The sequence below is a fragment of the Ensifer sp. Root142 genome (assembly GCF_001426785.1).
Classification (GTDB): Bacteria; Pseudomonadota; Alphaproteobacteria; order Rhizobiales; family Rhizobiaceae; genus Ensifer; species Ensifer canadensis.
Genome location: NZ_LMFK01000002.1, coordinates 1 through 43,910, shown reverse-complemented (window position 1 = coordinate 43,910; position 43,910 = coordinate 1). Strand labels below are relative to the sequence as shown.

Here is a 43,910-nt window from a genome sequence, read left to right as displayed (position 1 = left end):
CTGCAAACCCGTCGAAGCGCCCGACTTCTCCGATTTCGCGTTGGGTTGCGACGAAGCCGAGGTAGTAGCCTCAAGAAATGCGCTCAGGTCCAACCGGTCAGCGTCGATGTCAGCGAGAAACCGCGGGCGATTGCCGGGTATGAAGAGTGCGTCGAGGCCAAGAGCCTCGTCTCCAACAAGCAATTTGCCGCCGCGGATCTGGTAGCTGCCATTGGTGTTGAGGGCGACTTGTCCGGTGGCCTCGAATGCGGAGAGCCCGGGGACGGGGGCGGGATCCGCCTCGAAGGAAAGGCTCAGGTCAGCTGGCTGTCGTTCAAGCAACGGGCGCACGGAGGAGATCGCGAGCGTCATCTGGTAGCGCCGTTCCTCGATACGGGCGCTCGCCGAAAGGGAAAGTTGATCGTCGATGTCGGGTACTGCGAGTGAAAGGTCGATATCGGTTATGACCTGCTTCGCACCGGCAGTGCTTTGCTGTCTCAAAGTGCCACTGACAACCGNGATCGTCGATGTCGGGTACTGCGAGTGAAAGGTCGATATCGGTTATGACCTGCTTCGCACCGGCAGTGCTTTGCTGTCTCAAAGTGCCACTGACAACCGTGACCGAGTCGATTGCACTTCGCTCCAGGAAAGTGACAAGCGCGGCAAGCGGATCGCCTGGTTTGGCTCGGCCCAGCTTGCCGCCTTCTGTGGGCGATGCTTTGCCTGTCTTCTCGTGCAATGTGAGGATCGGCTGAACCAGCCTGATCTCCTTGATGTGCAAGCGATCCGACCAGAGGGAGGAGAGTGTCACTGAGCCCGCAACCTCTCCGATTTCGGCTGTGACGCCCGCTTCTTCGCTCGAGAGCACGACAGTTTCGGCAACCACCGCCATATGTGGGAATACGGACAGCCTGACGGGGCCGTTCAAGGCAATTGAGCTGCCTGTTGCAGTCGAGAGCTTTCGGCTGAGTTCGGCGCGCATCCATTCGCTCGAAACGAAGCTGGGCAAGACGAGGATGGAGGCGGCAATGAGCGCACCGAACGCGAGAAAGCCAAGGAAGAATCGCATTATATGTCCCCGTCGCAAATACAACTGATTCGCTATCGTTTTCCGGGGTGAAAAGATTTGCAACTGCCGGTGGACTTGTCCGGCATTCCTAAGAAACACTCAGGCGGGCGTTGACGCGGGCTGTAGTGTGTAGCCAAGCGACCTTGCCCTTCGTTCGAGATTGTTGAGGGCGCGTCGACGGTAACTCTCCTCGTAATAGGAGGCTCCCGGATCACTGTATTCCATCCCGTGCCGCAGCGTGTTGTAGAACAAGACGGCGATTTTGCGGGCGGTTGCGGTGACCGCCTTGGCCTTGCCAACACGTGCGGACCAACGCCGATAGAATGCGCCCAGCGCGGTCTCAGTGCGCCCGACCGCAACCGCGGCAAGCCGCAGTAGCGCCGCGGCCCGGCTGCCAGATCGTCGGGTTCGTGAGGACAACACCTTGCCGCCGGAGATTTTGTTGCTTGGCGAGAGGCATAGCCAGGAGGTGAAGTGCTTGGCATTCGGTCAGGCCGAGAGATCGGTCCCGCACTCTGCGACCAATTTGTCGAAGATCACTTTCTTGGCGTGAAGCTGGTGACCATCATGCCGGGTAACATGAAGCGTAGGCTGCCTGCTGTCGTATCGACATACATGCTCTACGACGCCGTTACGGGCGAGCAATTGGCGCTCATGGACGGAAACACGCTGACGAGCCGGCGCACTGTGGCAACATCGGCGCTTGCGGCCAAATATCTCTCGCGAGAGGACGCCTCATCGCTTGTCATTCTAGGCGCTGGGCGCGTGGGAAGCCTAATCGCGGACGCCTATGTAGCTGTACGACCGGTTCGGCGCATCGTCATCTGGGACATCCATCACGAACAAGCCGATCGTCTCGACTCCTCCCTGCGAGACCGTGGCCTTCCCGCTGAATCGACGGCGGACATTAAAACCGCAATCGAAGCAGCTGACATCGTCAGCGCCGCAACGCTTGCAACTGCGCCCGTCATTCGAGGCGAGTGGCTAAAACCTGGCGCTCACGTCGATCTCGTCGGGGCCTTTACCCCAGATATGCTAGAGGCAGATGATGAAGTGATGCGTCGCTCGTCTATCTACATCGATAGCACGGTCGCGGTTGAGGAAGCAGGAGAACTTATCAAGCCCCTTGCCGCCGGTGTGATTGGACATAACGCCCTCCTGGGGACATTGACAGATCTTTGTCGCAACAACGAGTTCGCACGCACGAACCCGGACCAGATCACCTGTTTCAAGAGTGTGGGCTCCGGGCTTGCCGATCTTGCTGCAGCCCAGCTGGTTTACCAGCTTGCCTAGGCGGCTTCGCTATAGGGCATGCACTTAGTCGCGCGGGCCTGCCCCGATGGAGGGGCATGCCCAAGGAAGCATACGGACATCCGTTAAAACCCGGCAAGCTGTCGACTACCATGCTGCCTCTCCTCAATTCGCGACKAGGTCGCGAACACTTAAAAGTGGCATGCCGGTTTCAGGGCTCGGCGCAAGGTCTCATCGATCACCTCTCTAGCGGCGGTGCTTCTCCAACGACAGCTTGGCCGATTGTCCATCGCTCGAAACTCGCGGCTATCTGGACCTAGCTGCTGAGCTATTGCGCATATATTTGTAATCGCTCTAACTCCCGCTGAATACTTTTAAATGCTCAATTCGGATATCATTGCTCATTTTTATATGCTATTTTCTTCGAAAATGGACATAAATATATGAACAAAAAACAAGCGNAGGTCGCGAACACTTAAAAGTGGCATGCCGGTTTCAGGGCTCGGCGCAAGGTCTCATCGATCACCTCTCTAGCGGCGGTGCTTCTCCAACGACAGCTTGTGCTCGAAACTCGCGGCTGTCTGGACCTAGCTGCTGAGCTATTGCGCATATATTTGTGATCGCTGTAACTCGCGCTGAATACTTTTAAATGCTCAATTCGGATATCATTGCTCATTTTTATATGCTATTTTCTTCGAAAATGGACATAAATATATGAACAAAAAACAAGCGGCCCTCGCTCGAAAACAGTTGGAACGACGTCTGGCGCCGGTGCGAGACCTAGAGCTCATTTCGCCGCCACGTGGTTGGATGAAGGCCATCCGCGAGGCCCTCGGCATGACTACGCGCCAGCTCGCCATGCGCATGGGTGCCGCTCCGTCCCGCATACCGGCAATCGAGAAGGCTGAAGTTTCGGGAGCGACAACGATCAGGACGCTACGGGAAGCGGCCGCGGCAATGAATTGCACCTTTGTCTACGCTTTCGTGCCGATCAAGCCGCTTGACGATATCCTTCGCGAGCGCGCGGCCGAAAAGGTCGGTGAGGAGATGACGCGACTCGATCATACGATGCGTCTGGAAAACCAGGCGTTGATCAAGTCGGACCTGGAGGACGAACGTCGCCGGCTTATCGACGCTTTGCTTGCAGACGCTGGGCGACGCCTGTGGGAAGAGGATTGACTCTATGGAGGAGGGCCCTCTTTTCCACGACGACGATGAAGCAAATACGCCGCTAACCGCTGAGGAACGGGAACAGCTCATTCCCTCCTACATCACCTTGCGGCACGAATTGAACGAGGCCGAGCAAGTTAACATCGGCGAAGGCTTGCGATGGGCGACGTCGCGAAAAAGGGACCCGCTCGACCAGGAATTCCTCAGTGAGTTGCACCGCCGCATGTTTGGGGACGTTTGGCATTGGGCTGGCCATTACCGGACAACACCTAGAAACATCGGCGTCGATCCCTATCGCATTGCAATGGATGTCAGGCAGGTGGCTGACGACGTGCGCTATTGGGTCGAACACGAGACCTTTCCACCCGACGAGATCGCTGTCCGGTTCAGCCACAGGCTAGTGGTAATCCATCCCTTCCCAAACGGAAACGGCCGATTTTCTCGCCTGGCGGGCGATCTGCTCGGGCGCCAGCTTGGACGACCGCCATTTAGCTGGGGCCGGGCAAATCTGGTCGATGCGGGCAAGACCCGAGCCCATTATGTTGCTGCACTTCGGGCGGCCGATAACCACGATATCGGACCCTTGCTGGAGTTCGCGCGCTCATGAGTTTTTCGAAAATGGTAGGTGAGCTTCTCAAGCTGGAAGCGAGAAAGGACTGACATGAAGACATTCACGCAGTCGCAGTTGCAGGCCATTGTGGATGCGGAGCGCTCCTCCCCCGAGTGAGGGATGGCGACGAAATCACGCATATCAAAAGCGGCCCGCAGCTGGGCTGCGGACCGATCTTCGGACAAGTCCTCAGAGCACGCGAACGTTGCGCGCGCTCCATTGCAATGAGGGCCGGACAAGCCCTTGTTCAAATCGTTGGCCACGCCCCAACGATCAAGCGGAATGACTTGCCGGGCCTAGGCTTGCCGGATCCCGGCCGTTGGCCGCCGCGATGCTGATCCTCCGAAACGAGGCTCTTAACCGGTCAAGCCNATCAAGCGGAATGACTTGCCGGGCCTAGGCTTGCCGGATCCCGGCCGTTGGCCGCCGCGATGCTGATCCTCCGAAACGAGGCTCTTAACCGGTCAAGCCACGCGCGAACTGGCTCTGGCCGCGAGGCTGCCGGCGCCTGGTGCGTTCTTTTTTGCTGGCCTCTCGAGGACAGCATTCCGGCGATGTCACGGCCGATGATATCTCGGACCTACAAGGAACAAAAGTTGGCGACGCCGGTCTGTCCCGTCATTCATGACGGATCATACGGGCCTGTGATTTCCGGGTCGTCGTAATATCGAAGCTTCTTGGCCCAGGCCGGCCGCTGCCCCTGTCTCAGCAGGATCATCCTGCCTTCCGGTACGCGCATGATCTCATCCGCGTTGATGAGGTCACTAGGCGAGATGTGTTCGGACGACGAGTTCTTGCCTTCGCTCCATGGCCGGGTGATGTAATTGACATCCGTCTTGCCGACCCTGCGCGCGATCAGCTCGGCCGTCTCGATATCGTTGACGCCGAAAACCTGTAGCACGCCAGGTGGCTGACCGTATTCATCTGGTCCAAAATCTCAGGGCGGCGATCAAGGAGAACTTCGGAAGCTCGCGTCAGGAGCTTTGCGACTGCGCATTTTTTCGATCACTTCGCTTCTCGAGAAAATCGAATTTCTAGGCTTCGAAGTAACTGCTAAAAAGCAGCCTCATAGATCGCCAGCGCGTTAGCTTCGGTAACATCTCGAGGGTTGTTCACGAGCAAACGGGTCTGCTTCATCGCCTCGCGCGCAAGCATAGGTAAGGCATGTCTTGGAATGCCCACCTCCCGCAGTGTCCGTGGAATGTTCAGCTCTCTGCCAAGCTGATCGAGCGCATCGATGAAGGCAGTCGCCCGCGTTTCGAAGGGCAGTTGCGCCAAATCAGGGAAAGCGTAAGCCGCAATTTCAGCGTACGCATTTGCCGCCCGCGGAAGATTGAAACGAAGCACATGCGTTAGTACCAATGCGTTGGAGAGCCCGTGAGGTACGTGAAAATGCCCGCCGATTGGATAGGCTAGCGCATGCACGGCAGCGACCGGCGAGTTAGCAAAGGCTTGTCCTGCAAGCAGCGAACCGAGAAGCATCGCGCCGCGTGCCACAGTATTATGACCATTGAATACAGCTTCGCGAATGTGGGCACCAAGCAATTGCAGTGCCTGTTTGGACAGGCCGCTGGAGATCGGATTGTTCGTGGGGGAAGCAGACGCATAGGATTCGATGGCATGCACCATAGCGTCGATGCCAGACGCCGCGGTCACCGTTGGCGGCAGGCCAAGTGTCAGTTCGGCGTCGAGAATCGCAATGTCCGGAAGCAAGAGTGGGGAGACAACTCCCTTCTTTTCAGCTCCGTTGGTCGTTATGATCGCGATCGGCGTAACTTCGGAACCGGTGCCGGCTGTGGTCGGCACAAGAACCAGCGGCATGCGCGGTCCCTTCGCAACGTTTACCCCGAATACCTCGTTGAGCGACTGGCCGGTCTTGGCGACCAGTGACGCCACCTTGGCCACGTCCATCGGCGAGCCCCCTCCGATAGCAATCACGCCGGTTGCCCCCCACGCCGTGATGAAGGCCGCGAGATCCTGGACGTTGCATTCTGGTGGGTCGACAGCGATGTCATCGAAAATAGCGACCTCAATTCCGGCTTTCGCGAACGATGCCAGCGCGGGATCGATGAGGCCAAGGCGGCGCAGCCCCCTGTCAGTCACGAGCACGACACGTGGACCAAGCGTCAGTCCAACAATCTCGGCGATGCGCGCATTGGCGCCCGCCTCAAAAACAATTGATTTGGCGGTATTGAAGACAAAGTTTTTCATGATGGTCATTCCATTCGTGTAGACTTGGTCACTGACCGTCAGCGCGAACACACAAATCCCTTGACGTTTCGTGTCTCGAGCATTGGCACGATCTTCTCCAATGCAATCGTTTGGAAATGCGCGCTGCAGCGGTGAGCGCCGAAGGCAGCTTCATCGACGTATTCTTCGAGAATCGCGAAATGATCGGTGTTCTCCGGCGACCGATAAAACGCGTAGGCGATGTTCCCACTCTCGGCTCGGCTGGCCATCGCCAATTCGTGAAGTCTGGCCTCCACAGCATCGCCACAACCGGGTTTGGAGTGATAGTACGCGATTACCTGATAAAAAGTTTTGGGCATGTCCTACCTTTGGCGACCATGAGGTGGCATCTTCGAACGCTTGAAATTCCAGATCGCCTTGTTACTTGAAGAGACGGCGACCGCACCGCGCGATAGAGCGGTCTCGACGTCGGCCTCGTTACAGACGAAGCCGGATGCTACGATCGGCGGCAGCTTCCGCTTCTCATCCATCCCTAAGTAGTCGAGCATCGGCGAGGGCATCAGCTGCACCAGGTTGGGGGCGCTTTGCGCAATCGCTTTAACACTACGAGGCCAGGTGGAGCGGTCTGTCACAAAGACCTTTTGCATGGTGAGAAGGCCGCATTGCGCAGCCTTCTGGATTGTTGGGACGCGGGTCGAAAGCAAAATCGAAATGCCTATGTCGGCAAGGAATTCGATGGCTCCTTTGTCCTGTGACAGGCCCTCGCAACTGTCGATGTTCAGAACGATCAGCTTGTTGCTTTTCTTAAGTGCACTCAGCACCTCCGCAACATGTCGCAAAGCGATGTTGGCGACGATGCCTACCTCCGCCTTGCTGTCCAGAAAAGCCTGAACATTATCGACACCATATAGCGTTGCCATGACTGGCGCCCGCAAAAGCCGCTCGCCGATCGTCCTGTCCAATGTCATTCCGTTAATTCCCGTCTCTTGGCATGTCGAGCGAAAGTCCGAGCTTGCCGGGGTTGAGCAGATTGTCCGGATCGAGTGCCTGCTTCACGGTCTCCAGTAGCGGAAATGCTGATCCCAATGCGTCCTTCATATAGGGCGCTCGCAGCATCCCAACGCCGTGATGATGGCTCAATGCCGCACCATATTTGATGAGTACAGCGTTGGCAGCATCCCATGCAGCTCGATACCACTCGGCGCGTTTTTCCACGCCCACGTCGCCGCGCAGCGAAAAGTAGAGGCAGGCACCATCGACATAGGCATGCGACTGGTGCGCCGAACCAGCAAGTGTGCCCGGGACTGCGTTAATGGCGGCAACAACCTCGTCGTAGATTGCGGGAAGATCACGCCAGCAGCCGGTCATTTCCAGCGTATCTGCAACAAAGCCTCGGCTGCGCTTGAAGCCCTCGGCGCTCTTGCCGGTGAGATAACGCGTATCGAGCCACTTCTCGAAGATAGTATCGCCATCGAGCTTGTCACCGAGTTCGGCGCACACTTTTTCGCTGATCGCCATCACGGCATCGACCATTTCCTTCGCGCCTTCATCGGCAATCAGCAGCACGTTGCTTTCCGGCAAACCGAACTGCACACCGCTTTCCAGCTCGTCATAAAGACGCAACGCTGCCGGATTGGCGCCGCCCTGCATGATACGGCGGCAGGCTTCCAGACCGATGGCAAAGCTCTTGAAGCCAAATGCGATGGCGCGGGCATAGTCCGGCAGGCGATGCAGTTTCAGGCGCGCCCTTACGATGATGCCGAGCGTGCCTTCCGAACCGATGAAGAGCTGCTGCAGATCCGGCCCGACGGCCGCGCGGGCATAGTTTCCGACGGTCACCAGCGAACCGTCGGCCAGCACGACTTCCATGCCGTAGACCATGTCTTCAATCTTGCCGTAGCGAGTGGAAAGCTGGCCCGCGCCGCGGCAGGCGATCCAGCCTCCGACAGTGCTGATACCGAACGAGGATGGCCAATGTCCCATGGTCATGCCGTAGTCGCGCTGGATGGTTTCCTCAAAAATATCGCCGAACATGCCAGCTTCAACTTCAACGATCTGGCTATCGGGATCGAAGCTTACAAGGCGATTGAGTGCGCAGACATCGAGCACGATGCCGCCGCGCAGAGGCAGGGCCGCGCCCGTGACGTTGGAGCGCCCGGCAGAAACCGTGACCGGCACCTTGGCTTCATGCGCAAGGTGCATGACAGCCTGCACCTGCTCAACCGTCGAAACACGGACGAACACGCCATCAACCGTCGCAGGCTTTCCACTCGTTTCCGCGATCATCGTACGGGCCCACCAGTCCCGAGTGTTCACGACGAGATCATCCCGCTCGGTCATAACCTCGTCTGCAATCTCGCGCAGTTTCTTCACGAGAGCAGCTTCGACTGAAACGGCATTCTGAGCCAGATCGGCCTTGGTGCCAATTTCGGTGATGTTACCGGCATAGTGCGGTTGGGTCGGGGCACCGACGACATAATTTCCGCGATTGTAACCGCGCTTGATGGCTTCCTTGCTGATCATGTTCAGTTCGCTCCTGTGAGAATGGACTTTTCTTTTTCGGTCGCGGCAATATAGGCTGCGACCTGTTGGTCGATTTCGGCCTGGGGAAGACCAAGTTCCTCCCCCAGCAAGGCGCCCACCTTCGCGGCCGCGCGGGCCGAGGCATCGCGCGCCATCAGACGGGCACGCATACGGCGCGAAAGCACGTCGTCGATTGTCCGGGCAAGCTCGTGCCGCGCGGCGTAGACGACTTCGCCGCCGGTATAGGGCAAGCCATTCACAACCGGCTTGGCCAGTTCCGGGCGCGCCGCGATCAGATCGCTCACAAAGCGCGCTTCCGTGCCGTAACGCTCGCCCAGATGCGCCTCCATACCGCCAGACGCCACGATTGCTTGCGCGTCATAGCCGGCAGCGCCCAACAGAAATGCCTTCTTCGTGGTACAGCGGCGGCGGTCGCCGAGAACTCTCGCGGCGGCGTCCACCGTCTGTTCGGCCATATGGCGAGAGGTCGTCAGCTTGCCGCCCACGATCGTGACGAGGCCGTCAGGCGCAACATGCACGGAATGGTCGCGTTTGACGTCCATGGTGCTGCCACCTGATGAAGCGGCCACCAGCGGGCGGCACCCGGCAATGCTGCCGACGACATCGTCCGGCGTCAGGTCAATATTGAGCGCGCTGCAGGCGCCTTCGATCAGGAAATCGAGTTCGCGACGCGTGCAATGCACGTCGTCAAGATCTCCCTGGTAATCCTCGTCGGTCGTTCCGAGATAGGAGACATTGCCCCAGCGCGTGATTGTCGCACGGCGGCTGCGACCCGGCACCGGCACCGTTACAGTGCAGTCATTGCGAATCTTCAACCAAGGGATCGCCACGTGAACGCCTTTGGCTGGGCGCACATGCAACGGCTTTTCGCCGTCCTTGCCAAGCCCCATCCAGTCTCGTAGCCACACCCCCGTCGCCATGATGACGGTCTTGGCGTGCACCCTAATTTCCTTGCCCTCAACGGTGTGAACGATTGCACCGTCGACCCGCCCCGAACTGCGGGTAATCTCGGCGACCTTCGAGTGGTTGAGAACCGTAGCTCCATGGAAGCCGGCAGAGCGGGCAAGCGCCAGCGTCAAGCGTGCATCATCAACGCGGGCATCGAAGTACATGAGCCCACCGCGCAGATATTCGTCCTTGAAAGTCGGGCAATGCGCCAGCACTTCGGCGGCGGTCAGCTTCTGGTGCAGAATGCCTTCGCGCCAGCCTCCAGCCAGGTCATATGTCCAGAGTAACCCTTCAAACGCCTTGGCGAAGCGCGCATCGAACACGCCATCCCGTTCAAGAATAGGGAACAGAAAAGGCAAGCGCTGAACCAGATGGCCTGCATTACGCCTGAGGCGCTGGCGTTCAAGCAGAGAATGGCGCACGAGCCCAAGATTACCCTGTTCGATATAGCGCAAGCCGCCATGCACCATCTTGGATGATTTTGACGATGTACCTGATGCAAAATCATCTTTCTCGATCAGCGCGACACGAAAGCCGCGCAGACTTGCATCGAAGGCACAGTAGGCACCGGTCACGCCGCCGCCTACGATCAGAATATCGTAGGTTTCAGCGGCAAGACGGTCTTCCTGTTCCGACCGGTTCAACCTTAGTGGTTCGGTGCGGATCATCCGGGCGCGTTCCTTGTCCGCGCGCCGGGAGCGCAGATTCAGCATTTCAACTCCTGTTGGAGCGCATTCCGAAAAGTGTGATCGTTCCTCGGAAAAATGCGCGTTAAAAAAACTAGCGGTAGTGACCGGATTGAACGCGTGCGACTTCCTCATCCGTAAGGGAATGCCATCGGGCTCGACGGTCCTGTCTTTCCGCTTCGCTGGCCTTGGGGATGAAAAGATTGCCTTCGGGTAGCGTGGCGCGAGCCTCCGCAAGGTCGCTCCAGAGCAATCCCTCGCTGCCAGCCAGAAACGCGGTGCCACGTAGGCTGGCACGATCCTGATCCGCCATGCGCCGCACCGGAACCCCGCTCAGATCAGCCTGTAGCTGCAGCAGCGCATCACTCGAGGAAAGCCCTCCGCCAGCCACTACTTCCCGAACCGGAACGCCTGCTACCTCCGAGCTCGCCTCAGCACAGGAAACAACCGAATGTGCAATGCCCTCCAGAATGGCATGCGCGAGATGCGCCCGGCTGTGGGCCAAAGAAAGCCCGGTCAGCGATGCTCTGCCATCCGGCACGATGTTCGGCTGGCGCAATCCCGTCAGCGTCGGCATAAAGAAGAGACCATCGGAAGACGAAACCGTCGAAGCCAGTTCGCTAACCTCTTTGGCATTCTCGAACCAGCGCATTTCATTGCAAAGCCAGTTGAGCGCCGATCCGGTCGTGGCGGCATAGGTCTCGACCGCGAAATGCGAGAGATTGTCGCTCCGCCAGGCCGTCATGGTGAACGTCGCCTCATAGAGACCGGGATTTTTGGGCGTCTGCTTTCCGATCACAAGATCGACGAAACTGCCCGTACCGTGCACGCACATGGCCAGACCGGCATCGTGGCAGCCAAGACCGACAAGTCCGCCCAACTGGTCGCCGCACGACGCCTTGATCGGCACGCGAATACCCAGGACTTCCTTTCTCGTGTAGCCGAAATCATCGGCGTCCTGCTTCAGTTCAGGCAACAGTTCCACCGGAAAGCCCTGCGCCTCTATCCAGTCGGTGAAATAGCGATGCTCACCGAGGACATAGGCGCCGGCGGATGTGGCGTTGGTCGGTGTTGTGACGGCTTTCCGTTCTTCAGACAGGTTCCAAAGCAGCCAGCTGTCGACAGTGCCGAAGGCAAGCCTTCTTGCCTTCCATGCCTCACGCACGGCGGGCGTCTTTTGCATATGGCGCGCAGCCCATAGATAGATCGCTCGTCCACCAACCGGGCGCCCTGCGAGCGCCACGAGTTTCGCATCCCAGACAGCTCCAAGCGGCTTCAGCTCGTCGGCATAGCGGGAATCCTGCCAGACCATGGCTGGAACCAGCGCCCGGCCGGACTCGGTATCCCACAAAACACCGGTTGCGCGTTGCGTGGCGATTGCTATTGCTGCAATTTCTAGGCCCGTATCTCGAGCCGCGGCAATCGTTTTGCCGCATACGTCGATGGTCTTTTGCAGAAGAACATCAGCGTCCTGCTCCACTACGTTGTGACGCGGCGAAGATACGGCAAGCGTAGTGTAGTTGACGGCGGAGACCGAACCGTCGGCCGCGACAAGCGCGGCCCGGGTTCCGGACGTTCCTTCGTCAATGGCCAGAATGACCTGTCTGCGTCCGTTCACATTCCCCTCCCTTGTTACTTGTCGCCTTCGAACTGTGGTGCATCCGGTTCGGCGTCCGGGCTGACCGTGGTGCGGGTCGGATCCCATTGAATGACCGAGCAGATGATGCAGGCAATCAGCGGAACCACCGAAAGGATCAGGAAGGTCGTGCCGAGACCATAGGTCTCACGGAAGATCGGGAAGACCAGCAAGCCGAGGGCCGCCCCCATGGCGCCAAGCGCACCGATAACGCCGTTGGCACCTGCGCGCAGCTCGCTGCGGAACGACAGCGACGACAGGCTCTTGCCATTTGCGCCTGGACCACCGGAGTGGAAAAGGATGAACAGCGAAGGCACGATGATCGCGAGCCAGATCGGCATAGTGTCGTGGAACATGCCCATGATGACCAGCATGACGAAAACCGCACCAAAGCCGATGGCCGAAGCCTTGCGAAGGCCGAGTACGCGGCCGATGACCGGCGAAGAGAAGCCGCCGATGATGCCGAATACGTTGAACACCAGCGTACCCGTCATGGCATAGAGGAAATCCTTGCCGAAGAGCGCTGCACTGATGAGCGGCAAGTACCAGCCCACGGCAAAATACTGAATCGACTGTCCGATCTGGACGGTCGCGGCAAGAATGGTGCGCGGCAGATAGATGCCACGGAAAATCAGGGCGACATTGGCAATGCCGCGACGGGCCTGATTCAGAACCGGCAAACGGTCTTCGGGCACGGCAGCAATGAAATCACGATGATAGATGCGGGTCATCGCGCGGGCAGCCTCTTCCAGCCGCTCCTTGCGGGCAAGCCAGATCGGGCTTTCAACCATGAACACCAGTTGCAGCATCATGATCGCAAAAGCAAAGACGCCGGTTGCAGCGACGGAATAGCGCCAGATCGAGTCGCCCACGTCCCAGCTGTAAAACAGCATGGCGAGAAGCACATTTGTGCACACGGCGGTGTACCAGATGCCCTGCCAGGTATTGAGGCGACTGCGCAGGCGCGCCGGCGTGAATTCGGCAAGCACAGCCATGGCGATAGCAAAATCGATACCGTAGGCGGCGCCAACAAAGAACCGTCCCAGAAGGATGACTTCATAGGAGTGGGCCGTCATCACCAGTACCGCCCCAATGAGCGCGATCAATTTTGCGAGGATCAGCGGGCGCATGCGGCCCCAGCGGTCGGCCATCCAGCCACCGATCGGATTGAACGCAATCGACACCCACGAGGCGAAGGACGTCATCAGAGCGACCTGCGCCGCATCCAATCCTAGATCGCGTGTCATTGGTCCAAGACCGGCACTCAGGGCAGAATTGGCAAAGGCATCAAGGAACAGGCCACCGAGGGCGAGCCACCAGATAACACCGGCGCGGCCTCGAATACCGTCATTCGCATCAATGTGGGAAATAATATCTGGTACGCCCCTAAGGGCTATCTTGCTTCCGTGCATTACGGCGTCCTCCCAACGTCGCTATGACATCTGCAAGAGGACACTTTGCCAGGAACCAGACACAGTAAGACCATCTTGCAGATAGTCTTACATCTTTAGTCTGCAAGCGGAATAGAACGCGTCTCGATTGCTTTGTCAAGCGACTACAGATTCAGCCAAACAAATTCATGCGTCGACGGATGCTTTCGCCAGTGTGAACGATATGGCGACGATGTTGCCGCAACAAAATCGCATAATGTATCAAGGGGAACGCACTTGTTCGCGCAGAATTAGCTACGCGACTTTGCAGCAACGACAGCTTCTGCCTGAATCACGCACATCTCGATTTCGTGCTTGGACATGCCGTTGGCCGCGTTTGCGAACCGCTCGATATAGGCCGACAGCTGTGGGTCTTGGGAGCTGGTCAGAGCTACGCCCAGTAGCCAGTTGGGTGATGTGCCAAGGGAATCCGCGATTCTAACCAGCGTAGCCAAGTCGGGCTCTCGGCGACCCGACGCGTAGTGTGCATAACGGCGTTCATCAAGTCCCACTCGCCGCGCTGCTTCAGCGTTCGAAGGCCGATGCCACTGTACCGCCGGTAACGAGAGCAATGGCACCCGCAGCTGCGCGTCGTTGGCGATTCGTTCACTAGATTCGCTCGCCAGCCAACCGGTTCACCAGCATTTCGACGAAGAGCCGGGTTCGAGCGGGAGTTTCGATACTATTCGGCCAGACTGCACTGATCTGTATTGGCGGCGGCTCGTGTTTGCAAAGAAGCACTTCAAGGCGACCTTCATCGATGTCCTTGCGGACCTGCCATAATGGCGCGAGGCCGATGCCGGCGCCGTGCAGCACGGCGGCATTGGCTGCCGCGGCATCGTTGCATCGCAGGGTTCCCTGCACGGGCGTTCGCACCACAGCGCCATTGACTGTGAGTGGCCAGGCAGCGCCTTCGGGGCCGAACGTGCGAACGACGCACAGATGCGTAGACAGATCTGAGGGTGCATGCGGGTAGCCGTGGCGCGCCAGATAGGCAGGAGCCGCAACGACGACGCGACGCAACTGCCCGACCTTTCTCGATCGAAGACTTGCTGCTCCCAGGTCGCCGATCCGAACGGCAACGTCGAGGCGGTCACCGATTAGATCTGCTGCGGTGTCATTCAGGACCAGGTCGATCTCCACCTCGGGAAACTTGTGAAGAAACGCAACGGCGGTTGGGATGACGAAGGTCGGCGCAAACAGGATGGATGCGCCGATCCTGAACACGCCGCTAACCCGAGATGTCTCCAGGCTCGCTTCGGCTCGTGCGTCCTCGATGTCCTTGAGTGCCGACCCGAGCCGTCGGTAGAAGGCGAGCCCGGCCGGTGTGGGATGCAGGCGTCGTGTCGTTCGTCGTACGAGTTCGATCCCGAGTTCACCCTCCAGCGTTGCCAGCGCGCGGCTGACCGACTGAAGCGACCGGTTCAGGCGCTTCGCGGCAGCCGTGAGGCTGCCCTGCTCGATGGTTTCCACGAATGCTTCGTACTGCTCGAGGCTGGCCATATTATCACTTTAAGCGGAAGAGTTATTCAAATACAGCGGCGATTATCACAGCTGAGGCAAGACTGCAAAATGGCGCACGGAATCATTTGTGAAAGAGCGCTATGCTATCTCAATCCCCCACAAAGCCAGAACAAGATGGTGATGAACCGGCATCCGAGATTTCCGGCACGCTCACGCTGCTGTTCGCCGCTGCAGTCGGAGTTGTTGTTCTCAGTCTCTACTCCTCGCAATCCTTGCTCGGGCCTATCGGCGCGTCCTTCGGTCTGGATGCAAGCGAGGCAGGCTTGGTCACCACGCTCACTCTGTTGGGTTATGCGAGCGGCCTGTTCTTGCTTGTTCCTCTCACTGACCTCGCCGAGAACAGAACCGTGATCGTCGCTACCTTGGCGGTCGATGTCGCCGCCCTCGTCGCGGTGGCCTGCGCCCCTACGCCCTCGTTATTCCTTGCAGCCTGTTACGTCGCTGGCGTGACAACGAGTGCGATACAGATGCTCGTGCCCGTTGCCGCACAGCTTAGTTCGGAAGCGCAACGCGGCCAGGTTGTTGGGAATGTGATGAGTGGACTCATGATCGGGATACTGCTGTCCCGTCCAGCGGCCAGCATGGTGGCTGAGCTTGCGGGCTGGCGATGGTTCTATGGCGTGGTCGCGGCCATGGTCGCAACTTTGACGACCGTTCTGATGTTCGTGATTCCCCGCCATCGTCCTCCCGCCCCCACGACATATCTCCAACTGATTGGCTCCATGTGGACTATCCTACGGGAGGAACCGCTCTTGCAGCGACGCGCGGTCTGCCAGGCACTTTGCATGGGCGCGTTCGGAGTCTTTTGGACCGCCGTCGCGCTACGACTTGCCGTACCTCCCTTTTCCTTGGGTCAGACAGGGATCGCACTCTTTGCTCTGGCCGGCGCAGCCGGCGCCGTCGTGGCTCCAATCGCGGGACGCGCGGGCGACCGTGGCTGGACGTGGGGCGCTACGATCCTTGCGGACTTGGCTGTGGTCGCCGCCATGGTGTTGGCCGAGGTTGGAGGCGACGCGCTGGTCCGCGGAACGACGGCAATTTCGTCGAACGTTGCCTTGGCGATTCTCGTGGCGGCGGCAGTCTTGTTGGATTTCGGAGTGATAGGTGACCAAACATTGGGCCGGCGTGCCATAAACTTTTTGCGGCCGGAAGCGCGGGGACGCGTAAATGGCCTGTTCACGGGCTTGTTCTTCCTCGGGGCGGCGGCCGGGTCGGGCTCGGCGGGCATCACGTGGGTGCACTTTGGGTGGCCTGGTATCTGCACGGTGGGCGCAGCTTTTGGCAGTGCGGCGTTGGTTACTTCTCTCTCTGAGCGCTCCAGAACAATAGCGCCTAATCAGAATAGCGGCTCGGATACCACTCCGGAACAGTCGGCCACATGATCCCATGCTCTCGCGAATCCTTGCGCTGTGCGACGCCGGCCGGTGTCCGTCACCTGCATCATCCATTCTTGCAACCAGGAGGTCCTGTCATGACCAATGTCGTTTTTCTCGCGCAGTTCTGGGGCTGGCTGACCTTGATCGTCGCCGCGGTGTTCTTCCTCCGTCCGGACCAGCTTCGCCAGGTGAAGTTGCTCATGATCCAGAACCGTGGCTTCTCGCTTGCTTACGGCTTTATGTCCCTGATACTCGGAATTATGTCGGTCGTGCTATACAATCGATGGTCGTTGTCGTGGACCGTAATTGTAAGTCTGTTTGGTTGGCTTGCGCTGTTGAAGGGGGTATACGTGCTTGCTTTCAACGAGATCTCCGAAAAGCCTTCGCTTGAAGCTCGTCTCGCCTCAACCCGTATCGCGCTTGTGATCGTGGGGTTGCTCGGGCTATTTATGATCGCCGCGAGCATGACCACGCCGGCTGGATGAGAATGGGTCACTCGCCGTGGCGAGATGGCTCCGCTCGATAGCAGACAAGTGCTATCTTGTTGCCGTCTGGGTCTCTGACATGGGCGCAGTAGAACCCAAACTAAGTGTCGCTGCCGGCGGGTCGCAGCACTCGTTGCATCGACAGCTGGCAGGATGCCGGCCCTCCTTAGAGCGCTCGCGGGTTTAGATCATGAAGGTGGACTTCCGCGTGGTTGAATGGGCTCAACCTCGCGGCCGCGAAAATAATTTCGGTGCCGTGTCTGTTCTCGGCATCCCCGTTCGTCATGTTGACAGGGCCACCCGCGATGACATGGTGTCACGCACGGACCGCCCGAATGGGGAGACCGATGAAGGTCATGGTGATTGGCAAGGCGACCATTGAGTCCGAAGCCGGCGTCATACCGTCCGCCGAGTTGATGGAAGCAATGGGCAAGTACAACGAGGAATTGATCAAAGCCGGCATCCTGCTGGCCGCCGAGGGCCTAAAACCGTCCTCGGCCGCGGTGCGCGTGCACTACGACGGCATCAACCGCACCGTCACCGACGGGCCTTTCGCCGAGACTAAGGAGTTGATCGCCGGCTTCATGCTGTGGCAGGTCCGCAGCATGGAAGAGGCCGTCGAATGGGTGAAGAAGTCCCCGATGCCGGGCGAGGTCGACATCCGACCGCTCTTCGAGATTGAGGACTTTGCTGAATGGGACACGAACGGCAAATTCGCTGCCGGGCTACAGACGCGACGCGACCAGGTCGCGGACAAGAGCTGAGCCTTCAGCATTGACCACTCAGAAGGGAGCTCGGAATGACCATCCATATTTACTGACTTTTGTGAATCCCCACAGACCCTAGTAAACGGAATAGCCGTTTAGTAGCTAACCAACTTTCATGTCTGCGGATTTGCCGGCGGCAAGGCAGAACCGCCGGAAGCCGAAGACCTTGATCAACACCGGGTTCGACCTCATTCGCCGAAAGCCCGAGTTCACCACGTCGACGATAGAATTGGGCATCAAACCTGAGCCCCACAGCCTATGGATGTGGATTGGGGAAGCCATGCCGTTCGGATAGGGCGGCAAGGATCTTGTCCTTTTCGGAAATGAACGCTCTTCCTTGAAAGACATCGGTTTGATGCTTCGATGTTTCGCCGTCCGCCAGCACAAGCAGCGGTAGGGACTGATTCATGTCTCCTACCAGAGCAACGACGGGCAATCGCGGACGAGGCCACGCAACCCGTTCAACATCGATCTTTCGCGCTAAATCAGGAAACGAGGCCAGGACTCCCTCCATGAGGGCACAATGCCAACAGTAAAATTGCTGGCCCGGATAGGCGGGATCTTCGAAACCTGGTCGAAGCAGAAACAGTCTGTCTTTTTCTGTCATTTCGGCAGATACCTGAACCTACAGGACATCGCCGGATCACAGCTCATACTGCAATGGCGCGATGTGCGCGATCCTCGTGACGACCGTTTCTTCGCACCGGATAGGCTTGGGCAACGACCGCTAGGCCGCAACCTGCGAAGCGAGTGAGTTCCTCATCCAGTCAGGCCATGCACGAGGTCGATGATCTTCTTTGCTGACATGGACGAGGCTGACGCGCGCTGCGAACTTCGGTGCGTCGTCGATGGCGCCGGCGATCGAAAGATGGATACTCGACGTTCCGATCCGTTCAACCAGCAAATCGAATTGCAGTATCTCCCCCAGGCGACACGGCGCACGGAAATCGACCTGAAGCGAGGCCACCGGGATGGCGCTTTGCATCTCGACGTGGATTTTGGCGAAGTCAACGCCAACGACGCCGGCGAACCAATCTTCGACGGTGGCATTGATCATTTCAACATAGCGCGGGTAGAAAACGATCCCGGCCGGATCGCAGTGCTGGAAGCGGATCAATTCTTGTCTTCGGAACATCGCTCTCTCCGTGGCGAACCGCTATGATATGAGAATCGCGCGGAAGTCGTTGACATTCGTGCCAGTCGGTCCGCACACGAAGAGATCACCGACCGCCGCGAAGGCGGACCAGGCGTCGTTCTTCATAAGGTGGTCGTCGGCGCGGACCCCATGGGACAGCATGCGATCAACGCACCTGCTGTCTGCAAAGGCGCCGGCATTATCCTCGCTTCCGTCGATGCCATCCGTGTCTGCGGCAAGCGCGTGGATGCGTTTAGTCCCCAGTATGTTCAGGGCGAAGGAGAGGAGAAATTCGGTGTTGCGCCCGCCCTTGCCGTTTCCCTTTACGGTCACTGTAGTCTCGCCTCCCGACAGCAGGACGACTGGGCGTTCGAACGGCCTGCCGTTGTGTTCGATCTCCCGCGCAATCGCGGCGTGGAAGGCGCCTGCCTCGCGAGCCTCTCCCTCAAGAGAGTCCGACAGTATTACTGCTCGTAAGCCCTTGCTTGCGGCGGCAGCGGCCGCCGCCTCCAACGATACCTTCGCCGATGCGACGACGTGCACTGAATTTCGCTCGAAAACCGGATCGGTCGGCTCCGGAGCCTGCCTTGCCGATTGCAGATGGCGGATAACGTTCTCTGGAAGATCGATCCTGTACCGATCAATCATGGCCATCGCGTCGCTCGAGTTCCCAGCACTCGGGATTGTTGGTCCGGAAGACACCAGAGAAGGATCGTCTCCAGGTATGTCGGAAACGATGAGCGTGACCACCTTCGCGGGATGCGCGGCGGCGGCCAGCCGACCACCTTTGATCCGCGAGAACTGCTTTCGGATCGCGTTCATGGCCGAGATGGGCGCCCCCGATTTCAGAAGAGCCTCGTTCAACGCAATTTCATCAGAGAGCTCGAATCCATCGGGCGGAGCCGGCAACAGAGCCGATCCTCCGCCGCACACGAGGGCGATGACAAGGTCGTCTGCGGTCAGGCCCCGAACCAGTTCGAGCAGCCGTTCGGACGCCCGCAATCCCGCGGCGTCGGGTACCGGGTGCGAAGCCTCTAACACCTCGATATGATCGCAAGCAACACCGTAGCCATACCGTGTCACCACTGCGCCCTCGAGCCTACCCGGCCAGATTTGTTCCAGGGTTCGGGCTAGCTGCGCGGAACCCTTTCCTGCGCCGACGACGATTGTTCGGCCCCGTGGAACTTCGGGCAGGAAAGGACGGAGGCAGTGGTTCGGATTGGCAGCTTCTACCGCTGCTTCGAAGAGGGTCACGAGAAGTGCTCTGTGGTCCTGCATTGCTTGACTTTCACGAAGTGGGTTAGGGGTTGTAGCCTGCGTACGTTTCAACGATGTCGGACTCGACCACGCCGGCTGCTGCGAGTGGAAGCGTCGCGAGCTCCGGCACGCCCGCGAGGGAGCTGCCTCGACGATCTGAAAGGCGCCAGGCTCATCGCCCCGGTGCCAAATCTGCCTTGTGAAGCCGATGCTATAGAGAGGGCACGCTCGGGCGCGCCCAGAGGGACCATTGGCTCGAAGTCGGCCTCGAAACACTTCTCCGTCAGGCGTCGAGAGATGACGAGGAACTGCACGATCGAACCGTCCTATCTGGCTATAGGGGCTGTGCTGGCACGAACTACTAGTCGAAGCGGAAGCTCGCGCTGGCGCATATGTTGGCGTTGGGCATCCGTGGCGAGCAGATAGTCTCCAGCCATCATACCCATTTCGCGGGCGGGCACTTCTACTGTAGTCAGATCTGGCGTAGTCAGTTCAGCGATCTCAAGATTGTCGAAGCCAAGCACCGAGATATCGGCTGGAACGGCGATGTTGTTTTCATGGCAGTACTTGATGACGCCGGCGGCGATGATGTCGCTTCCGCAGAAGACTGCGGTCGGCCGTTCGGGCCTTTCCATGAGGCGTTTCATGGCGTTGCGGCCACCCTCGATCTTGTAGGCGGACTCTAGAACCGGGGCGTCCGATTTCGCGATCCCCTGCTTTTCCAGTTCCGCGATGAAGCCGTCACGCCGCGCCGCCGCCCTGTCGTTGTTCTCCGTAATGCCGGCGATCATCGCAAGTTTCGTGTGACCGAGATCGAGGAGGTATCTGGCCGCCATCCGGCCCGCCTTTTCATTGTCAAATCCTACGGCGGCGCCTACGTCGGTGGAGGCAGATGTGTAGGTAAAGACGTAAGCAATTTTTCTCTGCTCCAGCAGTGCTATCGTCTCTTTGCGATGGATGGAACCGACCAGGATCATCGATTCAACACCACGCTCAACCAGCAAGCGCACTTGCTCCCACTCCATGTCGATGTCGTAGAAAGAAGTGCTGATTATTATAGACACGTCCTTCTCGGCCAGCCGAGCCTGCAGGCTGTTGACCATGGTCGCATAGATCGCGTGATCGAGCGTGGGGATCACCGCCCCGACAAGGCGCGACTTCATCGACCGCAATGCTCGGGCGGAGCCATTGGGAACATAGCCAAGGTCAGCTGCTGCTTTCAGAACCCGCTCGCGCACACCGAGGTTAACGGTAGGATTGTTGTTCAACACACGCGACACCGTTGCGGGCGAGCAACCTGCCCGTTTGGCCACGTCAACCAGTTTTGCGTCCAGCTCCAAGTGTGTCTCCTCATTGCGCATTTGAGAAATCGATTTATCGCAGCTTTGGCTCAGAGGTTCAACCGTCAAAATTTCGAGGGATGCCAAAATTTGTATCTTTTCGTGAGGAACCCAATGAATCGTTTGACCGAAAATGACCAATTTTGGAGGGAAGGGCCGTGCATTTGCGGGTTTTCTTTGCGCAATGTTAGGAAAATCGTTGACGGCTCCGGTCTTCAGAAGACGGCCGCTTCCAGCAAGTCATTTCAAAATTGGTCTTGACAGTGTCGATATGGATTGAGAAAACGATTTCACGAACGTCGTTGAGGAGCGCGTTCATAATCCAGATCACGCTTTGTCGTCCGCCGATCATGGCGGGCCGATCGTGTCGTTTTTTCGAAGCTCGGGAGAGGCTTATGAAGGGTATTTCCAAATTTATCGCAGCAACCGTGTTTGCCTGCGCAGCCGCGGCGTGTGCGCATGCACAGTCGGTCAACGAGATCATATCAAGCGGCAAGGTCCGCATCGGCGTCAATGCGGGTGCTCCGCCGTTCAGCATGATTGACGGCAGCGGTGCGACCGTTGGCTACGACGTCGATGCGGCCAATCTCATTGCGAAGCATCTTGGAGTGAAGGCGGAGATCGTTCCGTTCACCACGGCTGCGCGCATTCCGGCGCTGGAAGCAAACAAGGTCGACATTGTTGTCGCCACACTGTCACCAACCCCGGCTCGTGCCCAGACCGTGATGTTCACGATGCCCTATAGCACCTTCCAACTCGTCATTTTGGGCGCGAAGGACGCCACTTTCGCAAAGCTCGAAGATCTCGCCGACAAGAAGATCGGCGTCTCCCGCGGCACGCCGCAGGAGGCTGCCCTCGACAAAATGGCGCCTGAGGGGGCTGTCGTTACGCGCTTTGAAGACGACTCAACGACGATGCAAGCTCTCATCTCTCAGCAGGTTGACGCCATCGCCATTCCGGAAACCGTGTATGGCGAACTGAAGAAGGCGCGCCCAGACATTGCGTTTGATCCGAAATTCACCCTGTTTAATCAGTACATGTCGATTGCCGTACGTAAGGACGCTTTCGAACTTCGCCAATGGCTAAATACGACGCTCTCCTTCATCAAACAGAGCGGTGAGCTCGACGACATCTCGGTCAAATGGACCGGAAAGAAGCTACCGCCGACCATGCCCGTCTTCTGACAATCGAGGCGAGCGGCGATTGATAAACGCGTCGCTCTGCCGCCCGTTTCGGTGGAGGCTTGCTTTGTTCTTCGATCTTCAATTCGCTCCCGTCCTGGTGAGTATGCCCGCGCTAATCGAGGGTATGCTGCTGACCATCGAGCTTTCGATATCCGCAATTATCTGCGGAAGCGCGCTCGGACTGCTCGTGGCGCTCCTTCGCCACCTGGCGCCGCCCTCACTGCGCTGGCCGATGACGGTTTATGTGGAACTGATCCGAAACACCCCGTTTTTGATCCAGCTCTATATCATCTTCTTCGGTCTGCCGGCTTATGGCGTCAAGGTCACTGCCATAGAGGCAGGTCTGATCGCGATGACTATCAATCTCGGCGCCTATACCTCGGAAATCTTTCGCGCCGGGATCGACTCAATTCATCGATCGCAGATCGAGGCCGGTCATGCCCTGGCGCTGACGCGGCTGCAAATCTTTCGGCACATCATCCTGAAGCCCGCCATACAGAAGGTCTGGCCGTCACTCGTCAGTCAGTTCGTCCTCATGATGCTTACATCGAGCGTGTGTTCCTTCATTTCGGTCGAGGAACTCAGCGGTGCTGCAAGTACCATTCAATCGGCGACCTTCCGAAGCTTCGAAACCTACATGGTTGCTGGCGTGCTCTATCTAGCATTGGCCATCGTCCTGAAGTTCGGCCTCTTCGCTCTGGGCTCGTTCTTCTTTGGCAGGAAGGCGGCTAGAGCGCGCTCTTTCGGCCCGACAACGCTGGCGATCGCCAAGGAGGTCAAGCCATGATCCGTGATTTCGGCATACAGGAGATCTACATCCTTCTCGTGGCCGCGCGCTGGACGATCCTTCTCACTGTTTCGGCGAGTTTGATCGGCGGCGTCGTCGGACTGGCGATTGCTCTTGCGCGGGTCTCGGGTTTCAAATGGTTGCGCGCCTTGGCGACGGGATGCATCGCGATCGTCCAGGGTATCCCGGCTCTCATCCTGCTGTTTCTGTCCTATTACGGACTGTCGAAAGCCGGATACGACCTCCGACCGATGGTGGCCGCCTCGATTTCGCTGGCTGTATACGCCAGCGGCTATCTCGCTGACATCTGGCGCGGCGCAATTCAATCGGTGCCTAAACAGCAATGGGAGGCATCGACCTCGCTCGCTTTGACGAGGGCCCAGCAATACCGCTACATCATCCTGCCGCAGTCCATGCGCATCGCGCTGCCTCCGACCGTCGGCTTTCTGGTCCAGCTCGTCAAGAATACGTCCATCGTATCCATCGTCGGCGTCGTCGAGCTCGCGCGTGCCGCTCAACTCATCAACAACGCCACGTTCCAACCCTTTCGCGTGTTCATCGCGGTCGGCGTGATCTACTTCGTGATCTGCTACCCGCTTTCGATCGCGAGCAAACGCTTCGAGGTGAAATTCAATGCCTATCGTGCGAGTTGAGAACCTGAGGAAAAGCTTCGGTGCTCTTGAGGTACTGAAGGGTGTATCACTCAAGGTCCATAGGGGGCAGGTGGTCGCTTTGCTTGGGCGAAGCGGTTCTGGAAAGAGTACGTTGCTTCGCTGCCTCAATGGGCTGGAAAAGGTGAACGGCGGGACGATCGAAATTGCCGGCCATGGCATGAGTTACGGCGCGAATGCATTGCGTGAACTGCGCAAGGACGTGGGCATCGTGTTTCAAAGTTTCAATCTCTTCCCGCATCTATCAGTTCTCGACAATGTCATGTTGGCGCCGCGCTTGAGCAAGAAGATCAGCAAGGCTCAAGCAAAGCAAACAGCCTTGGAAATGCTTTCGAAGGTGGGGCTGCATGAAAGGGCTGCCTCTTATCCGGATCAGCTATCCGGTGGGCAACAGCAGCGGGTCGCGATCGCGCGTTCTCTTGCCATGAACCCGAAGGTGATGCTCTTCGACGAGGTCACCTCGGCGCTCGATCCCGAGCTGACGAACGAAGTCCTCGTCGTCATGGAAAAGCTTGCGGCCGACGGTATGACGATGATCCTTGTCACCCATGAAATGGAGTTCGCGCGGAAGGTCGCCACGACCACCGTCTTCATGCACCAGGGTCTCATTCACGAGTCAGGTCCCTCCAGGGAAATCTTTGCGAGCCCGCAGACGAACGAGTTTCGTCAGTTTCTGGGTGCCGCGTAGACATTCTGCGAAAACGTTTTACGTAGTTCAATGGCGGTGAAATCGGTCTTTCTTTGCCAATCCATAGACCTAAGCTTGACTGGATTGTGAAATCATGAGAAATCGTTTTCTTAGAAAGTGCATGGGAGGTTCGCATGCTGTTAAATGGAATTAAGGTTGTAAGTTTCTGCCACTTCCTGCAAGGCCCGGCAGCCGACCAGTATCTTGCCGACATGGGAGCCGACGTAATCAAGGTCGAGCCCCTGACCGGTGCTTACGAGCGTCAGTGGTCCGGTGCCAACGTGTACGTGGAGGGCGTCAGCGGCTTCTACCTCTGTGCAAATAGAAACAAGCGTTCCATCGCCATCGACCTTAAAAGTCCCGAGGGCACGGACGTTGCCAGGAGGCTCATAGCTGAGGCGGACGTCGTGCTGGAGAATTTTCGCCCCGGCGTGTTTGCTCGCCTCGGCTTCGATGACGCCGCGCTAGCGCGCATCAATCCGACGCTTATCTTCGCCTCTGCGAGCGGATTCGGATCGAGCGGGCCGATGGCGAACAAGCCTGGTCAGGATCTTCTGGTCCAGGCGCGTTCGGGTCTTATAAGCGTGACGGGCAGCAGGGAATCGGGTCCCACGCCTGTAGGTGCTGCAGTCGTCGACCAGCATGGCGGCGCGCTTCTTGCGATGGGAATTCTGGGGGCTCTCGTCAGGAAGATCAGGGAGGGCAAGGGTACTCGCGTTGAGGGTAGTCTACTTAACGCAGGTATCGACCTTCAAGGCGAGCCGCTTGTAAACTGGTTCGCCGGTAATATCGACCGCACTGCCCTGCATCGCGAAAAGAACCTTGCAACCTGGTTCCATCAAGCACCCTACGGGGTCTATCCGACCTCCGATGGTCATGTTGTCGTGTCGCTATGCGAAACTGCAAACTTGGCGGACGCGGTCAACAGTGACGCGCTTCGGGCTCTGGTATCCAACGATCGCTACGAGGATCGCGACGCCTTCGCCCGTGCACTGGCCGAGGCGACCGCCAACTTCACGATGGCCGAACTCGAGGAGCGCTTCGACGCCAAGAACGTCTGGTGGGCGCCGATCAAGTACTACGACGAGCTGCTGGACGACCCGCAGATCGTCCATTCGCAGGTCTTCCGAGAAGTAAATGTGCGCGGCAGGAAGATTCGGCTGGTCAACCACCCGAACAGATATGACGGCAAGGTGCCGGATCTGCGAGTGCTGGCCCTCGAGATTGGCGAACACACAAATGAAATTCTCGTCGAGCACGGCTACTCGCAGCCCGAGATTGATGCGCTTATCGCTTCGAAAGCGGTAGTGGCCTCTCGAGACGTCGAACTAAAGACGAAGGGAGCGGCGTGATGAAGGGGCATAGCGCAGGCGAGAGCGGTTTTGCGTCGGGGGGAGTTACGTCCGGTACGGATCGCGGCGTTGCAATCGTCACGGGGGCAAGGCGTGGCATTGGCCGCGCAATCTGCCTCGAGTTGGCGGCGGCCGGATTCGACATCGCAGTTGCAGACGTTATGTCGGACGAGGGCGGCGCGGAGACTGTAAGACTGGTCGGCGAACGCGGACGAAAAGCGAGCTTCTATCAGTTAGACATCTCGAAGACCGCCCACTATGCGGACTTTCTTTCCCGCGTCGAGGGGCAGCTCGGTACGGTGAACTGCCTGGTCAACAACGCTGGTGTTCAGGTGTCCGAACGAGGCGATCTGCTCGACGTCTCCGAGGAGAGCTTCGACAGACTGCTGGACATCAACCTTAGAGGTACGTTCTTTATGACTCAGGCGGTAGCCCGCCGGATGGTCGAACGAACGGCTACTCCGCACGACCGGTCGATCGTCTTCATCACTTCGGCCAACGCGCATCTCGTCTCCCCGGAAAAGGGGCCCTACTGCATATCGAAGGCGGGGCTATCCATGGCGTCGCAGCAGTTCGCACTGCGCTTGGCCGAACATCAGATCAACGTCTACGAGATCCGCCCCGGCCTGATCAGGACCGACATGACCGTGGACGTGGTGGAACGCTACACCGCTGGCATCGAGGACGGGACCCTCTCGGCGATCCGACGCTGGGGCCAGCCGGAAGATATAGCGCGCGGCATCGCGACGCTGGTAACCGGCGGCATCCCCTTCAGCACAGGCGACGTCTACAACATCGGTGGAGGAATGCAGGTTCCGAGGCTTTAGTTTCTGGAGCCTTGAGAAAACGATTTCACAGTATTTATGGGAGGCATGCAATGACGGCTCCGATCCTGGAGATGAAGGGGATCCATAAGAGGTTTCCTGGCGTCTACGCGCTGAAGAATGTCAGTTTCTCAGTTGCGAAGGGAAGCGTGCACGGCCTGGTCGGGGAAAACGGCGCGGGCAAGTCGACGCTGATGCGGATTCTTTCCGGCGCACATGAGGCAACGGAAGGGAAGGTCGCTGTCGACGGAATTGATGTCGAGAATCCGAACCCCGAAAAGATGCTCGCACTCGGGATCGCAGTCATCTATCAGGAACTCGCTCAGGCACCCCATCTCACCGTCGCGGAGAACATCTATCTCGGGCGTCTTCCGAAAACTCGGCTCGGAACGGTCGACTGGCGCAAGGCACGCGCCGACGCTGGCGTGATCTTGCAGAAACTCAATTTCAATGTGGATCCAGCTGCCCGCATCGGTCGCCTGAGCGTCGCGCAGAGGCAGATGGTCGAGATCGCGAAGGCGATATCGAGGGATGTGAGGGTGATCGTTCTCGATGAACCCTCGGCCGTCCTCGGCGACAGCGAACTGCATAACCTCTTCGAGATGATACGTACTCTCAGCAGAGATCAGGGCGTATCCTTCGTCTACATCTCGCACCGTCTGAAGGAACTCTATGAGATCTGCCAGGAGGTGACCGTGCTCCGGGACGGTCAGATAATCTCCACTGCGCCGATACTGGGAACGACCACCGCAGATCTCATCAGACAGATGGTGGGCCGCGAGATGAGCGACATCTTTCCAGAACGGTTGGAGCCCAAAGAGGATATCCGGCTTTCGGTATCCAATTTGAACCGCGTTGGTGTCCTGAAGGATATCTCGTTTGACGTCCGTCGTGGCGAGATTTTTGGAATCTGCGGGCTTGCGGGCTCCGGCCGTACCGAAGTGCTTAGAGCGATCGCTGGCGCGGATCGAGTCGACAGCGGCGAAATCAGGATCGACGGCAGGAAGCTCGACGTAAAAAATCCCCGTTTGGCGCTTTCGAACGGGATCGGGCTTCTCCCGGAGGATCGCAAGACGGAGGGGCTGTTCCTCGATCAGTCGGTCGCGTTCAACGTGACAATATCCGCTCTAGGCGGGCTGAAGTCGGGCGGCTTGCTAAGCGCGTCGAAAGAGCGGGACAAGGTAGCAAGCTACATCAAGCAGATGCGGATCAAGACACCGTCTAGCTCGACGCGCGTTCGCACTCTGTCCGGGGGAAACCAGCAGAAATGCGGAATCGCTCGGCAGCTTAACGCCGGCACAAGCATCTTGCTCATCGATGAGCCGACGCGTGGCGTCGACGTGGCCGCTAAGCGCGAAATCTACGATCTGCTGGTGCAGCTAACCTCGACGCTCGGTGCGAGCGTCGTGATGGTTTCATCAGAGCTGCCCGAGGTGCTCGGGATGTGCGACCGCATCATGGTCATGAGGCAAGGAACGGTTTCCGCGATCGTCGACGGACAGGTTGCCACCGAAGAGACGCTCATGTCGCACGCCGTATGGAATTAGGGAGATTGGAAATGTCCACACGCCAATACACACATTTTATCAATGGTCGTTTCGATGGCGATGCCGCTTCGTACGTTGACCGCAAGTCGCCAGCCAGCGGCGAGCTGGTAGCGCGTTTCGCCACCGGCGACGTCGCCGATATGGATCGCGCAGTCGCAGCGGCACGTGCCGCTTTCGATCATGGCCCTTGGCCCCGAATGAGCGGCATGGAACGGGCGGAAGTCCTCAACAAGTTCGCCGATCTTATCCGGAAAAACTTCGACAGGCTTGTCCGCATCGAGGTCGAGGAGGTCGGCAAACCCATACGGTTCGCTCGGGGCGACATCGAAGGCAGCGTTGGTTTGATCCGCTATGCCGCATCGCTGGCGATGCAAATGTCTGGATCCACCTACACGAATCTGGGCGCGAACAAGACGGCGTTGTTGATGCGCGAACCGGTCGGCGTCGTCGCCCTCATTACGCCTTGGAACTTCCCGGCTCTTATCCTGATGCAAAAGGTCCCGTTTGCGCTCGCTGCCGGTTGCGCAGTCGTCGTAAAGCCATCGGAGTTCACGTCGGGGAGCGCTTTCGAGCTCGCGGCCCTTGCGGCCGAGGCAGGCGTGCCCAACGGCGTCTTCAATGTCGTCAGCGGAAAGGGCTCCGTGATCGGGCAGTCGCTTGCGGAACATCCAGGCGTCGACTTCATCTCCTTCACTGGCTCCACTCGGATCGGTCAGAACGTAATCGAGGCTTCGGCCAAGAACATCGTGAAGACGTCGCTCGAACTGGGCGGCAAGTCCGCCAACATCGTGTTCGCGGATGCCGATCTCGATGCGGCTGTCGATGGCGCTCTCATGGGCGTCTTTTTCAACAACGGCGAGTGCTGCGTCTCGGGCTCCCGCCTCTTCGTCCAATCTTCGATCGCGGAGGAATTCGTGCGGCGGGTCAGCGAGAGCGCGGCGCTCCTGAAAGTTGGGAATCCGTTCGACGAAGACACGGATATCGGCGCGATGATCGACAGCAAACACATGTCGACCGTCATGGGCTTTGTCGAGTCAGGCGTGAGCGAAGGCGCGAAGCTGCTCACTGGTGGTAGCGCGGTGGAGAACAGTGCGGGCAACTTCGTACAGCCCACGGTGTTTGATCACGTCACACCACAGATGACGATCTTCAAGGAGGAGATATTTGGTCCGGTTCTTAGTGTTACGCGCTTCGAAACGCTCGACGAGGTCGTCGCACTGGCAAACGACAGCATCTACGGCCTCTCCAATTATGTCTGGTCCAAAAATATCGACACGGTGATGACCGTCGCGAGCCGCCTGAAAAGTGGCTGGGTGCAGGCCAACACGGTTATCGATGGGGCTCCGCAACTTCCCTTGGCTGGTGTCAAGGGATCGGGCTTTGGCTACGAAATGGGCCAGGCAGGCTTCGAGGAATTCACGCAAATCAAGACCCTGTTCATCCACACGGGTTCCCGTCAGCCGGTGTTTGCAAAATGAGCTCGACCTCTTCCATCGCTCTCCTTGTCTCAGACGTCGATCGCACGCTGCTGACGCACGATTACGTCCTGCCAGAGCAGGTCGTGAACGCGATTGCGCGAGCCAAGGAGCGGGGAATTCAAGTCGTGCTGGCATCAGCACGTTCTCCCGAGGCGCTACGTCCCTACGCCGAGCGTCTCGGGCTTGCCGACCTTGTGGCCTGTTTCAATGGCGGCTGGATCGGCAGCCTGCGGTCCGGCGTCGCAATCTCTTCGACGACAATCGATCGAAATCACGCCTTGTCAGCAATGCGAATGGCGACCGAGCTCGGACTGAACGCTCTTTGGTATGGCTCCGACCGCGTCTATGCCCTGGAACGCAACTCGATCGTAGACCACGAGGTCAAGATCACCAGCGAAAGCCTGAGCGTGGTGGATCGGTTCGAGGATCTTCCTGGTCGTCCGGGAAAGATCATGTGCGTTCGCGGCGACCAGAACGATGCCGTCGCTTTCGACACGCTGCAGATGAGGTTCTCCAAAACTCTCTCGCTGGTCAGATCACATTGGCGGCTTCTCGAGATCAATCCGCCAAGCGTTTCGAAACGCGCAGCGATCGAACTCCTGTCCACGCACCTTGGCGTCTGCCAGGAACGCTGTGCAGCCGCGGGAGACGCCGACAACGACGTCGAGATGTTGCGCTGGGCAAAGATCGCGCTGACCGTCGGCAATGCAATCGATGAGATCAAGAGCTTTGCGGCCTTCATAGGCCCATCCTGTGACGAGGGCGGGATGGCCGTCGCCGTCGACTGGCTCGCCTACCGGCTCCATGAGCCATCAAATGAAAACAAGGGAGGAGAGAGGAATGGCTAACATGGCAACTAGAGAAGCGACACTTGAGAGCTCGCTCACTGCTCGGACCTGGTCGGTCGCGCAAAGCCTTGGCCTCTTCTGGGTTCTCGTCGCGCTCTGCGCGGTGGCGATCTATCTTTCGCCGAGCTTCCTGCAGATCGGAAACCTGATGAACGTCGGGCGACAGATCGCCCTGTTCGGTATCGTCAGCATCGGAATGACGTTCGTCATCCTTACACGCGGCATCGACCTCTCGGTCGGGTCGATCGTGGGGGTCGTCGCGGTTTCAAGCGCGATGCTTCTGTCATCAGGGACCGCAATTCCGGTCGTCATTTTTCTGGCACTCCTCATGGGGGCCGCACTTGGTGCTTTGAATGGCCTCGGCGTCGTGTTCTGCCAGATGCCGCCGTTTATTATGACGCTGGGCACCCTGGTAATGGGTCGCGGGATCGCGATGACCATCGCGAACGGCGAGCCGCAAACCCTCGGCGAGGCCACCGACGCCTTCTATTTCCTGGGCGGCGGCTTCCTTCTGGGCGTACCAGTCCCGATTTGGATTTTCGCAGGCGTCGCCCTGATCGCGTTCGTCGTTCTTCGATCGACTTCTTTCGGGAGGCAAGTCTATGCTGTCGGTTCCAACGCCGAAGCCGCGCGCCTTGCAGGCATCAAGGTTGGCGCCGTCCTCATGTCCGTCTACGTGGTCTCGGGTGTTCTCGCCTCCCTCACGGCGCTCATCACGATATCGCGCCTGACTGTTGGAGAGCCGACCGCGGGCACCAATCTCGAGCTCGAGGCGATCGCTATCGTGGTGATCGGCGGCACGAGTCTGTTTGGCGGCGAAGGCACGGTCATCGGTACGGTCATCGGCGCTGCAATCATCGCAGTTATCGCAAACATCCTTAACCTGCTGGGTATCTCGCCCTTTACGCAGCAGATCGTAAAGGGCGCCATCATCATCGCTGCCGTCATGTTTGAGGTCTATCGCCACCGCCAGCGGGTCTGAATGCCGTCGCGCCATAGTGGCGCGCGGATGCTTGCAACTGTTCATCATTGGGAGGAGTGATCATGAATACGAACCGTAGACAGTTTCTGACGATTTCCGCAGCACTGGCTGCCGCAGGCACGATAGGTTTGCCGCTGCGCGGCGCCCTTGCAGCCGAAAAGATCAAGATTGGTTTCAGTCAAGGCACGATGAACCATCCTTGGCGCATCGCCATGGTCGAGGTAAACGAGAAGTACGCCACCGAGCATTACCCTGATCTCGATATCATCGTGACCGACGGCAACAACGACGCCGCCAAGCAGGTCGCCGATGTGGAAAGTCTCCTGACCCAGGGCATCAAGGTGCTCGTCATTTCCCCGCTCACCGAACAGGCTTTGACGCCGGTTGTGAAGGATGCAATGGCGCAGGGCATCCCCGTCCTGACGCTCGACCGCAAGGTCAACACTGAGGTCAATTGCCACCTTGGCGGTCTCAATTTGCCGCTTGGCGAGGGAGCCGGGAAGTTCCTGATCAACGCTCTTCCAAACGGCGGCAACATCATCGAGCTCCAGGGTACGGCAGGCGCTTCGGCCACCAATGACCGGCACAAGGGGTTTGAGAATGCGATCTCGGGCATTTCTGCGTTCAAAGTCGTGGCCAACCAGAACTGCGACTACACGCGCGACAAGGCCGTGAAGTTCATGGAAGACATGCTGCAGCGCTTTAAGCCGGGCGAAATTCAGGCTGTGTACGCTCACAACGACGAGATGGCCCTGGGCGCGATCCAGGTGATGGAAGCAGCAGGCCGCCTCGAAGGCGTGAAGGTAATCGGCATGGACGGCCAGAACACGGCGTTCCAAGCCATCAAGGACGGCAAGATGTCGGCTTGCTTCATCTATCCCTTCTGCGCTCCGGAAGGCATTCAGACGGCGTACAAAATGGCCAAGGGCGAGGCCGTCGACAAGGAAATCACTCTGCCCACCGTCCAGGTTTCTAGCGACAACGTCGACCAGTTCCTCGGCAAGGGCATCTAAAGCACGCCAGCGAAGGGCCGCGTCGCGAGAGGATGCGGCCCCATCTCGAACAGAAGGAAGAAGCGATGGCATCCGTTCGCCACTACGACAACCCTCAAGGGGTCATCCCCGCTGTCCTCATGCCGTTCAACGCCGACCTCGAGGTCAACGAGAAGGCATATCGCAATCATCTCGCTGATGTCGGTAGCGTCGAAGGCATCAGCGCGATAACCATAAACGGTCATGCGGCCGAAGTCGCGTCGCTAACACTGGACGAACAGTACCGCGCGATTGCCGTGACCAAGGAGGTTCTGGACGAGCGCGTTCCGACCATCGTCGCCGTGTACACGAATTCTAGCCTGGAGGCGGCGCGCATTGCCCGCAGGGCGCAGGATGAGGGTTCCAATGCGCTGCTGGTCTTCCCGCCGGAGGTCATGGTCCTTGGTGGACACATGCGTCCGGAAATGGCCTACGAGCACTATAAGCGGATTACCGACGCGTCGGATCTGCCGATCATTCACTACCAGTTCCCCCTCAACTCGAACCTCGCCATACCGCTGCCAACCCTGCTGGAGCTTTGCTCCCGCTTCCCGTCTATCAAGGCGATCAAAGACAACTGTGGTGACGGCAATCTTCATGAACGCCAGATCCGCGAACTCAAGGCTCTAGACCGTCCGGTCAAAACGCTGACGACGCACAGCTCCTGGCTTCTCGGTTCCCTGGCTCTAGGTTGCGATGGCCTGCTATCAGGCGCAGGCTCCGTGATCGCCAACCTTCAGGTCGCACTCTTCCGCGCAGTGCAGGCCGGCGACCTCAATGCGGCGAAGGCAATAAATGACAAAATATATCCGACGGTCAGGGCATTCTATGATCACCCGCTTCTCGACATGCACAATCGCATGAAAGAGGCTCTTGTTATTCTCGGCCGCTGGGACGAGGCCAATGTACGTCCGCCGCTCGTCAAGCCGACAATCACCGAGATCGAGAAGATCAGGCGTTGCCTGGCGCAGGCGGGCCTGACAGCGGAGACCCTCTACGGGAAGGTGTCCTAATCGATGACCGCACTCGTGCTGAAAAACCGCCCGTCGCCCGGCGTGTTGCACCTAACGCTAAACCGTCCGGAAAAGCTGAACGCCTTGTCGAAGGAACTCCTGGGAGAACTTGTCGGTCTCTTGCGCGACGCGAAAGCGGATGACGGCGTCGGCTGTGTTGTTCTCACAGGCAGCGGACGTGCTTTTTCGGCCGGTGCGGACATTTCCGACATGTTGGAACGAGGGGTCGCCTCCTACTCAGACCCCGACAGGCTGGCCCTCTGGCAAGAGGTTCAGGATTTTCCGAAGCCAATCATCGCCGCGGTGAACGGCTTTGCATTGGGAGGCGGCCTGGAGCTCGCGCTGCTTTGCGACATAATCATCGCTGCCGAAACGGCAAAGTTTGCCACGCCTGAAATCAACATCGGCTCGTTTCCCGGTGATGGCGGCACGCAAAGACTGCCGCGACTGGTCGGACGTAGCTTCGCCATGCAGATGGTCCTCACCGGGCAGTTGGTCGATGCTTCACTTGCGGAACGGAAGGGCCTCGTTAGCGAAGTCGTGTCTGCCGATGACTTGCAGAGCCGAACCATCGAAATTGCATCGGCGATTGCAGCGCAGTCCACCGCGATCACACCCTATGCTAAGCGCGCGGTCAGGGCAGCCGATGAACATTCCCTCGCTGAAGGGCTGCGCGTCGAGCACGAACTGACCGTCGAGGCTTTCAATACAGAAGACAGAATAGAAGGCCTTCGTGCCTTTGCTGAGAAACGCAAGCCGAAGTTCCAAGGCCGATAATGAGGTCTCTGAGGGGCCGGGAGGAAGCATGCCAGACTTTGATTACATCGTGACAGGTGCCGGATCGGCAGGCTGTGTGATTGCAAATCGCCTGAGCGAGGACCCATCCGTCAAGGTTCTTCTGCTCGAGGCGGGTAGCCGCGACTGGAACCCAATGATTCACATTCCGGGAGGAATCGGCAAACTGTTCGGTCCTGGAGTGAACTGGCGCTTCAAGACAATTCCTCAGCAGAACCTCGACAATCGTGAGATTTGGTACCCGCAAGGAAAGACGCTCGGCGGTTCGAGTTCGATCAACGCAATGATCTACATACGAGGTCAGCGCGAGGACTACGACAACTGGGCTGCCCTCGGAAATGAAGGTTGGAGCTACGAGGACGTCTTGCCGTATTTCCGCAAGTCGGAGGACAACGACCGTCTCGTAAACAAGTATCATGGCGAAGGGGGGCCGCTCTGGGTCTCGGACCAGGTCAGCCCCCACGAGCTTTCCAGGGCATTTGTCCGCGCGTGCCAGTCTTGGGGTTTGCCATACAACCCAGATTTCAATGGCGAGACGCAGTACGGCGCCGGCCTTTATCAGGTGACCTGCCGCGATGGGCGCCGCCGGAGTTCGGCGGTTTCCTATCTGCGTCCCGTGCGGTCGCGGAAGAACCTGACGGTCATGACTGGCTCAAGAGCCATTCGTCTTCTTCTCGAAGGGGACGCGGTTGTCGGCGTGGAGGTTGCGCAGGGACGCTCCTTAGGGAAGATCCGTTGCACTCGTGAAGTCATCGTCACAAGTGGCGCGATCAATTCTCCGCGCCTGCTGATGCTTTCTGGCATAGGTGACGCTGATGAGCTTCGGAAGGTCGGCATCGACCCGAAGGTCGATCTCAAGGGTGTTGGTAAGAACCTTCAGGACCATCTCTGCTCGAACATTCATCTGACCCTGAAAGAACCGATCAGCTACGATGGTCAGGATCGTTTTCCGCACGCGATTCGACATGGATTGCAATGGCTGCTCTACCGCAATGGCCCCGCTGCATCGGTAATCGTTGAAGGTGGTGGATTTGCCTCCAGCGAAAACAACGGTCGTCCCGATATGCAGATTCATATAGCGCCTGCGATGGTGGTCCGCGGCGGCCAGACGAGGCTCGACGGACACGGGTTCACCGTCAACACGACGTTCCTACGGCCGAGGAGTCTTGGCACCATTGCTCTTCGTTCAAGCAATGCAGCGGATGAACCGCTTATCGACCCCAATTATCATGCCGAGGAGCACGACCGCAGCATGTCGCTGACGTCGATCGAAACGACGCGCGAGATCCTGTCTCAACCCGCGATCGCCAAGTACATTCAGATTGAGCGGTTGCCGGGACCCGACGCAAAGTCCAAACAGGACATCATGGCCTACGTTCGACAGTACGCCTGCTGTGACTATCACCCCGTCGGCACGTGCAAGATGGGCATTGACGAAGATGCAGTCGTTGACCCGCAACTCCGCGTGAGAGGAGTGAGAGGGCTGCGCGTGGCGGACTCATCCATTATGCCCGTGCTCCTTAGCGGCAACACGAACGCACCCAGCATGATGATCGGTGAGAAAGCCGCCGACATGATCAAGCACGGTGTGTGACCTGAGACCCATCTTCCCTCCAGTTTTCAGGAGAGTCTTGGGGTTTTTTGAACCGCCCCAGGTTTCTGGACCAGCGGAGGGTAGAGTTTTCCGGCCTATTTCCTGGCTCTGTCAGGCGGCGAAAGTCCGATGCGTGGCGCCGCGGAAATGCACTTCGAGCGCGGCGATTGCCCCTTGCACATCCTGCCGCTCCAGACAGGCAATAACCTCCAGGTGTTCTTCAATCGTGTCGATCAACTGCCCCCTATAAGCGGCGCGTTGATGGACACGGCGGGCCATGCCCAAATTCTCCTGAATGCGGGCATGGGTCTCTAAAATGGCGCGATTGCCCAGCGCCTCCACAATGTCGCGATGCATTTTTCGGTCGAGCGCCACCATCTGGCTTTGCACCGCCTCGAATGGACCATGGCCGATCAGCGCTGCGCGACAGTCCTCGTGGCGGGTCCTCATACTGACCAGCCACGCCTCGGTCACCATGTCGCCAAAAGCGCGGAGGGCGTAGGTCTCGATCATGATGCGAAACTGGAAGTTCTCCCGGATGAAGGCAACCTCGGGATAAACAATCTGGATCCCGGTGCGCGGTTTGATCTCGACCAGCCCAAATTCCTCAAGCAAGACCAGCGTTTCGCGCAGCGGCGACAATGACATGCCGAGCAACTCGCACAGCTCGTTCTGCGTCAAAACCATGCCAGCCTTGAGGGTTCCATTCTGCAGAGCCTCGCGGAATTTTCGATAGCCCTCATGATTATGTCGGTCGTCGTCGGTCATCGTCCGTATCCGGTTATTTTCCAATTCATCGCTAGCACGACACCACCCGAAGGCGAAAGCGCAAGGCTCCGGATGAGGGCAAGCAGCCCTTGTGATATCGGAATGACGCCATCTAGGAGATCTCATCTATAATAAATTGAGACCCTAATCTTGACAAGAGATATCAATTCTCGTTTTAAATATGTCAGATCGTGGTTGAGGTAGATTATGAAGATAACGGCGTTCACTGCGTGGCTGGTTGAGGTTGATCCCGGGCCAAAATTCATCTGGCGCAATGGCTTGCCCGGTTCGCACGGCGATATTCCACGTGGCACTCGCCCCACCAAGGCCGTGCTGCGAATGGATACCGATGTCGGGCATTTCGGTGCCATCGAGATTGGTCGTGGCGACGCGCTGCTGGATCTAGTGCGCCGTCGGTACCACACGTTCATCGGTGAAAACCCGTTGATGACTGAGCGGATGTGGGCGCTCATGTGGGAGATCGATCGCATCGAAGAGGTGCATCTGCGCTCGCTTGGCCTGCTCGACATGTTGTGCTGGGATGTGAAGTCGCAGATCGCGGGAATGCCGATCCATCAGATGTTGGGTGGCGACAGCACCAAGGTGCCGGCCTACGCATCTACCGTTACCTGGCCAACGCTCGAAGAGTATGAGCGCAACATCAAACTGTGCATGGATGTCGGCTTTAACGCTTTCAAGCTGCACGCCTGGGGCGACGTAAAACGCGACATCGAGTTGTCACAGGCACTCCGCAAATGGACCGGGCCGGACGCGGATCTAATGTTCGACGGCTCTGCCGGCTGGGACTATGTCGATGCGCTCGAAGTGGGTCTGGCGCTGCAGGATCAAGGGTTCCTTTGGTATGAGGAGCCGATGCGCGAGTTCTATCTCGGCGCCTACACCAAGCTTTGTGACAAGCTGACGATGCCGGTGCTGGCTGCCGAAACTTCGGATGGCGTGCATTGGAATATGGCGAGTTGGATCGAGGCTGGGGCGCTCGACATGACCCGCACATCCTCCCTCTACAAAGGAGGGTTCACCGGCGCGCTGAAAATTGCGCACTTGGCGGAGAGCTTTGGTATGCGGGCCCAGGTCCATGGCATGGGTCTCGAGAATGCGCAGCTCTGCGCGGCGATCACGAATAACGACTATTACGAGCAGTTGGTGATGAATGAGGAGCAGATCAGGGGACTGACGACGCTCGGGCCGTTAGCCATCACCGACGGCTTCCTCAATGTCAGTACGGAGCCGGGTCTGGGTTACCACTATGATTGGGACGAACTCGATCGGACGGCCAAGGCCAAGGTTACCGTCGGCAAAGATCACAGCTAGGGAGTTGGGCAATGGGTGCGGTCGAGCTTCATGCGGTTTCGAAATCCTTTGGCGCCGTGGGTGTCATTAAGGACATTGATCTCACAGTGAATGAAGGAGAATTCGTCGCGTTTGTCGGGCCGTCCGGGTCGGGCAAGTCGACCTTGCTGCGCATGATCGCGGGCCTTGAGACTGTCAGCGACGGCGCCATCCTGATCGATGGCAAGGACGTAACTCATGCCGAGCCGGCTGAGCGCGGCATTGCAATGGTGTTCCAGTCGTATGCGCTCTATCCGCATATGAACGTCTACGAGAACATCGCGTTCAATCTGCGCCTGTCCCGCCTGTCCAAGTCGGAGATCGACAATCGCGTCCGCGAAGCAGCTGGCATCCTTAAGCTCGGCGAACTCCTGCACCGTTCGCCGGCGCAGCTTTCGGGCGGTCAACGGCAGCGCGTTGCCATTGGGCGGGCGATCGTCAGGCACCCCAAGGTGTTTCTGTTCGACGAGCCACTGTCCAACCTCGATGCGTCGCTGCGCAGTCAGATGCGGCTTGAGATCGAGCGCTTGCATCGTGAACTCGGTACCACCATGATTTACGTCACGCACGATCAGGTCGAGGCGATGACACTGGCCGACCGCATCGTGGCGCTCGACGGCGGCAAGATCCAGCAGGTCGGGGCGCCGATGGAGCTCTATTCCAAGCCGGCGAACCGGTTTGTCGCCAGCTTTATCGGTTCGCCAACGATGAACTTTCTTTCGGGCGAACTGGTCAACGAAGCGGGCGGTTCGGCCAAGATCCGGCTTACCGCCGGAGCAGATCTGGTGCTCGCACGAGACCTGGGCGCTGATCATTACGGGCCCGTCACTATCGGTGTGCGTCCCGAGGCGATCGAGGTCAGTCGGCCGGGCGAGCAATGCAATCGTGCCGACGTCGCAATTCCGAGCCGCATCGAAGTCATCGAGCGGCTCGGCAATGTGACCTTTGCCCATCTTGAACTCCGAGGTGGTGAAACTGCGGTGGTCCAGCTGCCTGGAAATTTTGCCATGGCCGAGGGCGAGGCCGTGTCGATTTCGTTCCCGGCGAGCGCGGCGATCACCTTGGGCCCTTCGGGAGCCGCGATCCCTATCAACTAGTCGATCAACGAAGGCCGTCAATCGGCGCGGGAGGAGAGGCAATGAAGAGCTTGAAGACGTCTATTACGGTCGGTCTGCTTGGCGGGTTGATGGCGATTTCGGTGGCCCCAGCCAACGCGGCGGATCCGGTCACACTGACCATCTGGTCCGACACCCCCCGCCTGGCTACCTTCGAGGCCTATGACAAGGCCCATGACGATGTGACGCTCAAAGTCGTCACCGTGGCGCCGAACGATCTGGTGGCCAAGCTGCAGCTCTCTATGCAGGCCAAGAGCGAGATCCCGGATGCGATCTTTATGGCTGACATTGGTTATACGGCCGCGCTGTCCAACCGGCGCACCGACTATTTGATGGACCTTACAGACATTGTGTCCAAGGATATCCAGGACCAGTTCTACTTGAATGGCAATTCGCCGTGCTGGGTGAATGGCAAGTTGCTTTGCCTGCGCAACGACCTGGCCCATATGATCGTGTGGTATGACACCAAACTGATGGGCGAGCTCGGAGCCTCGGTGCCCGCCACCTGGGAGGATTTCGAAAAGCTCGGCGCTGAACTTGGTCCAAAGGGATATGTGCTCGGCAGCGCCATCGAGCCCTATCCGCTCTTGAGCTATCTGGTCTCGGACGGCTGCGATATCGCCATGCCGGTCCAAGGCAAGCCCGATACCCTCAAGATCGACCTCACCACAGAAAAGTGCCAGAAGCCGGCGCGCATGGTTGACACGATGATTGCCAATGGCAGCCTCACCAAGGTTGGCCCGTTCGATCCAGCTTTCGTTGAACTCGCCAAGTCGCGCAAGGTGCCGCTGTTGGTCGGCCCTACGTGGTTCGGCGAATATGTGATCAAGCCGACTTATCTGCTGGCTGCCGGGCAGCTCTCGGTCGCTCTGCCGCTCAAGTGGGATGACCAGCAGCAGCCGCTGACCTGGAGCTGGGGCGGTGGTACTTATGGTGGCTGGAAGGGTACCGCACATCCGCACGAAGTCACCGATCTGTTGATCTGGGCGGCAACCGATATCGGCAACCAGACCAATGCGGTCACGCTACCGGCTCATCAGGCGTCGGCGATCGCCTGGGGCGCCAAGCTCAAGGCTGACTCGTACTACGCCGATGTCGGTGTGTTCGACACCGAAGTCGACGCCGCCAAGTACAGCCACCCAGGCTATGCCAGCCTTCGCTTCAACGTCACCGACGCGATCTCCAAGGTCCTCGGCCAGGCGATCGGTAGCGGTGCTACGGTAGTCGGCTCGATGCCGGCCCTGCAGCAGGAACTGACCAACGAAGCCAAGTTGAACGGCTATACGGTCGAGTGAGAGATCTGGCCGGGTGCCCTCCCGCGCCCGGCCAGTACCAAGGAGCAAGAAGTGTCCATCATCGACGAGCAGAGGTTCAAAGAGCGTGCCCGGCAGGGCCGTCGCCAGCGGCGGCGGGATGTCATCGCATCCTATTTGTTTCTGGCACCCTATCTGCTGCTGCTGCTCATGTTTGGCGTGTTGCCTATCGGCTACGCGTTCGGCTTGAGCTTTTTCGACACGTTTAAATGGGTTTTTTGGGGCATCGCCAACTACCAATTCGTCTTTGCAGATTTCCGTGTCCCGGAGGGCGCATTGAACGTTCTGACGTTTGCTGGCCTCTGGGTGACGCTGACCATCGTTGGCGTTTGCGTTCTGGCGCTGGCGATCGATACGGTCAGTCGATGCATCGGCAATGCGCTGCGCACGGTCTTTTTCCTTCCCGGCGCCGTGACGTCATCTGCCATAGTCGTCCTCTGGCTGTTTGTTCTCGATCCATCGGTCAGCCCGTTCCAACCACTACAGCACATGGCCGGCTGGATCACCCGCCAGGACGTCATCTCGGGCATGGGCTATGCTGGCGTCTTCGCGATGATGGCGTATTTCGCATCCTCGGGTGGTTGGATCGTCGTGATGGGCGGCGCTTTGTCGAGCCTTTCGCCAGAAGTGCTGGAGGCGGCGCGCGTCGATGGTGCCTCGCCGTTGCAGCTTGCCCTGCGCATCAAGCTGCCGATGATCTGGCGATCCGTCGCGCTTATGGCCATCCTGACCCTTGCGGCCGGTCTGCAGATCTTTGTCGAGCCGCAGCTTATGATGCTCGGCGGCGCGCAATACGGCCAGCCCGACTGGTCGCTCAACCAGCTTGCCTTCCAATATGCGTTTCGGATGGGCGACTTCGGCGCGTCGGCGGCGCTCAGTACGATGCTCGTTGCAACGTCGGTCGCCATCGCGATGGTCATCGTGTTCGTGACCAAATTCTACAAGATCGATTAGGAGGCGAGAAATGCCAGTTGCAGCTACCGTGCGGTTTTCCTTGGGGCGCTTTCTTATAGCAGCGATCCTCGTCTTCGCGGTCTGTTTCTATGGCATTCCGCTGCTTTGGCTGTTTGTGGCCAGCACTCGCTCAACGGCGTCGCTGTTTTCGGACCCGCCCTATGCGCTTGGGACCTGGAGCTCATTTGTCGAAACCTGGACGAACTTGACGACCTACAACAATTTCCAATTGGGGGTGTGGGCGCTCAACTCGTTGATCTATTCCGCGGGCGGCGTGGTGCTCTCGCTCATTGCCTGCGTGCCGGCCGGCTACGCGTTGGCCCTGGGCGAATTTCCGGGTCGGCGGCTGGTACTCATCCTGACGCTGATCGCGATGATCACGCCAAGTACCGCGGTCGTGTTGCCCATCTTTCTTGAGCTCAATCTGCTCGGCCTCAACAATAGCTATTCCGGGATGATCCTGGCCTCGGGATTCTTCCCGTTCGGCGTCTATCTGTCCTACATCTACTTTTCGACTTCGCTTCCCAAGGGCGTGCTCGACTCCGGTCGCGTCGATGGCGCCAATCGGTTCCAACTGTTTTCCCGGATCGCGCTACCGCTCGCGCGGCCGCTGTTGGCGCTCGTTGCGTTCTTCAGTTTCCTTGCCATTTGGAGCAACTACTTTTTGGCATTCGTTCTGCTATCGGACGATCGACTCTACAATCTGCCTGTCGGGCTTACAGCGCTGGTGAGCAGCTCGGGGGCGCTTAGCAACCTGCCATCCAATGACATTCCCATCAAAAAGCCAGAGGTCATTCTCGCAGCCGTTCTGGTCATCTTGCCCGTGCTGCTGATCTTTCTCGTGGCACAGCGTTTCGTCCGTTCCGGCATGCTGTCGGGAGCCGAAAAAGGATGACAATTGAGCTTGAGCCGAGGCCCCTGGGTAGCACGGGTCTGAAAGTCGCGCCGATTGGCCTTGGGGCCGCGCCAATTGGAAACATGATGGGGCAGGTGTCCGACGAGGTTGCCGGCGCCATCCTGGAGGCGGCTGCGGGACCAGACATTATCTTTGATACGGCGCCATTCTATGGAGCTGGACTGTCGGAACGTCGCCTTGGCCGCCCGAATTTTCATGGACCTCAGCTACGATGGCGTGATGCGCTCGTTCGAGGCCAGCTTGACGCGGCTCGGTCAGAATCAGATCGACATAGCGCACATTCACGACCCCGACGATCACTTCGACGAAGCCGTGCGCGGCGCGTTCCGAGCCTGAGAAACCTCAAGGAATCCGGTGCTATTCGCGCTATTTCGGCAGGAATGAATCAGTGGCAGATGCTGTCGCGGTTTATCGACGCCGCCGACTTTGATTGCTTTCTTCTGGCCGGCCGGTTCACCCTACTCGACCGCAGCGTAGCCGACTTTCTCAAGCAGTGCCATGCCCGTGGTGTCGGTTGGATCCTGGGAGGGGTATTTAATAGCGGCATTCTTGCGGACCCAAGCCCCGGCGCCTTGTTCGACTATCTGCCAGCCTCCGCCGAGGTGATGGCCCGGGCCCTCGCATTGGAGCGCCTTTGCCGTTCCGCCGGCGTGCAGCTCAAGGCGGCGGCGCTGCAGTTCCCGCTGCGACACCCGGCGGTCAGTGCCGTAGTTGTCGGGGTCAGCAGCGTCGCAGAGTGGCGGGAAAACTGGGCGCTTCTGCAACAACCTATTCCCGAAGATCTCTGGGCGCGGCTCGACTGACTGTCGCTGCGGCACTGTAAAGTTTTCGGCTTCGGGTCAAGGGATGAGGTGATGTCCGCGATCAGGCGGCCTGACGATGCGCGAACCTGCTCCACTTCTGTATGGCAGCTTCTCGCAGTTCGCGATTGTGGTGAGACGGATATCATGACGAAGGACGTGGAAGGGCACTGCGGCGTTCATCCGTTGATACGTCGGGACTCCGGGCCAAAAAGCCAGCGAGGCTTGTGACAGTAGCGCTTGCGAACAAGCTTGCTTGGATCATCTGGGCGGTCAAGAAAACCGGCGAAAATTTCCGCTTGGACAAATTCGCAAAAGCATAAGAGGAGGGGCAACGTAACAGGCGAGCGGCTTTGCCGACGGTTACTGAGCGAAAATTTCTATGCCGGTGGCCTGTGGCTTTGGTTGTCTTCTCTATTCGGCGTGGTGAGGTCAAGCACCTTCTGACTGTCCGTAGCTATGGTTGATTGATGTCTTCGCAGTATCGCGCTTCTCTCCGGGAT

At 58.6% G+C, this 43,910-nt stretch carries 42 protein-coding genes and 3 pseudogenes; 27 read left to right on the top strand and 18 right to left on the bottom strand.

Translation table 11 applies throughout. From position 1 onward, the window contains the following. The 3 pseudogenes from ASD52_RS39735 to ASD52_RS36850 all read right to left on the bottom strand — a co-directional run. Nucleotides 1-480: pseudogene (locus ASD52_RS39735) on the bottom strand (membrane assembly protein AsmA); the annotation flags it as partial. Between the two features lie 18 nt (nucleotides 481-498). Continuing rightward, nucleotides 499-961: pseudogene (locus ASD52_RS39730) on the bottom strand (membrane assembly protein AsmA); the annotation flags it as partial. Nucleotides 962-1,147: 186 nt separating this feature from the next. Next, nucleotides 1,148-1,576, bottom strand: a pseudogene (locus tag ASD52_RS36850) (transposase); the annotation flags it as partial. Here ASD52_RS36850 and ASD52_RS05070 point away from each other — a divergent pair. From ASD52_RS05070 to ASD52_RS05060, 3 genes are all read left to right on the top strand, one after another. Beyond that, a complete protein-coding gene (locus ASD52_RS05070; protein WP_244497432.1) occupies nucleotides 1,550-2,341 on the top strand; it encodes an ornithine cyclodeaminase family protein in 792 nt (263 codons plus the stop codon). The pseudogene ASD52_RS36850 and the gene ASD52_RS05070 overlap by 27 nt on opposite strands. Nucleotides 2,342-3,013: 672 nt before the next feature. Beyond that, entirely contained in the window at nucleotides 3,014-3,478 is a 465-nt protein-coding gene (locus ASD52_RS05065; protein WP_025429754.1) for a mobile mystery protein A, read from the top strand. Between the two features lie 4 nt (nucleotides 3,479-3,482). After that, complete coding sequence (locus ASD52_RS05060) at nucleotides 3,483-4,076, top strand: mobile mystery protein B (protein WP_057223480.1); 594 nt, start codon at nucleotides 3,483-3,485, stop codon at nucleotides 4,074-4,076. A gap of 625 nt (nucleotides 4,077-4,701) precedes the next feature. Here the strand turns inward: ASD52_RS05060 and ASD52_RS05055 are convergent. From ASD52_RS05055 to ASD52_RS05010, 10 genes are all read right to left on the bottom strand, one after another. Further along, nucleotides 4,702-4,980, bottom strand: coding sequence for a type IV secretory system conjugative DNA transfer family protein (locus ASD52_RS05055; protein ID WP_025429757.1), 279 nt, complete (start codon nucleotides 4,978-4,980; stop codon nucleotides 4,702-4,704). A 152-nt stretch (nucleotides 4,981-5,132) separates the two neighbouring features. Next, a complete protein-coding gene (locus tag ASD52_RS05050; protein ID WP_057223680.1) occupies nucleotides 5,133-6,290 on the bottom strand; it encodes an iron-containing alcohol dehydrogenase in 1,158 nt (385 codons plus the stop codon). A gap of 38 nt (nucleotides 6,291-6,328) precedes the next feature. Continuing rightward, entirely contained in the window at nucleotides 6,329-6,628 is a 300-nt protein-coding gene (locus tag ASD52_RS05045) for a putative quinol monooxygenase (protein ID WP_057213325.1), read from the bottom strand. 3 nt (nucleotides 6,629-6,631) lie between these two features. Continuing rightward, nucleotides 6,632-7,237 carry a glycerol-3-phosphate responsive antiterminator gene (locus ASD52_RS05040; RefSeq protein ID WP_198956874.1) on the bottom strand — a complete coding sequence of 202 codons (606 nt, stop codon included), beginning with the start codon at nucleotides 7,235-7,237 and terminating at the stop codon, nucleotides 6,632-6,634. A gap of 4 nt (nucleotides 7,238-7,241) precedes the next feature. Continuing rightward, nucleotides 7,242-8,792 carry an FAD-binding oxidoreductase gene (locus ASD52_RS05035; RefSeq protein WP_057223478.1) on the bottom strand — a complete coding sequence of 517 codons (1,551 nt, stop codon included), beginning with the start codon at nucleotides 8,790-8,792 and terminating at the stop codon, nucleotides 7,242-7,244. Nucleotides 8,793-8,794: 2 nt separating this feature from the next. Continuing rightward, nucleotides 8,795-10,474 (bottom strand): glycerol-3-phosphate dehydrogenase/oxidase, encoded by a 1,680-nt coding sequence (locus ASD52_RS05030; RefSeq protein WP_025429762.1) that lies wholly within the window; start codon nucleotides 10,472-10,474, stop codon nucleotides 8,795-8,797. 67 nt (nucleotides 10,475-10,541) lie between these two features. Continuing rightward, nucleotides 10,542-12,065, bottom strand: a complete 1,524-nt coding sequence (locus tag ASD52_RS05025) for an FGGY family carbohydrate kinase (RefSeq protein ID WP_025429763.1) — start codon at nucleotides 12,063-12,065, stop codon at nucleotides 10,542-10,544. A 14-nt stretch (nucleotides 12,066-12,079) separates the two neighbouring features. After that, a complete protein-coding gene (locus ASD52_RS05020; protein ID WP_057223476.1) occupies nucleotides 12,080-13,495 on the bottom strand; it encodes an MFS transporter in 1,416 nt (471 codons plus the stop codon). 269 nt (nucleotides 13,496-13,764) lie between these two features. Then, nucleotides 13,765-14,097: a helix-turn-helix transcriptional regulator gene (locus ASD52_RS05015; RefSeq protein WP_051509262.1), complete on the bottom strand. Its 333-nt coding sequence runs from the start codon at nucleotides 14,095-14,097 to the stop codon at nucleotides 13,765-13,767. Between the two features lie 25 nt (nucleotides 14,098-14,122). After that, on the bottom strand, nucleotides 14,123-15,016 hold the full coding sequence (locus ASD52_RS05010) for a LysR family transcriptional regulator (RefSeq protein ID WP_025429766.1): 894 nt from the start codon (nucleotides 15,014-15,016) through the stop codon (nucleotides 14,123-14,125). A gap of 101 nt (nucleotides 15,017-15,117) precedes the next feature. Between ASD52_RS05010 and ASD52_RS05005 the strand changes: the two genes are divergently transcribed. The 3 genes from ASD52_RS05005 (at nucleotide 15,118) to ASD52_RS04995 (ending at nucleotide 17,662) form a co-directional block, all read left to right on the top strand. Beyond that, on the top strand, nucleotides 15,118-16,419 hold the full coding sequence (locus tag ASD52_RS05005) for an MFS transporter (protein WP_082571730.1): 1,302 nt from the start codon (nucleotides 15,118-15,120) through the stop codon (nucleotides 16,417-16,419). Nucleotides 16,420-16,508: 89 nt separating this feature from the next. Then, nucleotides 16,509-16,898, top strand: coding sequence for a hypothetical protein (locus tag ASD52_RS05000; RefSeq protein ID WP_057223474.1), 390 nt, complete (start codon nucleotides 16,509-16,511; stop codon nucleotides 16,896-16,898). 347 nt (nucleotides 16,899-17,245) lie between these two features. Beyond that, entirely contained in the window at nucleotides 17,246-17,662 is a 417-nt protein-coding gene (locus tag ASD52_RS04995) for a YciI family protein (protein ID WP_057223472.1), read from the top strand. Between the two features lie 259 nt (nucleotides 17,663-17,921). Here ASD52_RS04995 and ASD52_RS36845 read toward each other — a convergent pair whose 3' ends face one another. The 4 genes from ASD52_RS36845 to ASD52_RS04975 form a co-directional block, all read right to left on the bottom strand. Further along, entirely contained in the window at nucleotides 17,922-18,272 is a 351-nt protein-coding gene (locus ASD52_RS36845; RefSeq protein WP_082571729.1) for a DUF3088 domain-containing protein, read from the bottom strand. A 120-nt stretch (nucleotides 18,273-18,392) separates the two neighbouring features. Then, complete coding sequence (locus ASD52_RS04985) at nucleotides 18,393-18,782, bottom strand: thioesterase family protein (protein WP_192434042.1); 390 nt, start codon at nucleotides 18,780-18,782, stop codon at nucleotides 18,393-18,395. Nucleotides 18,783-18,821: 39 nt separating this feature from the next. After that, entirely contained in the window at nucleotides 18,822-20,078 is a 1,257-nt protein-coding gene (locus tag ASD52_RS04980) for a glycerate kinase (RefSeq protein ID WP_025429772.1), read from the bottom strand. A gap of 305 nt (nucleotides 20,079-20,383) precedes the next feature. Beyond that, nucleotides 20,384-21,484: a LacI family DNA-binding transcriptional regulator gene (locus ASD52_RS04975; RefSeq protein ID WP_244445441.1), complete on the bottom strand. Its 1,101-nt coding sequence runs from the start codon at nucleotides 21,482-21,484 to the stop codon at nucleotides 20,384-20,386. Nucleotides 21,485-21,660: 176 nt separating this feature from the next. Here ASD52_RS04975 and ASD52_RS04970 point away from each other — a divergent pair, with 176 nt between their 5' ends. From ASD52_RS04970 to ASD52_RS04905, 14 genes are all read left to right on the top strand, one after another. Continuing rightward, on the top strand, nucleotides 21,661-22,581 hold the full coding sequence (locus ASD52_RS04970; RefSeq protein WP_244445442.1) for a transporter substrate-binding domain-containing protein: 921 nt from the start codon (nucleotides 21,661-21,663) through the stop codon (nucleotides 22,579-22,581). Nucleotides 22,582-22,684: 103 nt separating this feature from the next. Further along, a complete protein-coding gene (locus tag ASD52_RS04965; RefSeq protein WP_051509313.1) occupies nucleotides 22,685-23,368 on the top strand; it encodes an amino acid ABC transporter permease in 684 nt (227 codons plus the stop codon). Further along, nucleotides 23,365-24,021, top strand: a complete 657-nt coding sequence (locus ASD52_RS04960; protein WP_025429776.1) for an amino acid ABC transporter permease — start codon at nucleotides 23,365-23,367, stop codon at nucleotides 24,019-24,021. Before ASD52_RS04965 ends, ASD52_RS04960 begins: the two co-directional genes overlap by 4 nt. Beyond that, entirely contained in the window at nucleotides 24,002-24,727 is a 726-nt protein-coding gene (locus tag ASD52_RS04955; RefSeq protein ID WP_025429777.1) for an amino acid ABC transporter ATP-binding protein, read from the top strand. Before ASD52_RS04960 ends, ASD52_RS04955 begins: the two co-directional genes overlap by 20 nt. A gap of 134 nt (nucleotides 24,728-24,861) precedes the next feature. Beyond that, entirely contained in the window at nucleotides 24,862-26,079 is a 1,218-nt protein-coding gene (locus ASD52_RS04950; RefSeq protein ID WP_244445443.1) for a CaiB/BaiF CoA-transferase family protein, read from the top strand. Next, nucleotides 26,079-26,906: a 3-ketoacyl-ACP reductase gene (locus tag ASD52_RS04945; RefSeq protein ID WP_025429779.1), complete on the top strand. Its 828-nt coding sequence runs from the start codon at nucleotides 26,079-26,081 to the stop codon at nucleotides 26,904-26,906. The genes ASD52_RS04950 and ASD52_RS04945 overlap by 1 nt, the downstream gene beginning before the upstream one ends. A 50-nt stretch (nucleotides 26,907-26,956) precedes the next feature. Further along, entirely contained in the window at nucleotides 26,957-28,450 is a 1,494-nt protein-coding gene (locus ASD52_RS04940; RefSeq protein ID WP_057223468.1) for a sugar ABC transporter ATP-binding protein, read from the top strand. After that, complete coding sequence (locus tag ASD52_RS04935) at nucleotides 28,441-29,928, top strand: aldehyde dehydrogenase family protein (RefSeq protein ID WP_347369214.1); 1,488 nt, start codon at nucleotides 28,441-28,443, stop codon at nucleotides 29,926-29,928. The genes ASD52_RS04940 and ASD52_RS04935 overlap by 10 nt, the downstream gene beginning before the upstream one ends. Further along, on the top strand, nucleotides 29,925-30,776 hold the full coding sequence (locus ASD52_RS04930) for a Cof-type HAD-IIB family hydrolase (RefSeq protein WP_057223465.1): 852 nt from the start codon (nucleotides 29,925-29,927) through the stop codon (nucleotides 30,774-30,776). The genes ASD52_RS04935 and ASD52_RS04930 overlap by 4 nt, the downstream gene beginning before the upstream one ends. 1 nt (nucleotide 30,777) lies before the next feature. Next, nucleotides 30,778-31,758, top strand: a complete 981-nt coding sequence (locus ASD52_RS04925) for an ABC transporter permease (protein ID WP_244497423.1) — start codon at nucleotides 30,778-30,780, stop codon at nucleotides 31,756-31,758. 62 nt (nucleotides 31,759-31,820) lie between these two features. Continuing rightward, nucleotides 31,821-32,771, top strand: coding sequence for a substrate-binding domain-containing protein (locus tag ASD52_RS04920; RefSeq protein ID WP_038578009.1), 951 nt, complete (start codon nucleotides 31,821-31,823; stop codon nucleotides 32,769-32,771). 65 nt (nucleotides 32,772-32,836) lie between these two features. Continuing rightward, a complete protein-coding gene (locus tag ASD52_RS04915) occupies nucleotides 32,837-33,802 on the top strand; it encodes a dihydrodipicolinate synthase family protein (protein ID WP_057223679.1) in 966 nt (321 codons plus the stop codon). A gap of 3 nt (nucleotides 33,803-33,805) precedes the next feature. Further along, nucleotides 33,806-34,579, top strand: a complete 774-nt coding sequence (locus ASD52_RS04910) for an enoyl-CoA hydratase-related protein (protein ID WP_057223462.1) — start codon at nucleotides 33,806-33,808, stop codon at nucleotides 34,577-34,579. 28 nt (nucleotides 34,580-34,607) lie between these two features. Further along, nucleotides 34,608-36,191, top strand: coding sequence for a GMC family oxidoreductase N-terminal domain-containing protein (locus tag ASD52_RS04905; RefSeq protein ID WP_057223458.1), 1,584 nt, complete (start codon nucleotides 34,608-34,610; stop codon nucleotides 36,189-36,191). 111 nt (nucleotides 36,192-36,302) lie between these two features. Here the strand turns inward: ASD52_RS04905 and ASD52_RS04900 are convergent, their stop codons facing one another. Further along, the gene (locus ASD52_RS04900) at nucleotides 36,303-36,959 is read right to left on the bottom strand and encodes a GntR family transcriptional regulator (RefSeq protein ID WP_025429788.1); all 657 of its coding nucleotides are present in this window, start codon (nucleotides 36,957-36,959) and stop codon (nucleotides 36,303-36,305) included. A gap of 207 nt (nucleotides 36,960-37,166) precedes the next feature. Between ASD52_RS04900 and ASD52_RS04895 the strand changes: the two genes are divergently transcribed. The 7 genes from ASD52_RS04895 (at nucleotide 37,167) to ASD52_RS39720 (ending at nucleotide 43,410) form a co-directional block, all read left to right on the top strand. Continuing rightward, the gene (locus tag ASD52_RS04895) at nucleotides 37,167-38,291 is read left to right on the top strand and encodes an enolase C-terminal domain-like protein (protein ID WP_025429789.1); all 1,125 of its coding nucleotides are present in this window, start codon (nucleotides 37,167-37,169) and stop codon (nucleotides 38,289-38,291) included. A gap of 11 nt (nucleotides 38,292-38,302) precedes the next feature. Next, a complete protein-coding gene (ugpC, locus tag ASD52_RS04890; RefSeq protein ID WP_025429790.1) occupies nucleotides 38,303-39,406 on the top strand; it encodes a sn-glycerol-3-phosphate ABC transporter ATP-binding protein UgpC in 1,104 nt (367 codons plus the stop codon). 41 nt (nucleotides 39,407-39,447) lie between these two features. After that, nucleotides 39,448-40,719 carry an extracellular solute-binding protein gene (locus ASD52_RS04885; protein ID WP_025429791.1) on the top strand — a complete coding sequence of 424 codons (1,272 nt, stop codon included), beginning with the start codon at nucleotides 39,448-39,450 and terminating at the stop codon, nucleotides 40,717-40,719. 51 nt (nucleotides 40,720-40,770) lie between these two features. Further along, the gene (locus tag ASD52_RS04880; RefSeq protein ID WP_025429792.1) at nucleotides 40,771-41,691 is read left to right on the top strand and encodes a sugar ABC transporter permease; all 921 of its coding nucleotides are present in this window, start codon (nucleotides 40,771-40,773) and stop codon (nucleotides 41,689-41,691) included. Between the two features lie 10 nt (nucleotides 41,692-41,701). Next, complete coding sequence (locus ASD52_RS04875) at nucleotides 41,702-42,586, top strand: carbohydrate ABC transporter permease (protein WP_025429793.1); 885 nt, start codon at nucleotides 41,702-41,704, stop codon at nucleotides 42,584-42,586. A gap of 216 nt (nucleotides 42,587-42,802) precedes the next feature. After that, complete coding sequence (locus tag ASD52_RS39725) at nucleotides 42,803-42,943, top strand: hypothetical protein (RefSeq protein ID WP_244445447.1); 141 nt, start codon at nucleotides 42,803-42,805, stop codon at nucleotides 42,941-42,943. Between the two features lie 44 nt (nucleotides 42,944-42,987). After that, on the top strand, nucleotides 42,988-43,410 hold the full coding sequence (locus ASD52_RS39720) for an aldo/keto reductase (RefSeq protein ID WP_244497422.1): 423 nt from the start codon (nucleotides 42,988-42,990) through the stop codon (nucleotides 43,408-43,410). The last annotated feature ends 500 nt before the right edge of the window (nucleotides 43,411-43,910 follow it).

Bases quoted from the DNA above. Each gene is read 5' to 3' on its own strand.
- ASD52_RS04965 (WP_051509313.1), top strand. From the start codon at position 22,685: ATGCCCGCGCTAATCGAGGGTATGCTGCTGACCATCGAGCTTTCGATA.
- ASD52_RS05065 (WP_025429754.1), top strand. From the start codon at position 3,014: ATGAACAAAAAACAAGCGGCCCTCGCTCGAAAACAGTTGGAACGACGT.
- ASD52_RS04940 (WP_057223468.1), top strand. From the start codon at position 26,957: ATGACGGCTCCGATCCTGGAGATGAAGGGGATCCATAAGAGGTTTCCT.
- ugpC (WP_025429790.1), top strand. From the start codon at position 38,303: ATGGGTGCGGTCGAGCTTCATGCGGTTTCGAAATCCTTTGGCGCCGTG.
- ASD52_RS04900 (WP_025429788.1), bottom strand. From the start codon at position 36,959: ATGACCGACGACGACCGACATAATCATGAGGGCTATCGAAAATTCCGC.
- ASD52_RS05045 (WP_057213325.1), bottom strand. From the start codon at position 6,628: ATGCCCAAAACTTTTTATCAGGTAATCGCGTACTATCACTCCAAACCC.
- ASD52_RS05020 (WP_057223476.1), bottom strand. From the start codon at position 13,495: ATGCACGGAAGCAAGATAGCCCTTAGGGGCGTACCAGATATTATTTCC.
- ASD52_RS05000 (WP_057223474.1), top strand. From the start codon at position 16,509: ATGACCAATGTCGTTTTTCTCGCGCAGTTCTGGGGCTGGCTGACCTTG.
- ASD52_RS04945 (WP_025429779.1), top strand. From the start codon at position 26,079: ATGAAGGGGCATAGCGCAGGCGAGAGCGGTTTTGCGTCGGGGGGAGTT.
- ASD52_RS04920 (WP_038578009.1), top strand. From the start codon at position 31,821: ATGAATACGAACCGTAGACAGTTTCTGACGATTTCCGCAGCACTGGCT.
- ASD52_RS04960 (WP_025429776.1), top strand. From the start codon at position 23,365: ATGATCCGTGATTTCGGCATACAGGAGATCTACATCCTTCTCGTGGCC.
- ASD52_RS05005 (WP_082571730.1), top strand. From the start codon at position 15,118: ATGCTATCTCAATCCCCCACAAAGCCAGAACAAGATGGTGATGAACCG.
- ASD52_RS04925 (WP_244497423.1), top strand. From the start codon at position 30,778: ATGGCAACTAGAGAAGCGACACTTGAGAGCTCGCTCACTGCTCGGACC.
- ASD52_RS04910 (WP_057223462.1), top strand. From the start codon at position 33,806: ATGACCGCACTCGTGCTGAAAAACCGCCCGTCGCCCGGCGTGTTGCAC.
- ASD52_RS04875 (WP_025429793.1), top strand. From the start codon at position 41,702: ATGCCAGTTGCAGCTACCGTGCGGTTTTCCTTGGGGCGCTTTCTTATA.
- ASD52_RS04885 (WP_025429791.1), top strand. From the start codon at position 39,448: ATGAAGAGCTTGAAGACGTCTATTACGGTCGGTCTGCTTGGCGGGTTG.
- ASD52_RS04930 (WP_057223465.1), top strand. From the start codon at position 29,925: ATGAGCTCGACCTCTTCCATCGCTCTCCTTGTCTCAGACGTCGATCGC.
- ASD52_RS04915 (WP_057223679.1), top strand. From the start codon at position 32,837: ATGGCATCCGTTCGCCACTACGACAACCCTCAAGGGGTCATCCCCGCT.
- ASD52_RS05060 (WP_057223480.1), top strand. From the start codon at position 3,483: ATGGAGGAGGGCCCTCTTTTCCACGACGACGATGAAGCAAATACGCCG.
- ASD52_RS04980 (WP_025429772.1), bottom strand. From the start codon at position 20,078: ATGCAGGACCACAGAGCACTTCTCGTGACCCTCTTCGAAGCAGCGGTA.
- ASD52_RS05040 (WP_198956874.1), bottom strand. From the start codon at position 7,237: ATGACATTGGACAGGACGATCGGCGAGCGGCTTTTGCGGGCGCCAGTC.
- ASD52_RS39720 (WP_244497422.1), top strand. From the start codon at position 42,988: ATGAATCAGTGGCAGATGCTGTCGCGGTTTATCGACGCCGCCGACTTT.
- ASD52_RS04950 (WP_244445443.1), top strand. From the start codon at position 24,862: ATGCTGTTAAATGGAATTAAGGTTGTAAGTTTCTGCCACTTCCTGCAA.
- ASD52_RS05030 (WP_025429762.1), bottom strand. From the start codon at position 10,474: ATGCTGAATCTGCGCTCCCGGCGCGCGGACAAGGAACGCGCCCGGATG.
- ASD52_RS04935 (WP_347369214.1), top strand. From the start codon at position 28,441: ATGGAATTAGGGAGATTGGAAATGTCCACACGCCAATACACACATTTT.
- ASD52_RS04905 (WP_057223458.1), top strand. From the start codon at position 34,608: ATGCCAGACTTTGATTACATCGTGACAGGTGCCGGATCGGCAGGCTGT.
- ASD52_RS04995 (WP_057223472.1), top strand. From the start codon at position 17,246: ATGAAGGTCATGGTGATTGGCAAGGCGACCATTGAGTCCGAAGCCGGC.
- ASD52_RS05035 (WP_057223478.1), bottom strand. From the start codon at position 8,792: ATGATCAGCAAGGAAGCCATCAAGCGCGGTTACAATCGCGGAAATTAT.
- ASD52_RS36845 (WP_082571729.1), bottom strand. From the start codon at position 18,272: ATGACAGAAAAAGACAGACTGTTTCTGCTTCGACCAGGTTTCGAAGAT.
- ASD52_RS05050 (WP_057223680.1), bottom strand. From the start codon at position 6,290: ATGAAAAACTTTGTCTTCAATACCGCCAAATCAATTGTTTTTGAGGCG.
- ASD52_RS39725 (WP_244445447.1), top strand. From the start codon at position 42,803: ATGGACCTCAGCTACGATGGCGTGATGCGCTCGTTCGAGGCCAGCTTG.
- ASD52_RS04955 (WP_025429777.1), top strand. From the start codon at position 24,002: ATGCCTATCGTGCGAGTTGAGAACCTGAGGAAAAGCTTCGGTGCTCTT.
- ASD52_RS05010 (WP_025429766.1), bottom strand. From the start codon at position 15,016: ATGGCCAGCCTCGAGCAGTACGAAGCATTCGTGGAAACCATCGAGCAG.
- ASD52_RS04895 (WP_025429789.1), top strand. From the start codon at position 37,167: ATGAAGATAACGGCGTTCACTGCGTGGCTGGTTGAGGTTGATCCCGGG.